The sequence below is a fragment of the Streptomyces sp. NPDC085524 genome, assembly GCF_044541755.1.
Lineage (GTDB): Bacteria > Actinomycetota > Actinomycetes > Streptomycetales > Streptomycetaceae > Streptomyces.
Map to the genome: position 1 here is coordinate 270,346 of NZ_JBITTH010000006.1, position 54,412 is coordinate 324,757.

Consider the following 54,412-nt stretch of genomic DNA (forward strand, 5'->3'; position numbering starts at 1 on the left):
GTCGATCTCGGACAGGTTGATGCCCGCGTCCTTGATGACGTTGTGGAACGGGGTCTTGCAGCGGTCGAGCAGGTCCGCGGTCAGCTGCTGGAACTGGGAGCGCGTGAGCTTCTCGTCCAGGTGCAGCGGGCCCTCGGCGGAGGCCGTGATGTACGGCAGGTTGATGGTCGTCTCGGTGGAGGACGACAGCTCGATCTTCGCCTTCTCGGCGGCCTCGCGCAGACGCTGGAGCGCCATCTTGTCCTTGGACAGGTCGACGCCGTGGCCGTTGGCGAACTGCTTCACCAGGTAGTCGACGACGCGCTGGTCCCAGTCGTCGCCACCGAGGTGGTTGTCACCGTTGGTGGCCTTGACCTCGACGACGCCGTCGCCGATCTCCAGGAGCGACACGTCGAAGGTGCCGCCACCGAGGTCGAAGACGAGAATGGTCTGGTCGTCCTTGTCGAGACCGTAGGCCAGGGCGGCGGCCGTCGGCTCGTTGACGATGCGCAGGACGTTCAGGCCCGCGATCTCGCCGGCCTCCTTCGTCGCCTGACGCTCGGAGTCGTTGAAGTAGGCCGGGACGGTGATGACCGCGTCCGTGACCTTCTCACCCAGGTAGGCCTCGGCGTCGCGCTTCAGCTTCTGCAGGATGAAGGCGCTCATCTGCTGCGGGTTGAAGTCCTTGCCATCCAGGTTGATCTTCCAGTCAGTGCCCATGTGGCGCTTGACGGAGCGGATGGTCCGGTCCACGTTCGTGACCGCCTGGCGCTTGGCCACCTCGCCGACGAGGACCTCGCCGTTCTTGGCGAAGGCGACGACGGACGGCGTGGTCCTGGCGCCCTCGGCGTTGGTGATGACGGTGGGCTCGCCGCCTTCCAGAACGCTGACGACGGAGTTAGTGGTGCCCAGGTCGATGCCGACCGCACGTGCCATTTTGATTCCTCCAGCTGACTTGAGTGGAACAGACTCAACCATGACGCATCGCGGCGCGCACGTCAACAGAGCTGAGCCGAGTCGACTCAACCTTTAGGTCGCCCTTACGCGCAACCCTGCCCTTCCCGCGCCACCGCGGGGGCAACTCCAGCCCCGCTACCGCTTGCGCTTGAGACGCGGGGCAAGCCCAGCCCGCTGCCCGCTTGAGGCGCGAGGCGATTCCAGCCCCGCCGGCGTTTGAGGCGCGGGGTCCGGGGCGGAGCCCCGGCCGCGGCGCCGCCGCCGAACGGGTCACCCGGCCGCGCGGCACCCACCCCCGCCGGGAGGCGTACGGCACGGTGCTGGCATGGCAACGTCCCTCATCGCCCGGCCAGGGCCACGGCCGGCCAGGCCCTCGGCGAAGCGGGTGCTCGACCTGCTGGGGGCGGCCGCCCTGCTGCTCCTGTGCGCCGTACCGCTCGCGCTGGCCGCCGGGCTGCTGTTCGTGACCCAGGGCGGGCGGGTCTTCGTACGGGAGCCCGTGGCGGGCCTCTCCGGGCGGCCCTTCCGGACGTGGAGGTTCCGCACGGCCCCGGCGGGCCGCACCGGAGCCGCGGTGGAGCGCTGCGCGCTCGACGCGCTGCCCCAGCTGCTCAACGTGCTCCGCGGGGAGATGTCCCTGGTCGGCCCGCGCCCGGAATCCCGTACCGACCGCGCCGACCGGCTGCTCGTTCGCCCCGGAATGACCGGGTTGTGGCAGGTCAGCGCGCGCTCCGACCTCCCCTGGGAGGAGATGGCTCTGCTCGACCGGCATTATGTGGAGAACCACTGGCTCGGGATGGACCTGGCGATCCTTGCGCAGACCCCGCGGGCGGCCTTGCGGCAAAGGCTCGCCTGAGCGACACAGATCACCGCACGCTCGGCTACATTGCGGCGTCGGGAATGGGTAACCTCAAGCCTTGACTTCATAAGTTACCGCTTAGTAAGTGCCGCCCGAGGAGCCCGCCCATGCAACTCGCCGCGATCATCGTGTCGCTGGTCCTGACCGTGGTCGGCGTCGCGCTGATCACCCGAGCCGTGGCGCAGATCTACCGGTTCGTCCGGATCGGCCAGCCCGTGCCGGCCGGCAGTCGCACGGACGATCCGAAGGCCCGAAGCCTCACCCTTGTCCGCGAGTTCCTCGGCCACAGCCGCATGAACCGCTGGGGCATCGTCGGCTTCGCGCACTGGTTCGTCGCGATCGGCTTCCTGACCCTGCCGCCGACCCTGATCCAGGCGTACGGGCAGCTCTTCCAGGCCGACTGGACCCTGCCGATCATCGGCGGCTTCCTGCCGTTCGAGCTCTACATCGAGTTCATCGGGATCATGACGATCCTCGGCATCGTCGTCCTGATGGCGATCCGGCTGCTCAGCCTGCCCTCGCGGGCGGGCCGCAAGTCGCGCTTCGCGGGCTCGAAGGCCTGGCAGGCGTACTTCGTCGAGTACGTCATCCTCACCATCGGCCTCGCGATCCTCACCCTGCGCGGCCTCGAGGGCGCGATCCACCACGTGGACTCGTACGAGCCGGCCTACTTCGCCTCGTACCCGCTGGTGATGGCCTTCGACGGCCTCTCGACCAGCGCCCTGCAGAACGCCATCTACTTCACCGCGATGATCAAGATCGGCGTCTCGCTGATCTGGATGATCGTCGTCTCGCTCAACACCAACATGGGTGTCGCCTGGCACCGCTTCCTCGGCTTCCCGAACATCTGGTTCAAGCGCAACGCCGACGGCGCGACCGCGCTCGGCGCGCTCCAGCCGATGACCAGCGGCGGCAAGGAGATCGACTTCGAGGACCCGGGCGAGGACGACGTCTTCGGCGTCTCGCAGGTCGAGCAGTTCTCCTGGAAGGGCATCCTCGACTTCTCCACGTGCACCGAGTGCGGCCGCTGCCAGTCGCAGTGCCCCGCCTGGAACACCGGCAAGCCCCTCTCCCCCAAGCTCCTGATCATGTCGCTGCGCGACCACGCGCACGCCAAGGCCCCGTACCTGCTGGCCGGCGGCGGCAAGACGATGGAGGGCGAGGAGAAGGCTTCGGCCGAGCAGCTGAAGGACGTCCCGGCGGCCGCGCTGGCCGAGGCCGAGCGCCCGCTGATCGGCACCGCCGAGGAGAACGGCGTCATCGACCCGGACGTGCTGTGGTCCTGCACCACCTGCGGTGCGTGCGTGGAGCAGTGCCCGGTCGACATCGAGCACATCGACCACATCGTCGACATGCGCCGCTACCAGGTGATGATCGAGAGCGCGTTCCCGTCCGAGGCGGGCACGATGCTCAAGAACCTGGAGAAGAAGGGCAACCCCTGGGGCCTGGCCAAGAAGCAGCGCGTCGAGTGGACGAAGGAGGTCGACTTCGAGGTCCCGATCATCGGCAAGGACGCGGAGGACCTCTCCGAGTTCGACTACCTGTACTGGGTCGGCTGCGCCGGCGCCCTCGAGGACCGGGCCAAGAAGACCACGAAGGCCTTCGCGGAGCTGCTGAACATCGCGGGCGTCAAGTTCGCGATCATGGGCGGCGACGAGAAGTGCACCGGTGACTCCCCGCGCCGCCTGGGCAACGAGCCGCTGTTCCAGCAGCTGGGCCAGGAGAACGTGGCCATGCTGAACATGGCGTTCGGCGAGGACGACGACGACCCGGAGACGAAGAAGCCGAAGTCGGCGAAGCGGATCGTCTCGACCTGCCCGCACTGCTTCAACACCATCGCGAACGAGTACCCGCAGCTGGGCGGCGAGTACGAGGTCATCCACCACACGCAGCTGCTGCAGCACCTGATCGACGAGGGCCGGCTGACGCCGGTGACGCCGGTCGACGGGCTGATCACGTACCACGACCCGTGCTACCTGGGCCGCCACAACAAGGTCTACACGCCGCCGCGCGAGATCATGTCGGCCGTGCCGGGCCTGCGGCAGCAGGAGATGCACCGCCACAAGGAGCGGGGCTTCTGCTGTGGCGCCGGTGGCGCGCGGATGTGGATGGAAGAGCGGATCGGCAAGCGCATCAACAACGAGCGCGTGGACGAGGCGCTGTCCCTCAACCCCGACATCGTCTCTACGGCGTGCCCGTTCTGCCTGGTCATGCTGACGGACTCGGTCAACGGCAAGAAGAACGAGGGCCAGGCCAAGGAGTCCGTCCAGGTCGTGGACGTGGCCCAGCTCCTGCTGGAGTCGGTGAAGGCCCCGGGCCCGACGGAGGCCGAACTGGCGGAAGCCGAAGCCGCTGCTGCCGCTGCCGCGGAGGCCGAAGCCGAAGCCGCCGCGGAGGCCGCCGCCAAGGCGGAAGCCGAGGCGAAGGCCAAGGCGGAGGCGGAAGCCAAGGCCAAGGCAGAGGCCGAAGCGAAGGCCAAGGCGGAGGCCGAGGCGGAGGCGGAGGCCGAGGCCGCCGCCAAGGCGGAATCCGACGCCAAGGCCGGGGCCGAGCCGGAAGCCGGGGCCGAGCCGGAAGGCGAGGTCGAGGCCGCCGCCGAGGCGGAGACCGAAGCCCCCACGGCCGAGGCCGGGGCCGAGCCTGAGGCGAAGGACGAGCCGAAGGACGACGCCAAGGACGAGGCCGAGCCGGTTACGGCCGAGGCGAAGCCCGAGGCGGCTCAGGCGGACGACGCCAAGTAGGTCCTGATCCAGGGCCCACCTGCACAACACCGGAACGGCCGGTCCCCCACCCGGGGACCGGCCGTTCCGCATGTCCGCCCCCACCGTCCACCCCGGCCAGGCCCGGCCAAAGGTCCCCGGCCCCACAAGCAAGGACGGCCCCCACCACGGGTCCCGGCCCGCCGGGGGCCCGGCACCGCCAGGGCTGCGGCCCTGCCCCGCCAGGGGTCACGGCTCGGCGCCCCGCCAGGAGTCACGGCTCGGCCCCCCGCGAGGGGTGGTGTCAGGCTCGGTTGCGGCGGAGCATCGCGAAGCCCAGGCCCGCCGCGCCGACCGCGGCCATGCCGCCGCCCGCGGCGAGCAGCAGCGGGGTGTCGGAGTCCGGCGTCGTCGTGACCCCTTCCGCACCGGCCTTCACTCCGCCCTTCGGGACGACCCTCTCGACGGCCGGCTTGGCGACGTCGTTCACGGCGTCCTTCTTGACGTCCTTCTTGACGTCCTTCTTGACGTCCCTCCCGGCGTCCCTCTTCGCTTCCACCGTGTACTTCTCGATCAGCCGGCCGTTGAAGTCGTACACCCAGCTGTTCCCGCCGCCCTTGCCGTCGATGACGACGAACTTCACGCGCCTGCCGTCCTGGACGAGCTTGTACGTCCAGCCGTCGTTCAGCACGCTCGGGTGCTTCAGGTCGATCGTGCCGAGGGCGTTCCCGTTCGGCATGGAGATGTCGACGCGCTTGCCCTTCGGGCCGTCGACCAGCTTGGCGATCCGCCCGTCCGGCATCGTCAGCCGGACCGAGCTCTCCTTGATGGGCTCCGGCTTGGTCTCCGGCTCCGGCTTCGGCTTCTCGCCGCCCTCGACCCACGAGGTCACGGTGCCGTTCGGCTGGAGCACCACGTGCAGGCCGTTGTTCCGGCCGTACGTCGCGGCCCCGTTCTTGCTGACCAACGTGTCCAGCTTCGTGCCGCCGGAGAAGATGTCCGCCTCGAAGTGGTGGTCCGAGATCTTGTAGACCTTGGCGATCGAACCGTCCGCCAGCTTCACGGTCGTGACGTACGCCCGCACGCTCTGCTTCGGCTTCTCGACCGGCTTCTCGACGGGCTTCTCGGACGGCTTCGCCGACGGGTCCACCGGCGGCTGGATCTGCGGCTCCACCGGCGGGTCCACCGGCGGCTCCACCGACGGCTGCTCGATGCCGGGCAGCACCTGCGGCTCCGGGACGGCCGGTGAGTCCGCGAAGGCGGATCCGACCGGGAGGGCCAGGACGGCGGCCGCGCCGGTGACGACGGCGGCGGTACGGAGGGCGGTACGGCGGGTGCTGCGCATGGCGGTCGGCTCTTCTCGTTCTCGTTCGTGCGTTCATTCGGCGACACTCACGAAGCTACGGACCCGATATGTGCGTATTCCATCGGCAACGTAACGAAGGGCCACAGAACGCGACGCAAACGCGTAAACCGGACAGCTCGGGGTTCCCCTAAGGGATGTCACAGCTCAGCCGCAAAGGGTGCATCTTTCCGCCGCCCGGTCACCGGGCCCCGCAGGACCAGGTACGTTCGATCACGTGGCTGGATTCAGGATCGGACGCGGCCGGGACAACAACCGCCCGCCCCAACAACCCCCGCAGCAGCAGCCGTACGGACAGCAGCAACCGCAGCCGCCGTACGGCCAGCAGCCCTACCCTCCCGCCGGCTCCCCGCCCCCGCAGCAGCAGTGGCCGCAGCCGGGCGGTGCCGGCGGGCACGGCGAGCCCGAGTACTTCGACCCGTACGGACAGCAGCACGCGCAGCAGCCCCCGTACGGCCACGGAGCGCCGGGACCGGGATACACCAACGACAACCCGGGGCACACCCAGGTCTTCGCCTTCGGCGAGGACCCGTACGGCCAGGGCGCGACCTACCAGGCCGGTGCGGCCGCGGCGGCTCCGTCCGGCCCGCGGCTGCCCTGGAAGGAGCTGCTCCGCGGCATCGTGGTCCGGCCCGGGCAGACCTTCCTCCAGATGCGCGACCACGCCGTCTGGGGTCCGGCGCTGATCGTGACCTTCCTGTACGGCCTCCTCGCGGTCTTCGGGCTCGACGACGCCCGCAAGGACGTGATCAACGCGACCCTGTCGAAGGCCGTCCCGATCGTCCTGTCCGCCGGTGCCGCCTTCGTCATCTGCGGCCTGCTCCTGGGCGCGGTCACGCACACGCTGGCCCGCCAGCTGGGCGGCGACGGGTCCTGGCAGCCGACCGTGGGCCTGTCGATGCTGGTCATGTCGCTGACCGATGCCCCGCGCCTGCTCTTCGCGGTGTTCCTGGGCGGGGACAACGGCCTGGTCCAGATCCTGGGCTGGGCCACGTGGGTGGCGGCCGGCGCGCTCTTCACCTCGCTGATCAGCAAGTCGCACGACCTGCCGTGGCCGAAGGCGCTGGGCGCGTCCGCGATCCAGCTGATCGCCCTGCTGTCGATCATCAAGCTGGGCACGCTGTAGCCCCGCCGCACGCCTCCCGCACGCAGAAAGGGCCCGCCGCGCGATCCTCCGCACGGCGGGCCCTCCGCATTCGCCCTCGGGCCGGGACTAGGCGTCCAGCACCTGTCCCTCACGCTTCACGACGGGCGGCAGGACCGACCACGGGAACTCGATCCAGTCGTCGGTGCGCTTCCAGACGTACTCGCACTGCACCAGGGAGTGCGACTTCTCGTAGATGACGGCGGAGCGCACCTCGGCGACGTGGCCGAGGCAGAAGTCGTGGACCAGCTTCAGCGTCTTGCCGGTGTCGGCGACGTCGTCGGCGATCAGCACCTTCTTGTTCGTGAAGTCGATCGCCTCGGGCACGGGGGCCAGCATGACCGGCATCTCCAGCGTGGTCCCGACGCCCGTGTAGAACTCCACGTTCACGAGGTGGATGTTCTTGCAGTCGAGCGCGTACGCCAGCCCGCCCGCGACGAACACCCCGCCCCGGGCGATGCTCAGGATGATGTCGGGCTCTTAGCCGTCCTCGGCGATGGTCTGCGCCAGCTCGCGGACGGCGTTCCCGAAGCCCTCGTAGGAGAGGTTCTCGCGTACTACGTCACTCATGCCTCGTGCCTCACCTGGGTACGGTGGAAGTTCTGGAAGGAGCGCGAGGCGGTCGGCCCGCGCTGCCCCTGGTACCGGGACCCGTAGCGGTCGCTGCCGTACGGGAACTCCGCGGGCGAGCTGAGGCGGAACATGCACAGCTGCCCGATCTTCATGCCGGGCCAGAGCTTGATCGGCAGCGTGGCGAGGTTCGACAGCTCCAGGGTCACGTGGCCCGAGAACCCGGGGTCGATGAACCCGGCGGTCGAATGCGTCACCAGGCCGAGGCGGCCGAGGCTGGACTTCCCCTCCAGTCTGGAGGCGATGTCGTCCGGGAGCGAGATGACCTCGTACGTCGAGGCGAGGACGAACTCGCCCGGGTGCAGGATGAAGGCCTCGTCCCCCTCCGGCTCGACCATGCGGGTCAGGTCGGCCTGCTCGATGGCGGGGTCGATGTGGGCGTAGCGGTGGTTCTCGAACACCCGGAAGAACCGGTCGAGGCGCACGTCGATGCTGGAGGGCTGGATCATCGACTCCTCGAACGGGTCGATGCGAACCCGTCCGCTGTCGATCTCGGCCCGGATGTCTTTGTCAGAGAGAAGCACGTCCCGAGGATACGCAGGCGCACGGGCCACCCCCAATCGAGAGCGGTACCCCGCGCGCCTCCTGCCTCCTGCTACCGCTTCACACCACTGACGGGCACGGCCTGCCGCAGCCGCGCACACCGCGGACACCGCAGCAGCCGTCCGGGCCCGATCCGGCCGGCACCGAGGTGCTGCAGCGGGAAGGAGGCGGTACTGAAAACGTGCCCTTCGGCACAACGGACGACGGTGTGCTCCATCGAGTCCCTTTCCCCAACGAGCTGTACTGCGACGAATCGCCACATTAGGGGATGATCGGGACCCGGCTCCAGCCGCCGCTCCGAACCCATACGGTACGCCCCAACTCCCGCACACACACGCCTCGGTGCACCCCACACACGACAACGACCCCGCGGCGGACGCACCGGGGGTCGATCATGAGGTAGAGTGTGCAACGGTAAGGATCCAGGCAACTGGTCCACCATGCGGATGTAGTTTAATGGTAGAACATGAGCTTCCCAAGCTTATAGCGCGGGTTCGATTCCCGTCATCCGCTCCACGGCAAAGCCCCAGGTCAGCGACCTGGGGCTTGTTTGTTGTCTAGACCTATCAGGCCTGCACGCGATTCGCGTGCCATAACTTCCTTCACATTGCGTCAGATTGGGTGCCCGTTCGTCACACCCGGCCACCCTGCGTCAGGCGTCGAAGCGGTGGCGGGAGGCATCGATGTGACCGAGATACCGGTGCGTCCAGTCGCAGAGTCCGTCGATCGTCACCCGCAGGGCCTGGCCCGGCTCGGTGAGGGTGTACTCGACCCGCGGCGGCACAACGGGGTGCACTGTCCGCTCGACCAGGCCGTTGCGCTCCAGCATGCGCAGGTTCTGGGTGAGCATCTTGTGGCTGACGCCTTCGACCTCGTTCCGCAGCTCACTGAAGCGCAGGGTGCGCTGCCCCAGGGCCTCGATGATCAGGAGCGCCCACTTGTTGGCGACGTCCGAGAAGATCTCCCGCGCCAGAGAGTCCGCCCGCCTGAGGTCCGCGTCCTCGGGCGAGCCGCTGAGCTGTGTGGTTCCCATCTGGTTCCCCAGTCACCGAAAAGTGCGTTCTTCCACGTCAGCGGTCACTCTCCTATGGTCACTGAGTAACTGCAAGAGAGCGACCCCAGAGCAATGGAGGCAGGCAGCATGGCCATCACCCTGGTGAACCCCGAGGGATTGCCGGAAATCGACGCCTACCGGCAGGTGTCGATCGCGACCGGGTCGAAGCTGGTCTTCATCGCCGGGCAGGTCGCCTGGGACGCCGACGGTGCCACGGTCGGCGAAGGCGACCTCGCCGCGCAGGTGGAGCAGTGCTACCTCAACATCGGCACCGCGCTGGCCGGGGTCGGCGGCTCCTTCGACGACGTGGCGAAGCTGACCGTCTACGTCGTCGACTGGACCCCCGACAAGATGCCCCAACTCATGGACGGAATCGGTCGAGCAGCCGCGAAGCTGGGCGCCACCGCTGCGCCGCCGGCCTCGCTGCTGGGCGTCGCGGCGCTGGACGTACCCGACCATCTGGTCGAGATCGAGGCGACCGCCGTTCTCGGCTGAGCAGGCGCTCCGCATCCCGGGCGGCGAGCCGTCCCCATGCGTCGGCACCTCAACCGTCGGCGGCGAGGCGGTCCAGCCACTCCCTCAGCAGATGCTGCTCCGCGCGGCTGAGGGTCGTCTGTTCGGGCAGTGCAGCGCGCAGGGCGCGGGCGGCGCCGCCCGGGCCCGGGTCCTGCACGACCGGCTGTCGGTTGGTTACGGTGACGACCATCGCCTCCCGCAGCGTGGTCAACAGAGCTGGGTTGCGCCGGTGTTCCGGCAGGGACAGCCAGGTGAGTACTGCGCCGCGGGCCGTGGCATGAACCACCTGGGCCGCGAGTTCCTCGTCGACACGGAGCCAGCCGCCGATGGCGAGGCGCCGGATACGGCCCATGAGGATCTCCATACCGGCCTTGAAGGAGACGGAGGCGGACCTCGTGGGTTCGCTGTACATCAGCGTGTACAGCGCGGGATTGGCCAGTCCGAACTCGACCGCGACGTCCCAGCCGGCTCTCAGGTCCTCGATGGGGTCCAACGGGTCGGGGTCGACGCGCTTGGTCGCGAGGAACGCGGCGAAGCCGTGCTCGGCCACCGCATCGAGCAGCCCGTCCTTGTCACCGAACAGCCGGTAGATGGCCGGCGGCTGCAGGCCCGCCGCTTCAGCGACCGCACGGGTCGTGACCGCCTCGCGTCCCCCGCGCGTCAGCAGGCCGACGGCGGCCTCGATCACCAGCTGCCGGGCCTGTGCGCGGCCGATGGCCGTGGCTTCGGAAGCACTGCTCCCGCTCTGTGTACGTGATGACATGTATCAACGATACCGCGCACCCGGAACCATCGATATTATCGCCGATAACACTTACATGATTCCATTGGAATCAGGTCAGGGAGGAGCACCGCATGTCCGACCGACTGCGGATCATTGCGCTGGAAGAGCACGTCGTCGTGCCCGCGATCACGAAGGCGTGGTCGCGCTCCGGGGTGCCGGAGCTGCCGAACCTGGGATTCGGCGACAGCCCCGTCGCCCGGCGACTGCGCGACACCGCGGAGACGAGGCTCGCGCACATGGACGACCAGGGAGTCGACGTGGCGGTGCTGTCGATCTCGTCCCCCGGCGTGCAGAACCTGCCCGACTCGGAAGCGGTCGCCGTTGCCCGCGACACCAACGACCAGCTCGCTGAGATCGTTGCCGGCAACCCCGGCCGGTTCCAGGCGTTCGCGGCGATCCCGACACAGTCGCCGTCGGCCGCGGCCGCGGAGCTGGAGCGGGCGGTCACCGAGCTGGGCTTCCCCGGCGCCATGCTCTACGGGCGCACCGGAACCAAGCTCGCCGACAACCCCGCGTACGACGAGCTGTACGCCGCTGCTGAGCGGCTGCAGGTCCCCCTCCACTTCCATCCGCAGATGCCCGTGCAGGCGGTGATGGACGCCTACTACTCCAACATCGGCCCCATCGGGACCGCGCTGGCAGGGCCTGCGATCGGCTGGTACTACGACCTGGGCGTGCAGTACCTGCGGATGATCTTCTCCGGTGTCTTCGACCGGTACCCCGATCTCCAGGTGATTTCCGGCCATTGGGGAGAGGTCGTGCTCTTCTACCTCGACCACACCGGGTTCTTCGCCGACGCCGGTGGCCTGGCCCGCCCGCTCGCCGACTACTTCAAGCAGAACTTCTGGGTCGCCGGCAGCGGCACCGTCAGCCCGCGCTACCTCCGCTGGACAGCCGAAGTCGTGGGGACCGAACGGATGCTGTACTCCACCGACTACCCCTTCACCTACGGGTTCCGCCCTGGCGGCTTCCCCTTCGTGGACACCAGCCACGGCGTCGCCCGGTCCTTCCTGGAGGACGCCCCCTTCACCGACGAGCAGAAGGCCGACATCGCGCACCGCAACTGGGAACACCTCACGTCCCGCGGCACAGACCACACCCGGCGACCCCGGCCAGGTCTGTCACACGCCTGACCAGGCCCTACCATCACGATGCCCCCGCAGCCGAGGCCTCGAGGCCTTCGACACGCCCGACGAAGGGGCGTACCCGCAGGTCAGAAGCCGTATGGGCGGCCCGAGCGGCGTTGATTCCCAAGCCCATCCGGGCCCGCGTGCCCTTCGCATGCCACCTCGACGCCGGCCGCCTGGAACCTCCAGCGTGCGGCCGGGCGGCGTCGTTGTGAGGTCTGCACGGGAGCCGAGGTTATCGGGCGCCAGCAGATCCACCACCAACCGCTGCGGCTCCACACCGCGCTGGTAGCGGTGCAGCAGGTTTCCCTGCGGCGACATTCCTGCCGGGGAGAATCCGAACAGCTCCAGCGCCGCAACCAAGCGGCGCAAGCTCCGCTGGTCCGACTGCACATCGGCGAGGACATCAAGGTCGGCGCTCGCCGCCGGTGACGTCCGGCCATGCTCCTAGCCGTGCAGAAGCACCATCTGGCCGCCGACCAGCGACCAGTCATCCGGCACCTGCTCCGAGAGGTCGAAGAGCACACCCCACAGCTCCACCAGCGGGCCGGTGAACACGTCCGACTCCAGTCGCACGCCGGGCTCCTCAGCCGCCATGATCACACCCTCCGTGGTTGTGCGTAACGAGTCAGGAGGGACGCAAGCAACCTGGACGCCGCGGCGTCGGCTCGACCCTCGTGGAGGTCCAGCAAGTCGGCCGCGACCACCGAGGCCGGAGCGTCGTGGCCCTGCCCAGCCGTTGCAGGCGACTGGGTCAGGAACGACCAGAGTTCCGCCGGGGGAATGCGAAGCAAGACGTTGCCCCGCTCCTCGTCACGGACCAACCCGAACTCGGCTTCCAACTCCGCCGCCTTCTCGGGATGCACGTAGATCTCTGCACGCCCGAGAGCGACGTAGTCCGCCCCCACATGCGCTGCGGCGCTCACTCCGCCCCTCACCACATCCGGAGCGGCGAGCAACGTCGGCAGCACGCCTGAATGAACGCGGTACGAGCGCACCTCAGCCCGGGCGCCAAGGAGCTCCTGGAGCACCGCCGGGGCCAACCGCTCGTGGGCAAGCAAGTTCCGCAGCCGCGCTCTCACCCTGGACTTCTCGGCGTCGGACAGACCCACCGGCGGACGGCCATCCAGCAGCGCGAGAACGCCCCACGCGTTACGGGGCGACAGCGGTCTCCGCGAGCGTGCCCTTGAAGCTGTCCGTCATGCAGCAGCTGACGGACACGGGAGTCATCCACCCCGAGCAGGTCCGCAGCCTGCTTCACCGACAGCAGTTCCATGGCCACCTCCTTGCGTCAAGCCTCACGATCTCGGGAGTCAAGGCGCAATCGCCTACCTGGCGGTCCACCCACCGAGCGACGCAAGGGCCCTCGTCCCGGCAAGTCGGCGGACTCGCCGGCAGGTATTTCGCCCTCGCCCCGACCACCCCGCAGCTCGTGCCACAACGTGCCTGTAGCGGCGGTATACAGCGGTCAACAAGGCTCCCAGGCGACCTCTCGAGCGATTCCCCACAAGGACATTCCTGCAGGTCAGCAACCATATGGGCACCCAAGTGCCGGGTGATTCCCAAGCTTATGGCGCGGGTTCGATTCCCGTCATCCGCTCAGATGCGAAGGCCCAGGTCAGCGACCTGGGCCTTCGTCGTTGTCCAGACCTCTCAGATCCCTTCCGCGCCCTCCGCGTGGCCCAACTCGCGGGATTGCAGGCGGCTGCCGCCATCGTCGGCCACGCGATGCCCTTGCTCCCACAACACCGCACTCGGGGGAATAAATATCTGCACTCGCCGTCGGAGAATTTAACCGACCCCGCAGGGAGAGTTTCTCCGCACCGCGAGCGATGGAGATATTTCACGCAGCACAGACAGCCATGACGTGCTACTGTCGATCTCGGTTGCAGTTTTGGTACCCAAAAACTTCAAGCGCCTCGGTCGGCTTCACCGAACTCGAGCGCTTCATATTTCCGGTCATTTTCCGGCGGGGCATCATCGCGGCGACACGGCGTCCGTACAGTGCGGACGCCGGTGTACTGCCCCAAGGGAGATATGACATGGCATCTGGCACCGTGAAGTGGTTCAACGCGGCAAAGGGCTTCGGCTTCATCGAGCAGGACGGCGGCGGCGACGACGTCTTCGCCCACTTCTCGAACATCGCCGCCCAGGGCTTCCGCGAACTGCAGGAAGGCCAGAAGGTCACCTTCGACATCGCGCAGGGCCAGAAGGGCCCGACGGCCGAGAACATCGTTCCGGCCTGACGCTGGCGCGCATTTCGTAGCTGGGGCCCGCATCCCTCGGGGTGCGGGCCCCAGCTGCACTTATTTCCCGCAGTGGCATCAACTGCACGACGAAGCATTCAGGGTCACGCCCCGATCGGCGCTTCACCCCTCAAGTTTTCCAGGTTTCGCGTCGGAATGACGCCATCCCACCTCAGCGCAGGCGCCCGTACCGAATCCCGGTAGGCCGGAGTCGCTTTCGCATTCCATTCGGCCCGTTCTTGTGATTTCCCGCGCCGCGTTTCTGCTGCGGAAATTCCTTGATATGAGCCGCGTCAAGGAAGGTTCTCAATGAACCGCACACGTACGAACAGCCGTTCCTCTCGCACCCGCGACCGCGCCGGCGTTCCCGTTTTCGGGACCGCCGCCGGTTCGGAGCGGGGCAGCCGCTTCGGCTCGTCGTCCCCGAGCCGCTCCACGGCTCCGCAGCGATCGAGGGTCCCTGGCCGGCGACCCGCCGCAGTACAGGGCGAGTTCGCCCTGCCTAAGACGATCACTCCCGCTCTGCCCGCCGTCGAGACCTTCGCCGACCTCGCCATGCCGGCCGAGCTGTTGGCCGCTCTCGGCGCGCAGGGCGTGACCGTACCCTTCCCCATCCAGGGCGCCACCCTGCCCAACACCCTCGCGGGCCGTGACGTGCTCGGCCGCGGACGCACCGGCTCCGGCAAGACGCTCGCCTTCGGCCTCGCCCTGGTGGCCCGCACCGCCGGGCAGCGCGCCGAGCCCCGCCAGCCGCTCGCCCTCGTCCTCGTCCCCACCCGCGAGCTGGCCCAGCAGGTGACCGACGCCCTCACGCCGTACGCCCGCGCCGTGAAGCTGCGCCTGACCACGGTCGTCGGCGGCATGTCGATCGGCAAGCAGGCCGGAGCGCTGCGCGGAGGCGCGGAGGTCGTCGTGGCCACGCCCGGCCGGCTGAAGGACCTCATCGACCGCGGTGACTGCCGGCTGAACCAGGTCGCGATCACCGTCCTCGACGAGGCCGACCAGATGGCCGACATGGGCTTCATGCCGCAGGTGACCGCTCTCCTGGACCAGGTGCGTCCCGAGGGGCAGCGGATGCTGTTCTCCGCCACCCTGGACCGCAACGTCGACCTGCTGGTCCGTCGGTACCTGACCGACCCGGTCGTGCACTCGGTGGACCCCTCGGCCGGTGCGGTGACGACGATGGAGCACCACGTGCTCCACGTCCACAGTGCCGACAAGCAGCGGACGACGACGGAGATCGCGGCGCGCGAAGGCCGGGTGATCATGTTCCTCGACACCAAGCACGCCGTCGACCGACTCACCCAGGACCTCCTCGACAGCGGGGTCCGCGCCGCGGCCCTGCACGGCGGGAAGTCGCAGCCCCAGCGCACCCGCACCCTGGCCCAGTTCAAGACCGGACACGTGACCGTCCTGGTCGCGACGAACGTGGCGGCGCGCGGCATCCACGTCGACAACCTCGACCTCGTCGTCAACGTCGACCCGCCCACCGACCCCAAGGACTACCTTCACCGCGGCGGACGCACCGCCCGCGCCGGCGAGTCCGGCAGCGTCGTCACCCTGGTCACCCCCAACCAGCGCCGCGACATGACCCGCCTCATGCAGGCCGCCGGCATCACCCCGAAGACCACCCAGGTCCGCTCCGGCGAAGAGGCCCTGAACCGCATCACCGGCGCCCAGGCACCCTCCGGCGTCCCCGTCGTCATCACCGCACCGGTCGCCGAACGCGCCAAGCGCACCTCGGCCTCCCGGGGGAGGCGCCGGCCCGCTGCGACGGCCCGGCGCGCGAGCGTACGGCAGTCCGCCTTCGACGCGGCGGCCTGAAAGCCACGTGATCAGGAAACTGACCCACCTTTGCAGGAGGCACCTTTTGACGCTGGTCCAGATGCAGCCCCACCCGGCGAATGCCAGCCCTGTTCACCGGACGGTGGGCGACGCGATGGAGGCGGCCGGTCCACAGGTGTGTGACGACATGACGGTCGAGGTGGCCCTTGCCGTCATGGCCAGTGCCCGCACGGAGCACCTGCTCGTCTGCGACGAAGACGGCCTGTGCACCGGGCTGGTCACCCGGGCCGGGCTCGCCACCGTCCGCGACAGCGCGGCGTACACGGACCAGGTCCGTCTCCGCGACCTCCCGGGAGACCGCGGACCGGTCGCCTCATACGTGACCACGATGGCCGAAGCCCAACACGCGATGCGCTACCGCCGGCTCGCTGCCCTGCCGGTCGTCGACGACCAGGGCAGCGCTCTGGGCGTCCTCGCCCTGGCCCGCTGAACCACCTCACCGCGGCACGACCGTCCCCCTTTCCTCTTCCTGTGAGGCAACATGCGCTGTGTCATCGCCCGTTTCCCGTTCGACCTCACCAAGAGCGGTGTCCTGGAGTCGATGAAGGGCGTCAAGCCCGAGCAGGTCACCGGCGAGTCGGTGATCATCGGGCGCCGTACCTACCCCGTCAAGCAGGTCGGTCAGGTCATCACCGGCCAGGACCGGCGTGACTTCAGCGCCGGTGAAGTGCTGCGGGCCATGACCCGGCTCGGGTTCACCTGCCGCGGCCTCCCCCGGGCCGCCGTGCCCACACATGTCCTCAGCCCGCTCCAGCAGGCTTCCGCGATGCTCGGCATCCCGGTGACCGTCTGACGGACGGACAGGACCGGCGCGAGCCGACACCCGAACAGCGAAGAGGGCCCGACCGGCAAGCGCGCCGGTCGGGCCCTCCCGCATACCGGGGGTACGCGAATGTCGGGTCAGTGGTCGGAGTAGCTGAAGTCGCCCATGGTCCAGGCGCTGACGTCCGCGATCGAGACGCGGTACATCCCGCCCGTCTCCGGGATCCCCACCGTGCCCTGCAGGATGCGGGCCACATGGAAGTGCAGATGGGTGGGCGGCCCCTCTTGGGGTGTCGTGGTGGTGAAGATGGCGGCGAACTCACCCAGGCGGGCGGAGTCCGTCAGAACCTCCGACACCCGCTGCCTCCATACGGCTTCGGGTGCCAGCCGACCGGTGATGACAGCGCCACCGGTGACCACGGTCAGGGACATCTGATTGCTCGGCCCGGACTCCACCAGGGTGGCAACGTCAACGAGCAGCTCGTCAGGCTTCGACATGGGAGCCGATCTTATGCACCGGTCGTCCCGTTCTCTCGACCGGAGGACTACCGGTCGAGAAGAGCACTCACCGTCTTCCCGCCGGAGGCCCGACGGGTGACGGCGGTCGCTCGGGCGAGGCGGTTGACCTTGGGCCGGCCGCCCTCGGCTGCGAACCTCCCGAGCCTGCGGGACCGCCCGAGCCCCTGACCTGCTGTGCAGACCGCTCTGCGCATCCTGGCCTGACCGTGTAGGTCTACCTCTTCTCGGCGGGGAGGAAAATCTATGACGGCCAGAGTAGACATTGCGCGGTGGCGTCGTTATGGTTTCTCTCGTAGCCCAGAGAGACAGCAGGGCCCGGCAGAGATGAACTGCCAGGCAGCGGTAACCGCAGTTGCAGTACGCAGGACGGTGCGGTGGTGGAGTTCCGAAGCCAGGGTTGTTGCAGGACGGCGACGGGGCTGACGACCGGACCGGGTGGCCCGCAGTCATAGGGGCCGCCGAGAGCAGTACCGCAGTTAACGCAGTGGCAGTACCAGCAGTGAAGTAGGGAGCAGCACCTCGGTGAAGGCGTCGGCTGCAGGCGCGCGCACCGGGAAGTTCGGCAGTGGGGTTCTAAGCCAGAGCAGACGCAGGACGGGCAACGGGGCTGGCTGCCGAAGAGTGGCGCTGACACAGGCCACCAGCAGTACCAGCAGTACCAGCAGTAAGCAGTTGATCACCGAGGGAGAACGGAGGAGCCGAGCACCATCAGGATCGCCCGGACAGAAGTCTTGAGTCCGGGTACCGCAGGACATCGATAGCGAGGTGGTCTCCGGTCAAGCAACCGCGATCCCCGCACTCCCGGCAGCGTGTCGGCCGGGTCGGCGGAAACATAGGGTCGGCGCAGTATCAGGGCCGACAGATGGTGTAGTAGTTCCTTCGGGGCCCTGGTGCCGTACGGCACCAGGGCCCCTCCATGCGTTCCATGAGAGAGGTTCAATGACAGCAGACGCCTCGTTCGGCCGTCTCGACGACGACGACTACCCCGCCTACACCATGGGCCGGGCCGCAGAAATGATCGGCACCACCCAGGGCTTCCTCCGCGCCCTCGGAGAGGCCCGCCTGATCACCCCGCTCCGCTCGGAGGGCGGCCACCGCCGCTACTCCCGCTACCAGTTGCGCCTCGCAGCCCGCGCCCGGGAACTCGTCGACCAGGGCACCCCCATCGAGGCCGCCTGCCGCATCATCATCCTCGAGGACCAGCTCGAGGAAGCCCAGCGCATCAATGCCGAATACCGCCGCGCCGCCGACTCATCCGCGCCGCCGCCCTCGGCCTGAACCGAGCGTGCCCGTCGAAATCGGCGGGCCTCGGTCGTCGGAGGAGGGCTATTCGGGCGCGGACGCCTGTGAAGGACCGGTTCGCGACTTCCGGTCCTGGAGGCCTGGCCCCAACTGGGACCGTGGAAGTCGTGTAAGTCGGCGGGCCATGGGAACAATCAGGCTTCCGAACGGACCTCTCCGCTCTCCTACGTTCAAGGACCGCCGATGCTTCCCGAGTTCCGCTCCCATGCATCCGCCCCGCTTTCCCATCAGCTGGAACAGCGGCTGGGGCTGGACCCACGCCTCGAGGCGGGCCGAATCGACGTGGAGCGCGTTGCCGACATCGCCGTCGTCGCGTCCGCCCACTCCGATGGGTACGCGGCCACCGCGCACCTCCTCGGACTGCTGGCCGCGCTCCCCGCTCCCACCGAGGCCGGAGAACGCTTCTGGTCGGACCTGTGGAGGAGCTCAGGCTCCCTCTACCTTCTGCCCTCCAACATCAAGACCTTCGTGCTGAGTTCGCTGGCCGGAGAAGGCACCGGCCTGGCCGGTCAGATCCTCTCGGCTGTCGACGAGATGACCCCGCCCCAGCGCGTCGCAGCCGGAGAGGTGATCGGCCAGGCGCTCGCCGAATCCGACCACCTCCCCGACCTCAAGACTCAGGTCATCGGCGAGCTGTGGCTCCGGGATCTCGAACTTACCGCCTGGCGGGTCCTGCACGCGGACCACAGATCAGCAGATCCGGCTGAACGGAAAGCCTTCCTCGACGCATGGGGGCGTGTCTGAGCGCCCGGTTTCCTCTCGACACAGCGCGGCCATAGGCGGGCCGCCGGGGCCTCAGGAGGGGGTACGCACCCCACACCTGGCAATCGCGGTGGTCCGCCCGTGCCGGACGGACAGCCGGTGTGCCCACGGGCGCTTGATCTCCGCATGTCCGCCGGACGGGGCGGCCGCACACTTGTCGCGGGGGGCGGGGTCATGTCTCCTGTCGGCGCGGCCGCCGGGCCAGCGTCACCGCGCGCAGCAGCCACTCCACCGGCCCGTAGCGGTGCCGGGCCAGCCACCAGCGGCTGAAGACCGCCTGGGCGGCGAACAGCGCCAGGGCGGTGAGGGCGGCATACGCAGGTGCGAGGCGGCCCACCAGCCCGGCGCCGAAACCCGTGAAGACGAAGGACAGGACCAGGGACTGGGTGAGGTAGTTGGTCAGCGTCATGCGGCCGGCCGGAGCCAGGACCGCCGCCATTCGTCGGCCCTGCGGTCCGGTCAGCAGCCGTAGCACCGTCGCGGCGTACGCGGCGGCCAACAGCGGCGCGGTCACCACGTCCACGGCCACCGCCACCAGTTGGTACGCCGTCCCGGAGTGGCCCTGGGCGGCATGCGCCCAGACCAGACCGCCGGCGATGCCGACGGGAAAACCGACCCACTGGAGGCGTCGCAGGAACGGCCCGTGGCCGGCGGGGTCGCGCAGCACGCCGCGCTTGCCCGCCGCCAGGCCCAGCAGGAACGCGGCGAAGGCGGCCGGCGCCTGGAAGAAGGCCAGCATGAACACCACGTCGGGCAACTGCCGAAGGTGCGCAGCGATCACCGAGCCGGCGTCGCCGCGCAGTGCCTCGGTCGCCTGGCGGCCGTGTTCGGTGACAGCCATGGCGTTGATGCCGCCGCCTCCGGTGGCGGCGAGCGCCCAGGCCAGCAGCAGGTAGCCGGCGGCGGTCGCGGCGAGCAGGACGACGGCGGTGCGCACGGCGGTGCGCGGCCGGATCCGGTGCACGGCGAGCAGCACCAGTCCCAGCACGGCGTAGGTGGTGAGGATGTCGCCGGGGAAGAGCAGCACGGCATGGCACAGGCCGAGGACGAACAGACCTGCGCAGCGCCGCAGGAAGCGGGGCAGGAAGGCCGCACCGTCACGGCCTGCGGAGGCGAGCTGCAGGGTGAAGCTGTAGCCGAAGAGGAAGGAGAAGAGCAGGTAGAACTTGGCTTCGAAGAAGACCTCGGTGAGGAACCGGACCGCGCCGTCCAAGGGGGAGTCGAACGCGGGATCGGCGACACCGGTGCCCTGGTACGCCGAGGCCGTGAAGGTGATGTTGACGAGGAGGATGCCCAGGAGCGCGAAGCCGCGCAGGGCGTCGACGTCGCGTAAGCGGGACGAGGTCGTCGGCCCGGTGGCCGGCCGGACCGCGGGGCCCGGCACGGTGCCGGCCCCGGTCCCTGCCCCGGGGCCCGTCGTGGGGCGGGTGGTCATCGTCTTGCTCCTTCGGCATCGAGAGAGGACAGGAACTTCCGCTGGTCGGCAAGGAAGCCCTCGGCGAAGAGGGCCCGCGGCGCGCACAGCGCGGTCAGGGTCAGGCGCAGCGGCGAGGTCTCCACGTCGTGCTCGACCAGGCCGTGGGTCGCGTCGGCGTAGTGGGCGACGCGAAGTGACGGTCCGGGGAGCAGCCGGCGGTAGGCGGCCTCGGTGTCGGCGGTGTCCACGTTCACGTCGTGTCCGGCGAGCACCAGCAGGACGGGAATCCCGCGCAGGGCCGGCAGGTCGGCGCCGGCGTCGGCGGCGTGGTTCTTGGAGACGAACCGCCAGCGGGCGGCCGTCATGCCCTGCGGGTCCCCGACGGCCCGCACGTACTCCTCGTACGTGGCGCCCCGCCCGAGCAGCTCCAGCCCGGTCTCGCGGCGGCGCAGGGCGGCGGCGACCTCGGCGGCGGAGGCACCGTCCCGGCTCAGTTCGGCGAGGAGGTTGTAGCGGCCCTGCCGGTGCCAGTTGACGGCGGGTGAGACGGCGATGGCGAACCGGATCCGCCCGTCCCTGGCGGCGATCTTGGGTAGCACCCAGCCGGCCTGGCTGGCGCCCCACAAGCCGATCCGGCTGCCGTCGATGTCCGGCCGCTGCCGGGCCCAGGCGATGGCGTCGACGGCCTCCCGCGCGCGGTCGTCCATGGTCTGGTCGAGCCAGTCGCCCGGCGCGCCGCCCACACCCGGCTTGTTCCAGGACAGCGAGGCGTACCCGGCCCGGGCGAAGGACTCCCACATCGGCCGGTAGAAGGTGTCGTGCGTGGCGTCCACCGGGCCGTCCCCGTGGACGAAGACCACCAGGGGGAAGGGGCCCTTCCCCTGTGGGGGCAGTGCCAGCACGCCGTGCAGGGTCCGCCCGCCGTGCCGCACGGCCACCGTCTCTTCCCGCAGGTCGTACGTGTTCTGCCAGACCATCAGCCCGCCCAGGCCGGCCGCCACGACCACCAGCCCTGCCAGAGCCGCGAACACGGCTCGCACCGCCCGCCGACGGCGTGTCGAGGCCTTGCGTTGCAGTCTCGTCGACACCCATCCCCCAAAACTATCGCAAGAGAAACTCTCGTTTGAGTTTCGACCGTATCGCGTTCGTACGTAGAATGCGAGGACGGAGGAAGAATCGCGAGGAGGAGCCATGGACGCAGCAACCGCCATCAGGCGCGGCGTACCCCGCAGCACCGAGGAGCGGGTCGCCGAGCTGTACTGGGAGGCCTTCGGCCGCAAGCTCGGGGCCGCCCTGGGCCCGGCCGAGCACGGCCGTGCCTTCATCGCCCGCCATCTCCACCACGACCGCGCGGTCGTCGCACTCACCCGCGGCGGTGAGCACGTCGTGGGCGTGGCCGGCTACCAGCTCGGTGGGCGCGGCCTGACCGGCGGCGGGGTGCGCGACGTGCTCTCCGGCTTCGGGCTGTTCCGCGGCCTGCCGCGGCTCGCCGTGCTGGCGCTCCTCGAACGCACCCCGGAGCCCGGGGAACTCGTCATGGACGGCATCGCCGTCGACCCCGCCCACCGCGGTGCGGGCATCGGGAGCCTGCTGTTGACGGAGATCGCGGCCGTCGCCGCGGAACACGGCTGCTCGCGGGTCCGCCTGGACGTCATCGACGTCAACCCGCGCGCCCGCGCCCTGTACGAGCGGCACGGCTTCACCGCCGTACGCACCGAACGGACCCCGTACCTCCGGGGCCTGATGGGCTTCGGCGCCGTGACTACGATGCATCGCGCCGTCCCGGCCCGCCCGGGAGGCGGCGCACCCGGCGACACCTTGGAGCTGTAGCGATGACCAGCAGGCCCGCGGGCACCCCCGCGACGGAGCCCATCACGTCCGGGATCGGCACCCGGACCCTGGTGTTCGCCCTCGTACGCGAGGACGGCAGTGTCGACGCCGGCGAGCTGTACGCCGTCGCCGCAGCCCTCGGCATGACCGACCAGCAGGTCCGGCTCTGCATCAAACGGCTCGTCGCCGAGGGCCGGTTCACCCAGGAGGGACGAGGGCGCAAGGCCGTACTGCGTGCCACCGCCGACGCGACCGGCGCCGTCGCGCCGGACGTGGAGTACGTCCGCCACGCCTACCGGCAGGACCAGGGTCTCGCCCCCTGGGACGGGACGTGGCACCTGTTCGCCTTCGCCATCCCCGAGACCTCGCGACAGGCCCGCGACACCCTGCGCGACACCCTCCTCCACCTCGGCGCGGCCCCCCTCCAAGGCGGGCTCTACGTCAGCGCCAACGCCATCGGCGAGGTCGTCGAAGCCCACGCCCGCCACCTGGGCGTCCTGCCCTCCCTCAGCCGCCTCACCAGCTGCGACCTGCAGGTCGGGGACGAGGCCGCCCCGGCCCGGCTGGCCGCCCTGCTCTGGCCCCTCCAGCAGATCGCGGACCGCTACGAGGCGCTCGCCGCCCTCGCCACGGCCCGCCTGGCCCGGCTGTCCAGCCTGGACCGGCCCACCGACACCGAGCGCCTGACGTACGCGATCGAACTGGCGGCGTCCTTCACCACCGCCATGGAACCCGACCCCCTGCTGCCCCCCGAACTGCTCCCCCAGCCATGGCCCGGCACCCGCGCCCGCGCCCTGGCCGCACAGTGCTGGGAAGCCCTCGCCGCCGGGACCGACCAGGATCCCGGCCGCCCACGCCTGTTCCGCCTCTACGACGGCGCCACCCTCACCCCGGCACCTCCCACCACTTCTCCGCCCCCGCTTCCGCAAGTCCGGTGAGCAACTCGCGCCGGCGCGCAGTATCGCCGGGCCGTAGGCGCAGCCCCGTCCCGGGCCGGGGTCCGGCCGCGTCGGCGGGGGTGGCCGGGGGGCGGGTCAGACGAACAGGAACGCGGCCGTGGTGGCTGCGCCGAGGGCGGCTCCGGCGATCGTCTGGGCCACGGTGTGGTACGTCAGCGCGACGCGGGACCAGCACACGGCGACCGTGAGCGCATAGGCGAGCAGCCACCACGGCGAGTGCACCGTGGCGAGCAGGGCCACCACCGCCGAGGCCACGGCGGAGTCCACCGAGATCTTCCAGACCGTGTTGACCGCGAGCAGCCCGATGGTCATCACCCACAGGCCGAGCATCGCGACCAGGATGGGCGCGGGTGCACCGCCGAGGACCATGACCACCGACCCGGTGCCGAGGGACCCGAGGATCACGAAGAAGATCGGCGCGCGCTGGGTGCGGTCGACCACGTGGCGGTCGCCCCAGGTGCCGCGCTTGCGTTCCCATTCGATGTAGCCGGCCGGGACCAGTCCCGCGCACAGGGCGCCGAGCAGCCCCCAGGGGAGGCCGGTCCAGTCGCCCGCCGCGGCCAGGCCGATCCCGAGCATGCCGACGAGCAGCACGTTGCGGGGCTGCAGGACGTCGGTGACGGTGCGGGCCACGGTGGTGGCGGTGGTCTCGTTCATGTGCTGTGCTCCTGGCAGGACCGCAGGCGGCGCGGGTGTGCTGTTCCGGGATGGACTTGTAGGCGGCCACCTGTACCGGGCCAGGCGCCCGTCGCGCGCGTGTCGTTCTGGGCGCCGTGCGCACGTACGGCCGCGTGTCACCGGCTCCCCCGGCTACGCGCCCTGCGCGCCGCCGGGGCGCTGCTCGGCCTTGGTGTCCGCCAGCAGGGAGAGCGCGAACTCCAGCAGTTCCGGCGGGAGTCCGCCCTCGCCGGTGCGCCGCCGGGCGAGGAACCGGAGCCCGGCGACCACGTCGCCGACGACCTCCGACTCCTCCTTGAAGAACCGCCAGTCCACGCCGAAGCCGAGTCCGAGCGCCTTCAGGATCTCTTCGGAGGGCCGTGTGACCTTGCCGGCGAGGATGTTGGAGAAGTAGCTGTGGGAGAGGGAGCCGCCGCGTTCCCTGACCAGCTCGGCGAAGGTCCGCCCGGACACCTTCCGGCCCGGAAAGGTCTTCTCCACCATGTACTCGACCTTCTGCTGCAACGACGGCAGTTCAGGCGCGTGTTCGTCGCCGATGTCCATCCGGTCCACCTGTGTTCGCGTCGTGCACCGTTGCGAGTGCCGGGCTTGCGTGGGCACTCTACGTGACTGTTAACTGCAAAAAACGCGGCCAGGGGACCACGGGGGAGTCCCCTGCCCGTGTGGCACGCCGTGCACCGGCGCCGCCCGGGGCGGCCTACAGGTATGGCCCTTCGCGACGGGGGATGCACGAAGGGCCATACCCGTGCAGTATGCCAGCCGGTCAGGGGCCGTTCCACAGTCCGCCCCTGACACCCCTGCGGCTCTCCTCGGCCCGGCAGGCGGGCAGCTGCGACCGAACCGCACCCCCGACGGATCGGGGCCGATCCTCGGCGACTGCGGGTGAGCGGGTGCCACGGTGCGGGCGGGCCGGACCCCGGTCGGTTTCACCCGGGTGGCGCGGTTCGCGGGCGACCTGGTGCAGAGCACCGGCGTGCGTGTCAGCGTGATGCGGGGGGGATTCCGTACTCCACCCATCACGAGGAGTCGCCATCATGGGCGGTAAGCAGGACAAGCGTCAGCAGCCGGGCAGGAGCCGTGAGGCCCAGGGGCACCAGCGCCCCGGAGACCCCGCGCGGCCCCAGCCGGGCCGGCAGTCGCGCGAGCAGGGCCAGAAGGACCAGGGTCAGAAGGAGTCCTCGCGCCGCCGTGAGGACGATCTGATCCGCGAAGAGGACCTGCACGACGAGTCCTTCTGACCGCTTCCGACCGCATTCCGACCCGGGCCGACCGCCCGGACGGACAGGGCCCGGCCGGTCCGCAGTCGCCCCGGCCGGGCCCTGTCGCTTCGCGCCCCGCGAGCTCGCTCGGCCCGAGTCGCTGGGAGCACCGCCCGCGGATACGTTGGGAGGGAGAGCCGTACCGGGGCATCAGGCGGGCGCGCGCCGCGCGTCGGCGACCGTGTTCGTGGAGCGTCGGGGAGTCCGCTATGAACGAGAACCACCTCTCCGGCGACGAGACGCGGAACCTCACCCCTCAGGAGCGGGCCGCCCGCGGCAAGGCCGCCCGTGCGGAGGTGCCCCGTTCCAGCCACGCCGGGTACGCGCCCTCGCCGAACCGCCCGGATCCGGTGGACATCATCGAGAAGCAGTCCGCGAGGCGGGTGCCGGAGCTGGTGCCGATCCGCTACGGCCGGATGAGCGAGTCACCGTTCCGCTTCTACCGCGGGGCCGCCGCGATCATGGCCTCGGACCTCGCGGACACGCCGCGCAGCGGGATCAGGGTGCAGTGCTGCGGCGACGCGCACATGCTGAACTTCCGGCTGCTGGCCTCGCCGGAGCGCCGGCTGATGTTCGACATCAACGACTTCGACGAGACCCTGCCCGGGCCCTGGGAGTGGGACGTGAAGCGGCTGTCGGCCAGCTTCGTCATCGCGGGCCGGGCGAACGGCTTCAGCGCCAAGGAGCGGGCCACGGTGGTCCGGGCGGCCGTGGGCTCCTACCGCGAGCGCATGCGGAGCTTCGCCGGAATGGGCAACCTCGAGGTCTGGTACACCAGCGACTCCGCGGAATCGCTCACGGAGCAGTGGGGCCCGGTCGTGGGCGCGGGACAGCTCGAACGCTGGAACCGCGCCCAAGAGAAGGCGTACGCGCACGACACGCTGCAGGTCTTCGACAAGCTCACGCGGGTCGTCGACGGAAAGCGGCTGATCACCCCCGACCCGCCGCTGCTGGTGCGGCTCCACGATCTGCTGGAGCCCGCCGAGCGCGGCCCGATGGAGAAGGAGATCAGCCGGCTGATCGAGCACTACGGCAAGACCCTGCAGACCGACCGCAGGTTCCTGCTGAAGGGCTACCGGATCGGCGACATCGCCCGCAAGGTCGTCGGTGTGGGCAGTGTGGGAACCCGCTGCTGGGTGATCCTGCTGCTCGGCAAGGACGACGGGGATCCGCTCCTGCTCCAGGCCAAGGAGGCCGACCAGTCGGTGCTGGCGCCCTACGCCGGCGCCAGCGCCTTCCGCACCCAGGGCGAGCGCGTCGTCGCGGGCCAGCGGCTCATGCAGGCCACCAGCGACATCTTCCTCGGCTGGGAGCGCGTCCAGGGCATCGACGGCAAGCGCCGGGACTTCTACGTACGCCAGCTGCGGGACTGGAAGGGCATCGCCATCGCCGAGGACATGTCGCCGAAGCGGATGGCGAACTTCGGCAGGCTGTGCGGCGCCACCCTGGCCCGCGCCCACGCGAGGTCCGGGGACCGCATCGCCATCGCCGCGTACCTGGGCAGCAGCGACGTCTTCGACCGGGCGCTGGCGGACTTCGCCGAGCTGTACGCCGACCAGAACGAGAAGGACCACCAGGCGCTGCTCGACGCGGTCGAGGCCGGACGGGTCCGGGCCGAGGCGGCGTGAGGGCGGCGCGGCCCCGCGGGATCAGGTGTTGCTGTTGAGGAAGCCGATGACCACGGCGCCCCACCAGCAGACCTGCGAGACGAGGGCGGTGACACCTCCCCAGGCGAGCAGCTTGGGACCGGGCGCCTCGGAGGCGGCCTCGAGGCGGCGCGCCAGGAGGCCCGCCTGCAGGCCGTTGAGGGTGAGCGCGGCCACCAGGCCGAGCTTGGTCAGGGTCAGCGGGGAGCCGATGTCGGGGTGGAGCATCAGCCCGCTGAGGACGAGCCCGCCGAGGCCGGCCCAGATCGGCACGTGGAGCCGGGAGGTCGCGGCGACCACCTCGGCCAGCGTGCAGCGCCGCGTCGCCCAGAGCAGCCCGTAGTAGTCCGCGGACAGCACGGCGCCGAAGCCGATCACGAGCGAGGCCAGGTGCGCGAAGAGCGCCGCCGTGCGCATCGCCGCGTCCGCCTGCACGTGCAGGGAACACCACACCCCCGCCGTCAGCACGACCATCGCGACGAGCGCGCCGGCCGCCACCGTCCACCACGAATCGAAGAGACGGATCGGGCGGGGGGCGGGTCTGACTGCGGTGGACGACATGTGAGCTGACTCCGGTAGTGGGCGGACGGGCCGCTTCCGAATACCCGGAAGCTAGGTAAGGCTTACCTAAAGCACCGTCGCCGTCAATGCGCGCCCACCCCTCAAGACCATGAATCGGGCCACAGCCCGCCCCCGGCCGCCCCGCAAACCCCGCACGGAACCCTGCGCGAACCCCGCGGACCCCGCGGACCCCTATCCGGCCGTCGGCGCCCCGCCCGCCCGGAAGATCCGGTCCAGGTGGTGGTCGAGCACCGCGATGGCCGACTCCGGGCTCCGCTGGCCCACGAGGATGCTGGTGCCCATCGTCGCCGTCATCGCGAGCAGGCTGATGGCCTCCGTGCGCGCGTCGATCCCGGGATCTGCCAGCCCCGACGCCCGGGCGCCTTCGATCAGGCCGGCCACGGCGTTCTCGGCGGCGTCGGGGTTGTCGATGAACGGCTGGGCGGCCAGCGCCTCGTCGGTGACCGACAGGATCGAGTACGCGCTGTACAGCAAGTGGAAGGTGCGGCCCTCCTCGTCGGTCGGGAGGGAGGCCAGCAGCAGCGCCTCGACGGTCGCGCGCGGGCCCGGGGCCGGCCCGATCGCGGCCAGGCGGGCGCCCACCCGGGCGGTGAAGCGGTCGGTCAGGTGCTGGAGACCGTAGAAGAGCAGCTTCTCCTTGGTCTCGAAGTAGTACTGCACGAGCCGCAGCGACACCCCGGCCTCCGCGGCCACGTCGCGCATGCCCACGGCGTGCAGCCCCCGTCGTCCGGCGACCCGGATGAGCGCCTCGGCGATCTGGGTCCGCCGCTCCTCGTGATCCACGCGCTTCGGCATGTGCCGGTGTCTCCGCCCGTCGGTGCTGGGTCCGCCGTCCGGGCTCCCCGGACTTTTTCATGGTACCGCCGTACCAACATCATGGTACGGTCGTATCACGAAGAACGGTTCTTCCCGGAGGTGCCCCGTGCCCGAGAACACGACCCGTAAGCCGCGCCGCGACATCGGCCGCTACGTCAGTGACGAGCTACGCGACCGCTACTTCGCCACCTGCGACGCGCTCTTCGCGATGGGGGCGCCCATACGCTCCGAGACGGACGTCGAGACCAGCTTCGGCACCACGCACGTCTACCGGTACGGGCCCACGGACCCGGCGGCCGAGGCCCGTACGCCGATCGTCCTGATCCACGGCTCCGGCGGCTGCTCCGCGCAGTGGTACCCCAACACCCGTGCGCTCAGCGCCGATCGACCGGTCTACGCCCTCGACACCCCGGGCGACCCCGGGCGCAGCGTCCAGCGCGAGCCCATGTGGCAGCCCGAGCGGGCCGCCCAGTGGATGGACGAGGCCCTCGACGCCCTCGACCTGGACCGGGTCCACCTCGTCGGCTCCTCCTACGGGGGCTGGCTGGTCATCAACCAGGTGCACCTGCGGCCCGGACGGCTCGCCTCGGTCACCGCCCTCGACCCCGGCGGGCTGGAGAAGGTGGGCCTGCGCTTCTTCGTCTGGATCTTCGCCAGCCTCTTCGCCACCTTCGCCCCGAAGGCACTGCGCCCGGCCCTCGCCAAGTGGCTGGAGCAGCCGGTGCTCGTCGTCCCGGAGCTGCGCAAGTGGATCCAGGCCGGGGTGCGGGCCTTCCGGATCCGCCGGCCCGCCCCGCTGCCGCTGTCCGACGCCGAACTGGGCTCCATCCGCACGCCGTTCTACCTGATCATGGGCAAGCGCAGCCTGCTGGTGCACCCGAAGCGGCAGCTGGAGCGAGTGCCCCGGCTGATCCCGGGGGCCCGCGCCGAGATCGTCTCCGCCACCGGCCACGGCCCGCAGATCGACCACCCCGACATGGTCAACGCCCGGATGCTGAGCTTCATGGAGGACGTCGACTCCCTCGACCCGGCCTCCGCGGCGGCGTAGCCGGACTCAGGAGCGGCCGGGCGGGGTGAAGCTCCTGCGCAGCAGGTCCAGGAGGACGGCGGCCGCGGGGCCGGAGGGGCCGTCCGTCCGCCAGGCGAGGGCGGCCCGGGCGCGCAGCCGGGGCGCGGTGATCTCCAGCGTCCGCACGCCCAGGGCCCCCGCCGCGTCGGCGGGGAGCGCCGGGACCACCGCCACCCCGAGACCGCGCGCCGCGAGCTGGGCCAGGAACGGCGGAGCGCTCGCCTGGAAGGCGATACGGGGCCGGAACCCCGCCTCCGTGCACGCCCGGTCGAGCATCCCGCGCACGCCCGTACCGCGCGGCAGGGTGATCAGCGGACGGTCGCCGAGCTCGGCCAGTGCGACGGTCGTACGGTCCGGCGGCACGAGGGCGGGGTCGTCCGGGGCGACGGCGGCGACGAGGGGTACGTCGACGACGACGTGGAGGGAGATCCCGGGCGGGGGCTCCTCGTCCGCGAGTCCGATCACGGCGATGTCGAGTTCTCCCCGGTGCAGTGCGGCGAGCATCCGCTCCGAGCTGTCCTCGGCCAGGGCGATCTCCACCCCCGGGTGGTCCCCGTGGAAGCCGGCCAGGACGGCCGCCACGTCGAAGCTGCTGCCCGCCGTGGCCGCGCCCGAGACCAGGCCGAGGGCGACCCGGCCGCGCAGCAGTCCGGTGAACTCGTCCGCGGTCTGCCGTACCGCCCCGACGGCGGCGAGCGCGGCCCGCGCGTACGGCAGTACGGCCTCGCCCACCTCCGTCAGGGTCACCGAGCGGCCGGAGCGGTCGAACAAGGGGTGCCCCAGCTCCCGTTCGAGCTGCCGGACCTGGGCGCTCACCCCCGGCTGCGCCAGGTGCAGACGGGCGGCGGCACGCGTGAAGTTGGCCTCCTCGGCGACCGTGACGAAGTACCGCAGCTGCCGGATGTCCATAACGGATCATGCTAGTTGCGAGACGTGCAAAGTCTTGGACTTCCGGCGGGCCGGCCAAGAGCCTTGGAACCATGGGGAACACGGGGAACACGGACATCAGGACCGCGATCGCGGCCGAGCGCCGCGAGCTCGCGGCCGTACTCGACGGCCTGACGGAAGCGCAGTGGGACGCTCCGAGCCTGTGCGCGGGATGGCGGGTCCGGGAGGTCGCGGCCCACATGTCGATGGGGTTCCGCCAGCCGCTCGCCAGGACGGTGTGGGAACTGGTCCGGGCGCGGGGCAGCCTGCACCGGATGACCGACCGGTGCGCGCGCAGGGACGCGGCCGCGCATTCGACGCGTGAACTCGCCGCGCTGCTCGCGGAGAACGCGGACCACCCCTGGAAGCCGCCGGTCGGCGGGCTCGCGGCGGCCCTCGGCCACGACGTGGTCCACGGCCTGGACATCACCGTCGCGCTGGGCCTCGGCCGCCGGGTTCCCGAGGACCGCGTGCGGATCCTCCTGGACGGCGTCGACGCCAGGAGCCTGCGGTTCTTCGGAGCCGACCTGGACGGCGTCGAACTCCGCGCCACCGACCTGGACTGGTCCTTCGGGACCGGAACGCCCGTGTCCGGCGCCGCACAGGACCTCCTGCTGCTCGCGTTCGGACGGCGGCTCCCGCCGGGACGCCTCCACGGCGCACCGGACGGCCGCTTCCTCGCCGCGCAGGCCTGACGGCGGCCCGCCCATGGAACCCACGGACACGCGCACCCGGCTCCTCCACGGCACCGCCCTCATCGCCTTCGTCCTGCTCGCCGCCCTCGCCCTCCGGCGGCCCGCCGGACCCTCCCGACAGGCCGGACTCTCCCGGAAGGGGGATGCGGGGCTCTGCCTTCGGGCAGAGGCGGGCCGCCGGGGATCCGCCCCGGGGTCCATGCCCTCGCGGATACCGGCGTAGATACTGGTCGGCGTGGTCCGTACCAGCCGTTTCCGACGTCCTCCCGGCCTCGTGCACCTCGTGGTGGAGAGCGCCGCGGTGGCCGGTGCGGGGCTGGGCGTGTACGTCGTACTCGGATACCTGGGGTTCCTTCCGCGTCCCCCGTTCCAGTTCCTGCTGCTCGCCGCGGGGGCCGCGCTCTTCCCGCTGCGCCGCCGCTTCCCGGACGCCGTGCTGCCGGCCCTCGCCACGCTCACCGGCCTGGTGCCCGCCCTCGGGCCGGTGACGGCCGCGACCGCCTACACCGTGGCGCGGCAATCGGAGCGGGCCCGGCGGCGGACGAGGCTGCTCGCGGGCGCCGCCGGGCTCCTCGTGGTGTCGGCTGCTGCGGCCGGGCCGCGGCTCGGGCCGGGGTCCGTGCCGTACGGGCTCGCGCTGGGCCTCGTCCTCGCCGCGACCGCCGTGGTCGTGCCCGGCCTGCTCGGCACGGTCCGGGGGCAGCAGCGGCGCCTGGTGCGGGCCCTGCGCGAGCGCGGGGACGCGGCGGAACGGGCCCGCCTGCTCGCCGACAGCGAGGCCCGCATCCACGAGCGCTCCCGGATCGCCGCCGAGATGCACGACCTGGTCGGCCACCGCCTCAGCCTCATCTCCCTGTACGCGGGCGGCCTGGAGCTGTCCCTGGCGCGCGCCGAGCCCGGGCTGCGCGAGGAGGCCGTCCTCGTACGGCGCACCACCCGGGACGCGATGCGCGAACTGCGCCAGGCGCTCGGCGTACTGGGGCCGCTCGGCCGGGACACCGGCTCCGACGCGCTCACCGACGCCACCGGCACCCGCGCCGACATCGAGACCCTGGTCGCGGAGTCCGGCGACGGGGGCATCGCCGTGGAGCTCGACTGGACGGGGCCCGACCTGGACGCCCGCCCGGCACCGGTCCGCCGGGCCGTGCACCGGGTCGTCCGGGAGGCCCTGACCAACGTGCACCGCTACGCGCCCTCGGCGCACGTCACCGTCACCGTCGCGCACGACGAGGAGACCGTTCGGGTCACCGTCCGCAACGGCGCCCCTCCGCACCCCGCCGCGCCCCCCGCGGAACGCGGCACCGGCCGCGGCCTCACGGGCCTGCGGGAACGGGTCGAACTGCTCGGCGGGACCTTCGAGGCCGCTCCCCTCCCCTCCGGCGGGTTCCGGGTGGAGGCGGCCGTGCCCGGCGAGCCCGGTGACGCCCCCGACCGGAACCCGCCGCAGCTCACCGGCCCGGCGTCGGCCAGTCGGCCCGCCGACGCGTACGACCCGCAGGACGCGCCCGGGCGGCGGACGGCCGAGGTGCTGACGCTCGCCTGCGGACTGCTGACGCTGTGCGTGCTGATGGTCCTCGGGATCGCCTTCGTGTACGCGGCCCACCCGGACGGCCGCCGCCACGGGCCGGCCCCGCTGCCACGGGTCGGCGACTCGTACGCCGACGTGGGCGCGGCGGGGGTGAGCGACAACAAGGCGGTACGCGCTGCGGCCACCGGCCACGAGCCGCCGCGCCCGGCCGGTGCGGCCGGCTGCGTCTACCCGTTCAACGGGGCCACCGAGACCCGCCCCGGCACCCTGACCGTCGCCCGCTACTGCTTCGACGCCTCGCAGCGCCTGATCGCCATCGACCGTTTCGACGTCCCGTCGGTCCGGGACGCCATGCCCTGGGAGACCCCGTGACCGAACCCGCCCGCCCCATCCGCGTCCTGCTCGCCGACGACGAGACGATGATCCGGCACGGTGTCCGCCTGATCCTCCGGCACGCCGAGGACATCGACGTCGTCGCCGAGGCCGCCAACGGGCGGGAGGCCGTCGACCTGGCCGCCGCCCACCGCCCCGACGTGGCGCTGGTCGACATCCGGATGCCGGTCTGCGACGGGCTGAGCGCCATCGCCCCGCTGCTCGCCCTCGATCCCGCGCCGCGGGTGGTGATGCTGACGACCTTCGGCGACGACGAGAACGTCGTACGCGCCCTGCGGGAGGGCGCTGCGGGCTTCCTCCTGAAGGACGAGGGCCCCCAGGAGCTGATCAGTGCCGTACGCGCGGCCGCCGCGGGCGACGCCGTGCTCTCCCCCGGCGTCACCGGGGCGCTGATCGCCCGCATGCTGCGGGGCGGCGACCCCGACTCCGCGGCCGCCGCCCTCGCGGACGAGCGGATCGCCCGGCTCACCACCCGGGAGCGGGAGGTCCTCACGATGCTCGGCGTGGGCCTGTCCAACCAGGACATCGCCGAGCGGCTCGGCATCGGGATCGGCACGGTGAAGACGCACGTCAGGGCCATCCTGGAGAAGACGGGCTCGGCGAGCCGGGTCCAGGCGGCCCTCCTCGCCCACCGCACGGGCCTGGCGCGCTGAGCCCCTTCCGAAAGGAAGAGGCCGCGCGCGCTCCGCTCACCCCGAGGGCACAGCCGGGCGGCTTCACGCACCCCCTCCGGCAGAGCCCGAATGGGGCCTGCAGCACGATGTTTCCGCAGGTGAGGGCCGTGACGATGGACGGCATGTCACAGTCCCCCCAGCACGCACAGCGCCCTCCGCACCCGCAGCACCCTCAGCCCACCCCCTCCCGCCCCGAACCCGCCGCCCGGGCAACGGGCCTGACGAAGGTGTACGGGAAGGGGGACACCCGGGTCACCGCCCTGGACGGGGTCTCTGTCGACTTCCCCAGGGGCCGGTTCACCGCGGTCATGGGCCCTTCCGGATCCGGCAAGTCCACGCTGATGCACTGCCTGGCCGGGCTGGACCAGGCCACCTCCGGTTCGGCGCGCATCGGCGGCACCGAGCTGTCCTCCCTGACGGAACGGCAGCTCACCGCTCTGCGGCGGGACAAGGTGGGCTTCGTCTTCCAGGGCTTCAACCTGCTGCCCACCCTCAGCGCGCTGGAGAACATCACGCTGCCGCTGCGGATCGCGGGGCGCCGGCCCGACGCGCAGTGGCTGGAGGTGGTCGTCGCCACCGTCGGGCTGGCGGGGCGGCTGGACCACCGTCCCGCCGAGCTGTCCGGCGGTCAGCAGCAGCGGGTCGCGGTGGCCCGCGCGCTCGTCTCCCGGCCCGACATCGTCTTCGCCGACGAGCCCACCGGGAACCTCGACTCGCGCTCCGGCGCCGAGATCCTCGGCTTCCTGCGGGACTCCGTACGGGAGTTGGGGCAGACGGTGGTGATGGTCACCCACGATCCGGCGGCCGCCGCGCACGCGGACCGGGTGGTGTTCCTCGCCGACGGCCGGGTCGTGGACGAACTCCACGAGCCGACCTCCGGCGCCGTGCTCGACCGGATGCTCCGCTTCGAGGCCCAGGGCCACACGGGCTGACCTCCGCCCCTTCCACCACCTCCCGCACTACCGGAAGTCCCCCATGCTGCGAACAGCCCTGCGCAACGTGCTCGCGCACAAGGCCCGTCTGGCCATGACCGTCCTGGCGGTCTGTCTCGGTGTCGCGTTCGTCTCCGGCACCCTCGTCTTCGCCGACTCCTCCGCCGCCGCCCACCGGGCAGCCGCGTCGAAGGGCTTCGGGGACGTCTCGGTCACCGTGACCCCCACGTACTCCCCGGCCGGCTCCGCCGACGACCGGCGTACGACCGGACTCGACGACGCCCTCGTGCGGAAACTGACCGACGTGCCGGGTGTCGCCGCCGTCCGCCCCTCGGTCGACGGCTCCGCCACGCTCGCCGCCGCCGACGGAAGCCCGCTGCGGGCAGGGAGGGCCTGGGCGAACCTCGCTGCCGCCTACCTGCCGGGCAAGGACGGCAAGGACGGCCGCCATCCGCTGGCCGAGGGGCGCGCCCCGGCCGCCGAGGACGAGATCGCGGTGGACGGCGGCACCGCCTCCGCCGGGAAGTTCCGCATCGGGGACACCATCGGGCTGGCCACCGACGGCCCGGTGATGAAGAAGCGGCTCGTCGGCATCGTCCGTACCGACGACCCCCGGGTGAACGCGGGCGGCACCCTCGCCCTGTTCGACAGGGCCACCGCGCAGAAGCTGTTCGCCGCCCCGGGGCTCTACACGGGGATCGACCTGGTCGCCGCGGCCGGCACCGGCCAGTCCGAACTCGCCGCCCGGGTCACCGCGGTGCTCCCGCCGGACCGGGCCGAGGCCACCACCGCCGGCGCCCTGGCCGCCCAGCAGACCGTCCTCGTCGACACTCTGACCCGCGGCTACGCCAAGCTGCCGCTGGTCTTCGCCGGGGTCTCGCTCTTCATCGGCTCCTTCCTCATCGTCAACACCTTCACGATGCTGGTGACCCGGCGCACCCGCGAGATCGCGATGCTGCGGGCGATCGGCGCCTCGCGCCGCCAGGTGGCCGCCTCGGTCCTGCTCGAAGCGGCCCTGATCGGCCTCGTCTCCTCGGCCGCCGGTTTCCTCCTCGGCCTCGGCATCGCCTCCGTACTGCCCCGGCTGCTGAGCACCGCGGAGCAGGCGCTGCCCGACGGACCGCTGGTGATCGGCCCCCTGCCGGTCGCCGCCGCGCTCGCCGTCGGGGTGGGCGTCACGGTCCTCGCCGCGTGGCTGCCGTCCCGCCGGGCCGCGGGGATCGCGCCCGTCGAGGCGATGCGCAGCGCCGGGCAGCCGCCGACCGCCGCCCGGTCCCGGATCCGCGGCGCCGTGGGGCTGGTGCTGCTCCTCCTCGGCGCCGGGCTGCTGGTGTCGGTCACCGGCGCGAAGGACGCCTCGGTGGAGAACCTGCAGGACGCAATGGCCGCCTGCGGTGTCCTCGTCGCCGCCCTGATCGTGCTGGCGCCGCTGCTCGCCGGGCCGGTGATCAGGCTGACGGGCCGGCTGACCGGCCGCTTCGGCGTCGTCGGGCACCTCGCGCGGGAGAACGCGCTGCGCGACCCGCGGCGCACCGCGGCCACCGCCGCCACCCTGATGATCAGCACGGCGCTGGTGGCGGGGCTCGCCGTCATCGGGAACTCCACCGGCCGGGCGCTGGACCGGCAGGCCGCCGAGGGCCTCGGCGCCGACTACGTGATCGGCACCGGCAGTCCCACGGCGGGCATCGACCCGGCCGCCGTGCGGCGCGTCGGCGGGACCTCCGGCGTGCGGACCGCCGCGGCCGTCGCGGACTCCACCCTCTTCGCGGGCGGCCACGTCCGGGAGATCTCCGGGGTCGACCCGGCCGGTCTGGACGGCGTCCTGAAGCTCGACTTCACCAGCGGCTCCGCCAAGGACCTCGGGCCGGGCCGGATCGCGGTCTCCGCGACGGTTGCCAAGGAGCACGGGCTGAGCGCCGGCGGGCACCTGAACGCGCGCATGGGCCGCGCGCAGGAGTTCCGGCAGTATGCCGTCGTCGGGGTCTACCGGGACAACCCGGTGGCCCGCGACGTGCTGGGCGCGCGCAGCGAGGTGCAGGAGAACGGCTACCTGCCCGGCTCCGTCCAGCGGGTCCTCGTACGCGTCGGCTCCGGCGCCGTCTCCGAGAAGACCGGGCCCGCGCTGCGGGCGGCCGTGGGCAACAACCCGCTGCTGAAGGTGCAGGACCGGGAGGCCCTCGTCCACGAGGCGGCCGGCAGCCTCGGCGACCTGCTGACCCTGATGTACGGGCTGCTCGCCATCGGCGTCGTGATCAGCGCCCTCGGCATCGTGAACACCCTGGCCGTGTCCGTGGCCGAGCGCACCCGGGAGATCGGGGTGCTGCGCGCGATCGGCATGGACCGTGCCGGGATCCGCCGGATGATCCGGCTGGAGGCCCTGACCGTGGCGGCCTTCGGCACCCTGCTGGGGCTCGTGGCGGGCGTGTCCGGGGCCTGGGCCGTGGGCTCCCTGGCGTCGGGCGCCATGGACCAGTACGCGCTCGCCGTGCCGTGGGGGGCGCTGCTGCTCGTCTGCCTGGCCTCCCTCGGGGTCGGCGCGGCGGCGGCGGTCCTCCCCGCCCGCCGGGCCGCCGCCCTGGGGCCGCTGCGGGCGGTGGCGACGGCTTAGGCCGGCTCTTCCGGATCCTGCCCGACCCGTGAGGGGCCCACCGGCTGCGCCGGCCGGGCCCCCTCAGGTCTGCAGGTAGCTGAAGCCCACCTCGTAGCGTTCGACCGTGATGATCCGCTGGCCCTCGCGGTGGGCGGATTCCGCGCGCAGGCGGGTGGCACGGTCCTCGCTCGCCAGCATGGTCTCCTCGTCCTCCCACAGGGTGAGCGACTTGGCCTTCCCCGAGGCCCGATCGACGAGGTAGTACGCGCCCCGGAAGCCGGGGGCGTCCCGGATCTGCTCGACGATCGCCTGCGAATTCGCCGCCAGATCCCCCTCCGCCGGAAGCGGTGATCCCTGGTAGGTGCTGAGCCTCGCGAACATCTCCGGCAGTCCTTCCTGACCGGGCTGCCCGTCTCGGAACGGCAGCTCCAGGACCAGAGTGCTCTGACGGGCCGCCCGGCGCATGCCGAGCGGACAATGGGTAGCGGGGAACGCTTCCGCGGAGGAGAGGCGGGACGTCGTGGTGCCGTACGTAGCCGTGACCGCCCTGAGCCACACCGGGCTGGTGCGCGATCACAACGAGGACAGCCTGGTCGTCGGGCCGTGGACGCTGTGCGGGACCGTGACCGAGAGCCCCCAGACCTTCCTGTTCCCACTGGGCCGTCCGCTGGTCGTCGCGGTCGCCGACGGGCTCGGCGGGCAGCCGGCCGGCGAGGTGGCCAGCGCCCTCGTCGTCCGCCAGCTCGCCTCGCTCGGCCCCTCCCTGGAGGGCGAGGAGAGCATCGACGACGCGCTGAAGCTGTGCAACGGCATGGTGTACTCCGCCGCCGACGGCCGTCCGGAGCTCACCGCCATGGGCACCACCGTGGCCGGCGCGCTCGTGCTCGGGGAGTCCCTGCTCGCCTTCAACGTCGGCGACAGCCGGGTCTACCACGCGGACAAGGGCGGGCTGCGCCAGGTGAGCGTGGACGACAGCCCGCCGCCGGAACCGGGACGGCGCACCACGTCCCTCGTCACCCAGACCCTCGGCGGCAGCCGCGGGTACAGCTCCGTGACCCCCCACATGGCGGCCTTCGAGCTGACCGGGGACGACCGCTACCTGCTGTGCAGCGACGGGCTGACGGACCCGCTGCCCGACGAGGAGATCGACGGGCTGCTGCGGGTCCACGACGACGGCAAGGCCGCCTTCGAGCTGTGGAAGGCGGCCATCGAGGCCGGGGGGCCCGACAACATCACCGTGGCCCTGGTCCGCATCAACGCGTAGCCCCGGCCGCCGGGCTAGAGCTGGTCCGTGAAGCGTTCCAGTGCCCTTGCACCCATCGGGGCGAGCAGCGGGCGCAGCACCCCGTCGGCGAGGCCGGTGCCGGGCAGCCGCAGACCGCCGAAGAAGCCGAACCGGGTCCCCTCCCCCTCCGGCACGGCGGCCATCCCCCCGATCACGAAGCGGCTCTGCATCAGGCACCAGCCCGGACGCAGGACGACGTCGAAGCGCGCCCGCATGCCGAGCGGGCTGCGGGCCCGGGCCTCGAGGTGCTCGCCTTCGGCGGCGGTCACGGTGAAGGAGCGGATGTCGGTGATCAGCATCGGCATCTGCTTCTCCAGGTCGGAGGCGAGCGCCCAGACCCGGTCGAAGGGGGCGTCGATCAGCTGCTCGGCATGGCCCGTGCCGGGTGTGGTGCGGGCGATCACGCGGAGCCTGCGGACGGGGTCGAGTTCGGCGACCGGCCAGGAGTCCATCAACGTTCCCACGCCTTCCGGAAGTTGCGGCGGGCCCTGAACAGCCGGGTCCGCACGGTGGGTTCGGGCACGCCGAGCAGCGCACTGACGGAACGCTCGTCCAGGCCTTCGAGATCGCGCAGGACCAGTACGGCCCGGTGCGCCGGCGAGAGCCGCTCCAGTACGTCGTGCACGTCGGCGGCGAGTTGCGGATCGTCGCGCGCGGGGACGTCGTCGAGCGGGTCCGGGACGCTGCGCGCCGCCTTGCGGGCGATGCGGACGGCCTCCCGTACGGCGATCACCCGCGCCCACCCGAACAGTGCGGCGGGCTCGCGCAGTTGACCCAGGCTCCGGAAGATCACGATGAGCGCCTCCTGGGTGGCGTCCGGGCCGTCCTGGAGGGCGATCGGGCCGCAGAGCCGGCCGATGTAGGGCGTCAGCAGGTCCAGCAGCGCCGAGGCGGCCATCCGGTCACCGCCCTGGGCGGACCGTACGAGCGCGGCGACCTCGCTCGCGTCCCGCGCGGGACCGGTGGCCGCGGCGGCGCCGTTCCGCATCCCGGTCGGTGAAGTGGGCCTCATCTGCTCCTCCTTGACGGCGTCCCGGGAAGGAAGAGGAGGCAGAGCCGCCGGACATTCCCTGTGACCCGCATCACAGTTCATAGGAAATTCACACACGGATTTTAATTACCGCCGGTCCGGAATTTCCCGGCTGCCGATTTCCGCGTCCTCGACTCCGCCCATGCTAGTGTTCCGACATCCGCAATCGCGGCCGAAAATACTTTCCCTTTATTTCACGAAGGAGAATTCATATGGCATCTGGCACCGTGAAGTGGTTCAACTCGGAAAAGGGCTTCGGCTTCATCGAGCAGGAAGGCGGCGGCGCCGACGTGTTCGCCCACTACTCGAACATCGCCGCGTCCGGCTTCCGCGAGCTTCAGGAAGGCCAGAAGGTCACCTTCGACGTCACGCAGGGCCAGAAGGGCCCGCAGGCGGAGAACATCGTTCCCGCCTGACGCACGCACGACCGCAGGCAGGAACGCAGGAACGGGCCGGCCCGCACTTTTCGGTGCGGGCCCGGCCCGTTCACGCTTCCCGCAGCCCCGAATGCCGCTAGAATGCCTGGGCATGTCGATCCCTGATGAGCTGCTCATCGATCTCGCCGCCATGGTCGAGTCGGAGCAAACCAATCAGATGTCCCTGACCGTCGTGGTCCACGGCGCCGTCATCACCGGCCGGCTCGCCCCCGAACGCGTCTGGCGCCAGCGCGTCGCCGAAGTCCTGCGGGACTCCGAGCAACTGGGCCCGTTCTCCGAGATCTTCAGCGCCCCCGGCGAATCCGACCGCACCGGGTCGCCGCCCACCCACCTCCACTTCCACGTGGCCCGCATCCTCCAGGGCACCCTCGGCATCCCCGAGACCGGCGGGATGTACCGCATCGCCATCGCGGACGTCGGCGTCTGGACCGTGGGGGACTTCCGCTACTCGGACAACTGACCCACCCCCGACACCATCCGAAACGCCGCGTACACGACGGGGGACGTCCTCACGGTGGACGGCGGCCGCCACATCGTCTGCATGCCGGACCGTCCGGAAGGCGGCCGACCCCCGGGCCGTCCCGCGGTGTGGACACAGCCCCGTGTCCACATCCTGGACGACTACTCTCGTTTTATGAACGCAGAAGCCGACGCCCTCTCAGCAGCCAGAGACGCAGTCAAGGACGCCGACCGGAAGCACGTCTTCCACTCCTGGTCGGCGCAGGAACTCATCGACCCGCTCGCCGTGGCCGGGGCCGAGGGTTCCTACTTCTGGGACTACGACGGGAACCGCTACCTCGACTTCTCGAGCGCCCTCGTCTACACCAACATCGGCTACCAGCACCCCAAGGTCACCGCGGCCATCCAGGAGCAGGCGGCCAGGCTGTGCACCGTCGCACCCGGCTTCGCCGTCGACGTGCGCTCAGAGGCGGCCAGGCTGATCGCCGAACGCACCCCGGGCGAGCTGGACCGGATCTTCTTCACCAACGGCGGCGCCGAGGCCGTCGAGAACGCCGTCCGCATGGCCCGCCTGCACACCGGCCGGCCCAAGGTGATGTCCGCGTACCGCTCGTACCACGGCGCCACCTCCACCGCGATCAACCTGACCGGTGACGCCCGCCGCTTCGGCAACGACACCGCCACCGCCGGCGTCGTGCACTTCTGGGGCCCCTTCGCCTACCGCTCGCCCTTCTACGCGGCGGACGAGGCCGAGGAGTGCGAGCGCGCCCTGCGCCACCTCGAGGACACCATCGTCTTCGAGGGACCGCAGTCCATCGCCGCGATCGTCCTGGAGACCGTCGGCGGCGCCCCCGGCGCGCTCGTCCACCCCGACGGCTACCTGGCGGGCGTGCGCGCCCTCTGCGACCGCTACGGCATCCTGCTCGTCCTCGACGAGGTCATGGTCGGCTTCGGCCGCACCGGCACCTGGTTCGCCGCCGACCACTGGGGCGTCGTCCCGGACCTGCTGTGCTTCGCCAAGGGCGTCAACAGCGGCTACGTGCCCCTCGGCGGCGTCGCCCTCTCGCCCGCCGTCGCCGCCACCTTCGCCACCCGCCCCTACCCGGGCGGCCTGACGTACTCCGGGCACGTCCTGGCCTGCGCGGCCGCCGTCGCCACGATCAACGTCATGGCCGAGGAGGGCATCGTCGAGCAGTCCGCCCGCACCGGCGCCGAACTCCTCGGCCCGGGCCTGCGCGCGCTCGCCGAGCGGCACCCCTCGGTCGGCGAGGTCCGCGGGCTCGGCACCTTCTGGGCGCTGGAACTCGTACGGGACCGGGCCACGCGCGAGCCGCTCGTCCCGTACAACGCCGCCGGGGCGGACAACGCGCCGATGGCCGCCTTCGGGGCCGCCTGCAAGAAGGGCGGGCTCTGGCCGCTGATCGCGGGCAACCGCATCCACGTCGCCCCGGCCTGCAACATTTCGGCCGAGGATGTCGCAAAGGGCCTGGAGATCCTCGACGAGGCCCTCTCCGTCGCGGATGCGCACATGGCCTGACCTGCGTGAATGTACGGTCGCCCAAGCCGTGGGTGCCTGTCTTGGACGTTCCGCGCCATTACGAACAACGCGTGAACGTGCTGAAATCCGACACAGAGCACCTACGGACCGGGATGCACGTCAGTCCCGGGGCGGTCCTCCGGACCGAACGGCGGGGAGCGGGCCCTACCGCTGGACGCCGGGCGTACGGGATCCAGTCAGCCGGACTCCGTGTACCCGAAGGAAGACAGCCATGAGCAAGCACGTCCTGGGCCAGAACCAGTACGGCAAGGCCGAGAACCGCATCGTCAAGGTCACCCGCAAGGGCAGCGACGGTTCCTGGGCCGAGATCCGCGACCTCAACGTGTCGGTGGCGCTGCGCGGCGAGTTCCGCGACGTGCACCTGACCGGCGACAACGCCAACTGCCTGCCGACCGACACCACCAAGAACACGGTGTACGCCTTCGGCAAGGAGCACGGCATCGAGTCGCCGGAGGCCTTCGGCATCCTGCTCGCGAAGCACTTCGTCTCCTCCCAGTCCCCGATCCGCGAGGCGCAGATCCGCATCGAGGAGTTCGCCTGGGACCGCATCCCGGTCCCGACCCGCAAGGAGCAGCACTCCTTCGTCCGCAAGGGCCAGGAAGTGCGCACCGCGCAGATCACCTACAGCGAGACCACGGGCCTGCAGGTCATCTCGGGTCTGAAGGACCTGACGGTGATGAACTCGACCAACTCCGAGTTCCACGGCTACATCAAGGACAAGTACACGACGCTGAAGGAAGCGTACGACCGCATCCTGGCGACCAAGGTCACCGCGCGCTGGGCCCACTCGGCGCTCGCCGCGGACGACACCGAGTACGACTGGGACCAGTCGTACAAGAAGGTCCGCCGCAACATGCTGGAAGCCTTCGCCGAGACGTACTCCTACTCGCTGCAGCAGACCCTGAACGCGATGGCCGAGCGCGTGCTCGACAACTGCCCCAAGGTCAACGAGGTTCGCCTCAACCTCCCCAACAAGCACCACTTCCTCGTCGACCTGGAGCCCTTCGGCCTCAAGAACGACAACGAGGTCTACTTCGCGGCGGACCGCCCCTACGGCCTGATCGAGGGCACCATCCACCGCGACGGCGTGCAGCCGGTGATCGCCACGTCCGACTGGATCACCGCGTAGCGCACAGCCCTTCAGCACGGCTCGGTGCGGCTTCCGTACGGAGCCGTACGGAGCCGTACGGCCCCTCAGTTCGGCCCGGACCGCGTCGCGGGGTCCGGGCCGTCCTGCTGCCCGACCAGCAGGTTCCAGCGGCCCGCCCGGCCGGTGAGGCTGGTCACCGACTCCGGGCGCACGTCGAGCCGCCAGAAGGCCGCCGCCGGCAGCTCCAACGCGTACACCACGGCCGCCCTTACGACGGCCTGTTCCACCGTGAACCGGTGCGTGCCCGGGGCGAGGCCGGCCAGCTCCGCCCCGACGCGGGCGATCAGCGCGTCCACCGACTCCCCGCCGGGCGGCGCGTATCCGGGATCCGTCAGCCAGGCGTGCACGCCCGCCGGATCGGCTGCGGCGACCTCGTCCAGGGTCCGCCCCGCCCACTCCCCGGCGTCCAGCCCCCGCAGCCCCTCGTGCCCCTCGTGCCCCTCGCTTCCCGCGTTTTCCGGGTTTGGGAAACGTCCCTGGCGGGCAGCCGCGTCGAGCGGGAATCTCACGAGATGAACTCGTACCAATGGGGGGTTCATAAGGTGAGCGTAAGCGCGGTACGGTCTCGGACGACACAACTGAATGACGACGGTACGACGGAAGCACCGGTGAGAGTCCGGCACGGTCGCGCCACTGTGAATCCTCCCGCAGGGGAGGCGAGTCAGACCCGCCGCCGTCGTCGCGAGCACCACTGACCGGGACGCGTGTTCCCTCTGGAGGTTCCTGACATGGCCAACACCGCCGTGCCCACGACGGCTCCCGCCGTCGCCCCGATTTCGCTCTCCGCGCTCGCCCCCTGGGCGGCCTTCGTCGCCGTCCTCATGCTGGTCCTGCTGTACTTCGTCGGCATCGAGCAGGGCGCCACCGCCGTCTTCCAGGGCGAGAACGTCCACGAGTGGCTGCACGACGGCCGCCACCTGCTCGGCTTCCCCTGCCACTGACCCTCCTGCCCGATCATTCGACCCGGCAAGGGGATCGCCACAGATGAATCCCGTCTCCCCCCGCATCCTGCTGATCCGGGGCATGCTGGCCGGTGCCCTCGCGGGCCTGGCCGCGTTCCTCGTCGCCTACCTCCTCGGCGAGTCCAAGGTCGACGCGGCCATCGCCATCGAGGAGGCCGGCCACCTCGCGGCCGGCCACGACCACGGCGCCGAGGAGGCCCCGGTCAGCCGGGCCCTCCAGGCGACGGCGGGCCTCGGCACCGGCGTGATCCTCTACGGGGTCGCGCTCGGCGGCATCGCCGCGCTCGTCTTCTGCTTCGCCCTGGGCCGCATCGGCCGCTTCGGCCCGCGCTCCACGGCAGCACTGGTCACGGCCGGTCTGTTCGTGACCGTCACCCTGGTCCCGTTCTTCAAGTACCCGGCCAACCCGCCGGCCGTGGGCGACCCCGACACGGCCGCCCGGCGGACCGCCCTGTACCTGATGATGATCGCCCTGAGCGCCCTGCTCGCGGCGGGCATGCTGATCCTCGGCCGGCGGCTCGCGCCGAAGCTCGGCAACTGGAACGCCTCGGTCGTCGCCGGCCTCGGCTTCGTCCTGCTCATCGGAATCTCGTACGCCGTCCTGCCCGGTATCAACGAGGTACCGGTGGACTTCCCGGCCGCCCTGATCTGGGAGTTCCGCCTCGCGTCGCTGGCCATCCAGACCGCGCTGTGGACGACTTTCGGCCTCGCCTTCGGTTTTCTTGCCGAACGCGCTCTTGTGCCGTCCGCCGCACCCAAGGAGGCTTTGCAGCCGACGAGTTGACGCGAAAGCGATCCCGAGGGGGCCAGTAGTAGATGCCGTACGTGCCGTATGTGCCGACGGCGGTCAGGGAATGGCGAGGATGGACGGGTGCCGCCCCGTTCTGGCTGAACTCGCTCCTGCTGCTCCTGGCCCCCTTCACCGCCGTCACGCTGTTCGGACAGATCGGCGTCATAGCCGCCCTCGCCGCGCTCGGCGGCCTGGCCCGCCACCTCTGGTCCGGCGACTACGGGCATCCGGCCATGCACCTCGCGGCGGCGGCGATGGGCGCGGCGGCGGCGCTGACCGTACTCATGTGAGCCCCCTGGAGCCCGGCACCCCCTGGTGGGAGCCGGGCGGGCAGGCCTTCCCCGGCTCCTCACCCGTTCGGGTGCACGCCTTCCATCTCCGGCATCCGGCCTGCGGACCGGCCGCCATCTGCGAAGACGTACGGGTTCGGAGCCCGGGCACCCGTGACGCACCGTCAGCCTGCGGTGTTTCACAGGGTGCGGAAGGGCAGAGGAGGTGTCCACTGCTCACATGACCCGGCCGTCCGCGCCGGACAGGAAGGATCGCCATGCCCCGCGCCAAGTGGGTCGTCGCCGCCCTGACGGTGACTCTGCTGTCCACCGGCATCGGGGTGTTGCAGAGTACCGAGGGCGCCCGGCCCACCGCCTCGACCGCGACCACCGACGACTCGCTGCCCTCACGGGCCCTGGGCCTGTCCGGCCACCGCCGGCTCGTCCGGCAGCTCGAGCACGCCGAGGAGCACACCCCCGGCAAGGGGGCCCGGTCGCCGAGGACCGCCCCCGGGCCGCTGCGGGCGGTCAGGGGTCCGCTCCGGGCGGCCCGTCCGCTGCGGCTGCGGATCCCCAGCCTGCGCGTCGACCTGCCCCTGACCGGCACCGACGGGGCGGCCACCTGGGACTCCGGCAGCCCGGCGCCCGGCTCGGCCGGCACCGCCTCGGTCACCGGGGCCGGGCTCCGCCTCGGCGAACTGCGGCCGGGCCGGACCGTGGAGATCCCGCGCGCGGACGGCCGTACGGCCGTGTTCACCGTCGTGGAGATCTCCCCCGGCGAGGTCTCCGGGACCGAGGACCCGGCCGGGCGGCCCCAACTCCGGCTGGTCGGCGGCGAGACCGCCGTACTGGCCCGGCTGACGGGGCAGCGCCGCACCCGCTAGGGGGGACTTCGTACCCCGGTCGGGGGACGCTCGCGGCGCGGCCGGGTGCCGCCGCCGATGCCGGGGCACACCCCTCGCATGAGCGGGAGGCACTGCGCGCTTGCAGCAGCACTGACCCGGGCCCTGACAGCGGCCTGCGTCGTGCTGCTGTGCGTGTTCGGAGCCGGTCCGGCCGCCGCGACGGCTGCCGAGTCGCGGCCCGCCTCCAGCGCACCCGCGGCACCCGCGGAGCCCACCGAGGGGCCGTCCGATCCGGCGGCCGATCCCGAGCTGCGCGCTGCCGTACGACTGGCCGTGCGCGGGATTCCCGGCGCACGGCTGAGGCCGCTCCCGGTGTTTCACGTGAAACAGGGCGGGGCCGCCGTGTGCGAGCCGCTCGGAGCGGTGCCGTCCACGGGGACGGCACGAAGTGTGGTCCTGCGCTGCTGACCGGGCCGAGCCCGGACGCAGACGCACACACCCCCCACTTCGCACACCGCACACCGTGAGGTTCCGTCATGCCCATCGACCCGTACGCCGCGCTGAACGCCATGCTCCGTGCCGAGGCCGCCCGTTTCGCCCCGCCGGTCCGGCAGAACGAGCCGGTGCGTCCGGCCCAGCCGGTCGCCTCCGACAACCATGAGCAGGAGCAGAACACCGCCGCCCCGGCGGACCCGGCCGCGTAAGGCCCCGCAGCAAGGGAGGAGCGCCGGTTCCCGTGCCCTCGGCAACGGAGGGTGGTCATGTGAGGTTCGACCACGGCACGGGAACCGGCGCCACTGTTCAGTCCGGGGGGTGCGGCCCCCGGCCGCCTCGGGCGGAAGTACCGGCCCGCCCCGGCCGAAAGTACCGCCGCGGACGGGACCCTTCTCAGTCCTCGTGGGTGTGGAAGCGGTAGAACGCGGCCGCGCCGACGCCGATGCCGACGAAGAGGCCCACCACGACGGCCTTGAGGATCGACTGGTCGGTGAGGCTGTGCAGGTACCCCACGGCGATACCGCCGAAGGCGCCGTACGCCGCGGCACGGACCTCCTGCATGACGTTCGTGCCCATCCGGCCGAGTCCGAACGCGATCGCGGCGAAGAGCGCGCCGCACAGGATTCCGTAGAACACGTTGGCCGCTGTGACCGGGCCCGCCTGCCGCTCCATGTAGGCGGCCCAGAATCCGTAGACGATTCCGAGAAGCAGGGGCCCTGCGTAGGCGAGCATGCCCAGGTGGGTCATGTCCGTCATCTGCCGGTGCTGCCGGTGGGCAGCGGGTGCCGCATGTGCCATGACGGGCTCCTCTCTCCCATCATCCAGGGCACACCCAGCGCCCCCGACCGGCAAGTGGATCACCCGTGCGGGTCAGCCCCGCACGGCCCGGCGACGATCTCGAAGAGCATGCCGGGCAGGGCGAGGGCGGCGACCCCGGTCAGGGTCTGGGCTGCCGGATCTCCGCGCACCGGAAGGCCCCCTCGGGCCCCTCGACGGCGGCGACCACGTCCATGAGCGAGATGGCGGCGAGCGGGCGGGCCGGCCGGAAGCCGCCGCGAGGGCCTGGGCTGGATGCAAGGGTGCCGCGCCACCCGCCCGCAGCAGCACCGCTCGCGCCCGGGCCCGCGCCCGCTTTCCCTGGTGACGTGCGCACCTTCCTGTCGGCGGTCCTCATCGTGCTCATGACCCTGCTCGTGCCCGCGAGCGCCGTCGCGTACTGGGCCGACCGCGAGTTGGGCGATGCCGAGCGCTACACCGCCGCGATGTCCCCGCTCGCCGAGGACCCCGCCGTGCGGAGCGTCGTCGTCACCCAGGCCGGCCGGGCCCTCTCGGGACAGATCGACGCGGGCCCCTTCCAGAGCGGGGTGGACGCCCTGCTCGGCGAGGCCCTGCGCTCCTTCGCCGGCACCCCGGCCTACCGGACCGCCTGGGACGCCGCCAACCGCGCCGCGCACGCCGCCTTCCTCGACGCGCTCGCCACCGGTCACGGGGACGCCGTCACCATCGACCTCGCCCCCGTCATCGCGCAGGTCAAAGGAGAACTCGTCGATGACGGCGTGCCCTTCGCCGACCGGATCCCGGTGACCCACATCTCGGTGAAGGTCATGGAGTACGACAACCTGGGCGCCCTCCGGAAGGGGTTCCACATGCTCCAGATCGCCGGCATCTGGCTCCCGGTGCTGACCCTCTTCCTGGCCGTGGCGGCCATCGCGGTGTCCGTCCGGCGGCGCCGCGCGGTGATCGCCACGGGGCTGGGGCTCGCGTTCGGGGCCGGGCTGCTGTGGGTCGCGGTGGACCTGTGCCGCCGCCTCACCCTGGACGATCTGCCCGCCGACATCGACCGGGCGGCCGCCGGTGCCGTGTACGACGCCCTCACCGCGTTCCTGCGGACCACCTCCTGGGTGGTGCTCGCCGTCGGCCTCGCCACCGCACTGGCGGCCTGGCTGACAGGACGACGGCGCCGCACCCCATAAGCTCGGAAGGTACCCAGGTACGTAGAACGACGCGTAAAACACCAGAAGAACCGATTCGCGAGCGGGGCACGGAAACGGGAATGAGCACCGAACGCACCGAACACATAGCTTCGCGGCGGGCCCGGCACCATCCGCTGGCCCCGCCCGACTGGCTCCTCTCGGGGCTGAAGCCGAGTTCCGCCCCGATCCCGTGGGCCGCCGTCGTGCGGGCCTCGATCGCGCTGGCCGCCCCGCTGGCCGTCGGTTTCGCACTGGACGAGCCCGAGTACGGCGCGCTCGTCTCCATGGGCGCCCTCTCCGGCGTCATCAGCGACACCGCCGACGCCTACCGGATGCGGATCCTGAACATCGCCGTACCGCAGTTCTTCGGCGCCGTCGGCATCGCGCTGGGCACCCTGGTCTACGGGCACGGCTGGGTGGCCGTCGGCGCCCTCACCCTCGTCGCCCTGGTCTCCGGGATGATCTCGTCCATCGGCACGGTCGCCTCGGCGTCCGGGCTGCTGCTCCTGCTCAACGCCGTCGTCGGCGCCGGACTCCCGATGCCCCGGCCCTGGTGGATCGCGCCCCTGCTGCTGGGCGCGGGCGGGCTGTTCGTCCTCGTCCTGACCCTGCTCGGCTGGCCGCTGCGCGGGCGGCAGCCGGAACGGGCCGCCGTCGCCGCCACCTACCGGGCCCTGGCCGACGCCCTGGAGGCCGCCGGCGGGCCGGGCGCCGCCTTCGACGAGCGCCGCCGGGAGGTCACCCAGTCCCTGAACCAGGCCTACGACCTCGTACTCGGCCGGCGGACCCGGGTGCACGGCCGCAGCCCCTCACTGGTGCGGATGCTGGCCCAGCTCAACGTGGTGATCCCGCTGGTGGAGGCCGTGCCCGCCGCGCACCAGCGGCGCAGGCCGGTGCCGCCCGAGATCCCGGCGGCCGTACGGGAGCTGGCCACGGCCGTCGAGGAGGGCCGTACCGGCAAGCCGGTGCTGGACCTGCCCGCACCGCACACCCCGGCCGAACGGGCCGTCGACGCCGCGCTGCGGCACGCCGCGGCCATCGTGTACCTGGCCGAGCCCGACATCCACAACGTCGACGACCGCCTCGGCCGCCCCGCCGCCCTGCGGCTGCGGGCACGGCGGGCGGTGCGCGGCATGATGCTGTCCGGGGCCTCCTGGCGGTACGGCCTGCGGCTCGCCCTGTGCATCGGCCTCGCGCAGTCGTTCGTCTCCCTGATCGAGGTCGAGCGGTCCTACTGGGTCGCGCTGACCGTCACCTTCGTCCTCAAGCCCGACTTCGGCTCGGTGTTCTCGCGGGCCGTGCTGCGCGCGCTGGGCACCGCCGGGGGGCTGGTGATCGCGGCCGCCGTGCTGTCGGAAGTACCGCGCGGCTGGTGGGACGTACCGGTGATGATGGTCCTGGCCGCCCTCATCCCCGCCTTCTCCGCCAAGGGTTACGCCTTCCAGACCGCGGCGATCACCCCCGTCATCCTGCTCCTCTCGGACCTGCTGAACCACCAGGGCTTCGACCTGATCCGGCCGCGGCTTCTGGACAGCCTGATCGGCTGCGCCATCGCCCTGGTCTTCGGCTACCTCCTCTGGCCCGAGAGCTGGCACACCCGGATCGGGGACCGCCTCGCGCGCGCCGTGGAGGACGCCGCCGGGTACGTGGAACGGGCCTTCGCGCCGGTCGCGGACGAGGCGGAGCTCCGGGCGGTCCGGCAGGCGCGCCTGCAGGCCCGGCGGCGGATCTACCGGGACCTGTCGGGGGTGCGCAGCGAGTTCCAGCGGGCCCTGACCGAACCGCCGCCGACCGGAACCCGCGCCACGGCGTGGTGGCCGCTGGTGGTGGCCGTCGAACGGATCGTGGACGCGACCACCGCCGCCCGCGTCCGCGTCAACCACGGCGCGGCGCCGCCTGCGGCGGGCGAGGTCGAGTGGATCACCCGGCAGCTGCGCGAACTGGCCGAGAACGTCCGGGCGACGACGACCCCGTTCCACGTGGACGTCCCCCTGGACCCGGACTCGTCGAGCGTGCTGGCCCCGGTCCGCCAGGAGGTGGCGGCAGCCCGGGCCATCACCCGCCAGGACCCCTGACCCCGTCCCCGTCCCCGTCCCCGTCCCGGTCCCGGTCCCGGTGCCGGTGCCGGACGGGCTGGGTGTCTCAGCCTCGCCAGGGGGCACCTCCCAGCGGTAGCCGGGGGAGTTCGAGGCGCGGGGTCCGGGGCGGAGCCCCGGGGAACGGTGGAAGGGCGGGGCGGGGAGTGGCTCCGCGCAGCGGGGGCCGGGTAGCCCGAACAGACGCACGGCCGGGCCGGAGACCGGCCCTCGGGGGAGCATCGAAGCATGCGCAGCCCCCACCTCCTGGCCCTCGCCGCCCTCCTGGCGGCCACGGCGGGCTGCGCCGACGCGGAGGGCCTCAAGAGCTCCGGCGACCTCGGCACCGTCCACGCCCCGCTGACCCTGTGGAAGGAGTTCCGCCCCGACCCTCCCGAGCCCGGCCAGCAGCCGGGAACGGCAGCCGTCGTACCCGGCATACCCAAGGTGCCGGGGGCCGGAAAGGCCGGCATGCGCGGGACCGACGCCCTGGCCGTACTGCGGGCCGACATGAAGGCCGCCGTCACCCAGGACGGCGGCACCGGCCGCCTCGTCGACCCCCGCGCCCTCCAGCGGCTCGCACTCTGCACACAGGCTGTGGACGGCGGACCCGACTGCCCCGTCCGCCCGCCCGTGCTGCACGATCTGACCGGCGACGGCCGCCCGGAGCTGATCACCGCCCTGGACATCGACGGCCGGCTCAGCGAGCTGCGCGTCTACACCGCCCGGGACGACGGCAGCGTGGCCCGGATCCTGTCCCGGCGCGCGGTGCTGGAAGGCGTGGAGGTGGCCGCCGAGCACCTCGCGGTCCGCGAGCCGACCTCGAACCCCATGTACGTCGGCGTCGCCGACTACGTGTGGGATCCCGCGTCCGGGACCATGAACCTCTCCCAGCTCACCCTCGACGACTGCCCCGGCGGAAACGGGGCCCGATGCGCGCCATGAGCAGTCTGCGCTGGCAGATCGCCGTGACCACCACGATGGTGTGCTGCATGGTCGCCGCCGCCCTGGGGATCCTCGTGCACAACGTGGTCGCCCGGCAGATCGTCGGCGAGGTCCGCAAAGAAGCCGACCGGGACCTGGACCACGCCCTCGGCCACTACGAGTACGGGACCGCGCACGGCGATGTGAACGCCTCCCTGGACCCGGCCGACCTGCCCGGACCGCTGCGTGCGCTCGTCGCACGCGGGGACACCGGGAGCATGGTCGGCTCGTACAAGGGGAAGCCCGTGATGTGGGCCGCCGGCCCCGCCGACGACAAGGCCCTCGCGGTGTGGATCCCGTTCGAGAACACCCGTAAGCGGCTGCGGGACATCGACACCGCGATCCTGGCCTCCGCCGCGGTCGCGGCCGGGGTGGTGGCCCTGGCCGGCCTGTTCCTCGCCAACCGGATCAGCCGGCGGCTCACGGCCACGGCCGAGGTGGCCCGCCGGATCAGCGCCGGCGACCTCGACGCCCGGATGGACTTCCCCGCCGGCAGCGACGATCCCCTGCGGACCGGCTACCGCGACGAGGTACGGGACGTGGCCCATGCCCTGGACTCGATGGCCGGCTCGCTCCAGGATCGACTGGAGGCGGAGAAGCGGTTCACGGCGGATGTCGCGCACGAACTGCGCACCCCGCTCACGGGCTCACTGGCCGCAGCGGCACTGCTGCCCGACGGACGCCCCAAGGAGATGATCAACGACCGGCTCAAGGCCATGCACCTGCTGACCGAGGACCTGCTGGAGATCTCCCGGCTGGACTCCGGGGTCGAACAGGCCGACCTGAGCCGGATGGAACTCGGCCGGGCGGTGGAACGGGCCGTCGCCGGGACCGGGCTGGCCGCCTCGGTGCGGGTGATCCGTGACGCGGAGGTGCTGACCGACCGGCGGCGCCTGGACCGGATCCTGGCGAACCTGCTGGCCAACGCCCACAAACACGGTCGGCCCCCGGTAGAGGTCACGGTGGACGGGCCCGTCGTGGTGCTCCGCGACCACGGGCCGGGCTATCCGGCCGAACTGATCGAGCACGGTCCTCAGCGCTTCCGCACCGGGGATCCGGGCCGGGGGCGGGGCCATGGGCTCGGCCTGACGATCGCGGCCGGGCAGGCGGCGGTACTGGAGATCGACCTGAGCTTCGCCAACGCGCCGGACGGAGGCGCGATCACGACCCTCAGGCTCCCCGTGGGCCGCCTGCCCCAGAGCAGTTGAGGAGTGTTTCACGTGAAACATCCGCTTCAGTCAGGATGTTTCACGTGAAACGGTCAACGCTCAGCCGTCAACGCACCGGTCAGAGACCGATGTTCTTGCCGTCCTTGCGCCAGACCGACACGACCGCCGGGCGGACGATCTTGCCCGGTCCGTCGGGCCACACCGACTGCGGGTTCTCGACGGACGCGCCGTCGATCTCGCCCGGGTGCTGGACGGCGACCAGGACGCGCTTGTCCTGAACCAGCGGACCGCAGGTCTCGGCACCGCGCGGAACGGTCAGGAACTGCTTCAGCTCACCGCGGCGCTCACCGGCGGTGGCGACGCCGAAGAGGCCGTCGTGGGAGCCGAGCTGGTTGCCGTCCGTGGAGATCCACAGGTTGCCGTGCGGGTCGAAGGTCACGTTGTCCGGGCAGGAGATCGGGCTGACCTTGTCCTTCGGGAAGCCCGCGAAGTAGGTGGCCGGGTCGTTCGGGTCACCGGCGACCAGGAAGAGGCGCCAGGCGAAGCCCTCGCCGGCCGGGTCGTCGAAGAACTCGGCGAGCTCCAGGATCTGGCCGTGCTTGTTCAGGTTGCGCGGGTTCGCCTCGTCCGCACCGGGCTGACCGGCCTTGCCGCGGTTGGAGTTGTTCGTCAGCACCACGTAGACGCGGCCGGTGCGCGGGGAGGGCTCGATGTCCTCGGGGCGGTCCATCTTGGTGGCGCCCACCTTGTCGCCGGCCTGGCGCGTGAAGGTGTACACCTCCTCGGCGGTCATGCCGTCGACGTGCGAGACGGCGCCGGACGCGGTCGCGGTGGCGAGCTTGATCCACACGCCCGTGCCGTCGAACTCGCCGTCGTTGGGGAGCTTGCCGGTGCCGTCGATCTGGTCGGCCGGGGAGTCGCCGGTCAGCTTGGCGACGTAGAGGGTGCCCTCGTCGAGGAGCGTCAGGTTGTGCTCCTTCGCCGCGCGGCTGTTCCCCTTCTTCATCTGCTTGCTCGACACGAACTTGTAGAAGTAGTCGAAGCGCTCATCGTCGCCCATGTAGACGACCGGGCGGCCGTCCTCGGTCAGGCGGGGCTGCGCGCCCTCGTGCTTGAAGCGGCCCAGCGCGGTGCGCTTGCGCGGAACGGAGTTCGGGTCGTACGGGTCGAGCTCGATGACCCAGCCGAAGCGGTTGACCTCGTTGGGCTCCTGGGCGACGTCGAAGCGCTTGTCGAACCGCTCCCACTTGCGCTCGGTCTCGCCGGCCGTCACGCCGTAGCGCTTCAGGCGGGCGGCCTGGACGGGGTCGGTGACCTTGCCGGCATTGGCGAAGTACTGGTTGATGTTCTCCTCGCCGTGGAGGGTGGTGCCCCACGGGGTGGTGCCGCCGGAGCAGTTGTTCAGCGTGCCGAGGACCTTGGTGCCGGTCGGGTCGACGGAGGTCTTGAGCAGGGCGCTGCCCGCGGCCGGGCCGGTCAGCTTGAACTCGCTGGTGGCGGTGAGGCGGCGGTTGAGCTCGTGGCGGCTGACGGAGGTCAGCTTGCCGCTGCGGTGGTCCTCCTGGACCACGACGACACCGAGGCCGTGGGCGGCCCAGGCGATCTCGACCTGCTCGCGGGTCGGGTTGGCCGGGTCGTAGCCCTTGAACATGAGGTTCTCGTCGGTGTACTCGTGGTTGGCCACGAGCAGCTGCTGGCGGGCGTACTTGTCGCCGAGCGGGAGAAGGCTCAGGAAGTCGTTGTTGTAGCCGAACTGACCGGCCTGGGCGGCGGCGGTCTGCTTGTCGGCGTTGAAGCCCGGGGCACCCTTGACGATCGGGTCGCCCCAGCGGATGACCACGTTCT

The 54,412-nt window shown here is 71.4% G+C and carries 57 protein-coding genes, 1 tRNA gene and 3 pseudogenes (2 of these 61 running past the window's edge); 37 read left to right on the forward strand and 24 right to left on the reverse strand.

Going from position 1 to position 54,412, the window contains the following annotated elements; all coding sequences use genetic code 11:
* Positions 1–915 carry the start of a molecular chaperone DnaK gene (dnaK, locus tag ACIGFK_RS11680; protein WP_376660030.1) on the reverse strand. Its footprint begins 933 nt before the window's first position, so only the first 915 of its 1,848 coding nucleotides appear in the window; its start codon is at positions 913–915; its stop codon lies beyond the left edge, outside the window.
* Positions 916–1,261: 346 nt separating this feature from the next.
* Here dnaK and ACIGFK_RS11685 point away from each other — a divergent pair, with 346 nt between their 5' ends.
* Positions 1,262–1,792, forward strand: a complete 531-nt coding sequence (locus tag ACIGFK_RS11685) for a sugar transferase (RefSeq protein ID WP_376660031.1) — start codon at positions 1,262–1,264, stop codon at positions 1,790–1,792.
* A 110-nt stretch (positions 1,793–1,902) separates the two neighbouring features.
* Positions 1,903–4,110 (forward strand): annotated as a pseudogene (locus ACIGFK_RS11690) ((Fe-S)-binding protein); the annotation flags it as partial.
* A 688-nt stretch (positions 4,111–4,798) separates the two neighbouring features.
* Here the strand turns inward: ACIGFK_RS11690 and ACIGFK_RS11695 are convergent.
* Positions 4,799–5,839: a hypothetical protein gene (locus tag ACIGFK_RS11695; protein ID WP_386467964.1), complete on the reverse strand. Its 1,041-nt coding sequence runs from the start codon at positions 5,837–5,839 to the stop codon at positions 4,799–4,801.
* 235 nt (positions 5,840–6,074) lie between these two features.
* On the opposite strand from ACIGFK_RS11695, the gene ACIGFK_RS11700 reads away from it, so the two are divergent.
* Complete coding sequence (locus tag ACIGFK_RS11700; protein ID WP_376660033.1) at positions 6,075–6,983, forward strand: Yip1 family protein; 909 nt, start codon at positions 6,075–6,077, stop codon at positions 6,981–6,983.
* An 87-nt stretch (positions 6,984–7,070) separates the two neighbouring features.
* Here ACIGFK_RS11700 and ACIGFK_RS11705 read toward each other — a convergent pair.
* Together ACIGFK_RS11705 and dcd are read right to left on the reverse strand one after the other, a co-directional pair.
* Positions 7,071–7,571 (reverse strand): annotated as a pseudogene (locus tag ACIGFK_RS11705) (phosphoribosyltransferase).
* Positions 7,568–8,155, reverse strand: a complete 588-nt coding sequence (dcd, locus tag ACIGFK_RS11710) for a dCTP deaminase (RefSeq protein ID WP_376660035.1) — start codon at positions 8,153–8,155, stop codon at positions 7,568–7,570. The pseudogene ACIGFK_RS11705 and the gene dcd overlap by 4 nt, the downstream one beginning before the upstream one ends.
* A gap of 461 nt (positions 8,156–8,616) precedes the next feature.
* Between dcd and ACIGFK_RS11715 the strand changes: the two genes are divergently transcribed.
* Positions 8,617–8,690 (forward strand) — tRNA-Gly (locus tag ACIGFK_RS11715).
* 136 nt (positions 8,691–8,826) lie between these two features.
* Here ACIGFK_RS11715 and ACIGFK_RS11720 read toward each other — a convergent pair.
* Positions 8,827–9,207, reverse strand: a complete 381-nt coding sequence (locus tag ACIGFK_RS11720) for a winged helix-turn-helix transcriptional regulator (RefSeq protein WP_386467959.1) — start codon at positions 9,205–9,207, stop codon at positions 8,827–8,829.
* Between the two features lie 108 nt (positions 9,208–9,315).
* On the opposite strand from ACIGFK_RS11720, the gene ACIGFK_RS11725 reads away from it, so the two are divergent.
* The gene (locus tag ACIGFK_RS11725) at positions 9,316–9,723 is read left to right on the forward strand and encodes a RidA family protein (protein WP_376660037.1); all 408 of its coding nucleotides are present in this window, start codon (positions 9,316–9,318) and stop codon (positions 9,721–9,723) included.
* 49 nt (positions 9,724–9,772) lie between these two features.
* On the opposite strand, the gene ACIGFK_RS11730 is transcribed toward ACIGFK_RS11725, so the two are convergent.
* Positions 9,773–10,507 carry a TetR/AcrR family transcriptional regulator gene (locus ACIGFK_RS11730; protein ID WP_376660038.1) on the reverse strand — a complete coding sequence of 245 codons (735 nt, stop codon included), beginning with the start codon at positions 10,505–10,507 and terminating at the stop codon, positions 9,773–9,775.
* Between the two features lie 92 nt (positions 10,508–10,599).
* On the opposite strand from ACIGFK_RS11730, the gene ACIGFK_RS11735 reads away from it, so the two are divergent.
* Positions 10,600–11,661 (forward strand): amidohydrolase family protein, encoded by a 1,062-nt coding sequence (locus tag ACIGFK_RS11735; protein WP_386467957.1) that lies wholly within the window; start codon positions 10,600–10,602, stop codon positions 11,659–11,661.
* Between the two features lie 441 nt (positions 11,662–12,102).
* Here ACIGFK_RS11735 and ACIGFK_RS11740 read toward each other — a convergent pair whose 3' ends face one another.
* The 3 genes from ACIGFK_RS11740 to ACIGFK_RS11750 are packed head-to-tail and all read right to left on the reverse strand — an operon-like array spanning position 12,103 to position 12,931.
* Positions 12,103–12,252 (reverse strand): hypothetical protein, encoded by a 150-nt coding sequence (locus tag ACIGFK_RS11740; protein ID WP_400051366.1) that lies wholly within the window; start codon positions 12,250–12,252, stop codon positions 12,103–12,105.
* Positions 12,253–12,254: 2 nt separating this feature from the next.
* On the reverse strand, positions 12,255–12,767 hold the full coding sequence (locus tag ACIGFK_RS11745; protein ID WP_400051368.1) for a type IV toxin-antitoxin system AbiEi family antitoxin: 513 nt from the start codon (positions 12,765–12,767) through the stop codon (positions 12,255–12,257).
* Complete coding sequence (locus ACIGFK_RS11750; protein ID WP_400051369.1) at positions 12,734–12,931, reverse strand: helix-turn-helix domain-containing protein; 198 nt, start codon at positions 12,929–12,931, stop codon at positions 12,734–12,736. The genes ACIGFK_RS11745 and ACIGFK_RS11750 overlap by 34 nt, the downstream gene beginning before the upstream one ends.
* Before the next feature lie 766 nt (positions 12,932–13,697).
* Here ACIGFK_RS11750 and ACIGFK_RS11755 point away from each other — a divergent pair.
* The 4 genes from ACIGFK_RS11755 (at position 13,698) to ACIGFK_RS11770 (ending at position 16,539) form a co-directional block, all read left to right on the forward strand.
* Positions 13,698–13,901: a cold-shock protein gene (locus tag ACIGFK_RS11755; RefSeq protein WP_376660042.1), complete on the forward strand. Its 204-nt coding sequence runs from the start codon at positions 13,698–13,700 to the stop codon at positions 13,899–13,901.
* A gap of 309 nt (positions 13,902–14,210) precedes the next feature.
* The gene (locus tag ACIGFK_RS11760) at positions 14,211–15,725 is read left to right on the forward strand and encodes a DEAD/DEAH box helicase (RefSeq protein WP_376660043.1); all 1,515 of its coding nucleotides are present in this window, start codon (positions 14,211–14,213) and stop codon (positions 15,723–15,725) included.
* A gap of 46 nt (positions 15,726–15,771) precedes the next feature.
* Positions 15,772–16,176, forward strand: coding sequence for a CBS domain-containing protein (locus ACIGFK_RS11765; protein ID WP_376660044.1), 405 nt, complete (start codon positions 15,772–15,774; stop codon positions 16,174–16,176).
* Between the two features lie 51 nt (positions 16,177–16,227).
* Positions 16,228–16,539, forward strand: a complete 312-nt coding sequence (locus tag ACIGFK_RS11770) for an SCO5918 family protein (RefSeq protein ID WP_386467953.1) — start codon at positions 16,228–16,230, stop codon at positions 16,537–16,539.
* Between the two features lie 107 nt (positions 16,540–16,646).
* Here the strand turns inward: ACIGFK_RS11770 and ACIGFK_RS11775 are convergent, their stop codons facing one another.
* Positions 16,647–17,006 (reverse strand): hypothetical protein, encoded by a 360-nt coding sequence (locus ACIGFK_RS11775; protein WP_376660046.1) that lies wholly within the window; start codon positions 17,004–17,006, stop codon positions 16,647–16,649.
* Between the two features lie 960 nt (positions 17,007–17,966).
* On the opposite strand from ACIGFK_RS11775, the gene ACIGFK_RS11780 reads away from it, so the two are divergent.
* A complete protein-coding gene (locus ACIGFK_RS11780) occupies positions 17,967–18,305 on the forward strand; it encodes a helix-turn-helix domain-containing protein (RefSeq protein WP_376659698.1) in 339 nt (112 codons plus the stop codon).
* A 207-nt stretch (positions 18,306–18,512) separates the two neighbouring features.
* Positions 18,513–19,073: a hypothetical protein gene (locus ACIGFK_RS11785; protein ID WP_376659699.1), complete on the forward strand. Its 561-nt coding sequence runs from the start codon at positions 18,513–18,515 to the stop codon at positions 19,071–19,073.
* A gap of 190 nt (positions 19,074–19,263) precedes the next feature.
* Here the strand turns inward: ACIGFK_RS11785 and ACIGFK_RS11790 are convergent, their stop codons facing one another.
* Positions 19,264–20,526, reverse strand: a complete 1,263-nt coding sequence (locus tag ACIGFK_RS11790; protein ID WP_376659700.1) for a DUF418 domain-containing protein — start codon at positions 20,524–20,526, stop codon at positions 19,264–19,266.
* Entirely contained in the window at positions 20,523–21,539 is a 1,017-nt protein-coding gene (locus ACIGFK_RS11795; protein ID WP_376659701.1) for an alpha/beta hydrolase family protein, read from the reverse strand. Before ACIGFK_RS11795 ends, ACIGFK_RS11790 begins: the two co-directional genes overlap by 4 nt.
* Before the next feature lie 160 nt (positions 21,540–21,699).
* Between ACIGFK_RS11795 and ACIGFK_RS11800 the strand changes: the two genes are divergently transcribed.
* Both ACIGFK_RS11800 and ACIGFK_RS11805 read left to right on the forward strand, forming a co-directional pair.
* Complete coding sequence (locus ACIGFK_RS11800; protein ID WP_376659702.1) at positions 21,700–22,338, forward strand: GNAT family N-acetyltransferase; 639 nt, start codon at positions 21,700–21,702, stop codon at positions 22,336–22,338.
* 2 nt (positions 22,339–22,340) lie between these two features.
* Positions 22,341–23,276, forward strand: a complete 936-nt coding sequence (locus ACIGFK_RS11805) for a PaaX family transcriptional regulator C-terminal domain-containing protein (protein WP_376659703.1) — start codon at positions 22,341–22,343, stop codon at positions 23,274–23,276.
* A gap of 96 nt (positions 23,277–23,372) precedes the next feature.
* Here ACIGFK_RS11805 and ACIGFK_RS11810 read toward each other — a convergent pair whose 3' ends face one another.
* Both ACIGFK_RS11810 and ACIGFK_RS11815 read right to left on the reverse strand, forming a co-directional pair.
* Positions 23,373–23,954: a hypothetical protein gene (locus ACIGFK_RS11810; RefSeq protein ID WP_376659704.1), complete on the reverse strand. Its 582-nt coding sequence runs from the start codon at positions 23,952–23,954 to the stop codon at positions 23,373–23,375.
* Between the two features lie 153 nt (positions 23,955–24,107).
* Entirely contained in the window at positions 24,108–24,518 is a 411-nt protein-coding gene (locus ACIGFK_RS11815) for a hypothetical protein (protein ID WP_376659705.1), read from the reverse strand.
* A gap of 491 nt (positions 24,519–25,009) precedes the next feature.
* Between ACIGFK_RS11815 and ACIGFK_RS11820 the strand changes: the two genes are divergently transcribed.
* Positions 25,010–25,213, forward strand: coding sequence for a hypothetical protein (locus ACIGFK_RS11820; RefSeq protein WP_376659706.1), 204 nt, complete (start codon positions 25,010–25,012; stop codon positions 25,211–25,213).
* Positions 25,214–25,443: 230 nt separating this feature from the next.
* Positions 25,444–26,862, forward strand: coding sequence for a DUF2252 domain-containing protein (locus tag ACIGFK_RS11825; protein ID WP_376659707.1), 1,419 nt, complete (start codon positions 25,444–25,446; stop codon positions 26,860–26,862).
* 21 nt (positions 26,863–26,883) lie between these two features.
* On the opposite strand, the gene ACIGFK_RS11830 is transcribed toward ACIGFK_RS11825, so the two are convergent.
* Positions 26,884–27,441, reverse strand: a complete 558-nt coding sequence (locus ACIGFK_RS11830; RefSeq protein WP_376659708.1) for a hypothetical protein — start codon at positions 27,439–27,441, stop codon at positions 26,884–26,886.
* A 192-nt stretch (positions 27,442–27,633) separates the two neighbouring features.
* Positions 27,634–28,257, reverse strand: a complete 624-nt coding sequence (locus ACIGFK_RS11835; RefSeq protein WP_376659709.1) for a TetR/AcrR family transcriptional regulator — start codon at positions 28,255–28,257, stop codon at positions 27,634–27,636.
* A 127-nt stretch (positions 28,258–28,384) separates the two neighbouring features.
* On the opposite strand from ACIGFK_RS11835, the gene ACIGFK_RS11840 reads away from it, so the two are divergent.
* Positions 28,385–29,326, forward strand: coding sequence for an alpha/beta fold hydrolase (locus ACIGFK_RS11840; protein WP_400051374.1), 942 nt, complete (start codon positions 28,385–28,387; stop codon positions 29,324–29,326).
* Between the two features lie 6 nt (positions 29,327–29,332).
* Here ACIGFK_RS11840 and ACIGFK_RS11845 read toward each other — a convergent pair whose 3' ends face one another.
* The gene (locus tag ACIGFK_RS11845; protein ID WP_376659711.1) at positions 29,333–30,256 is read right to left on the reverse strand and encodes a LysR family transcriptional regulator; all 924 of its coding nucleotides are present in this window, start codon (positions 30,254–30,256) and stop codon (positions 29,333–29,335) included.
* A gap of 71 nt (positions 30,257–30,327) precedes the next feature.
* Here ACIGFK_RS11845 and ACIGFK_RS11850 point away from each other — a divergent pair, with 71 nt between their 5' ends.
* From ACIGFK_RS11850 to ACIGFK_RS11870, 5 genes are all read left to right on the forward strand, one after another.
* Positions 30,328–30,969 (forward strand): maleylpyruvate isomerase family mycothiol-dependent enzyme, encoded by a 642-nt coding sequence (locus tag ACIGFK_RS11850; protein WP_376659712.1) that lies wholly within the window; start codon positions 30,328–30,330, stop codon positions 30,967–30,969.
* A gap of 235 nt (positions 30,970–31,204) precedes the next feature.
* On the forward strand, positions 31,205–32,869 hold the full coding sequence (locus ACIGFK_RS11855; RefSeq protein ID WP_400051377.1) for a sensor histidine kinase: 1,665 nt from the start codon (positions 31,205–31,207) through the stop codon (positions 32,867–32,869).
* On the forward strand, positions 32,866–33,543 hold the full coding sequence (locus ACIGFK_RS11860; RefSeq protein WP_400051379.1) for a response regulator: 678 nt from the start codon (positions 32,866–32,868) through the stop codon (positions 33,541–33,543). Before ACIGFK_RS11855 ends, ACIGFK_RS11860 begins: the two co-directional genes overlap by 4 nt.
* A 143-nt stretch (positions 33,544–33,686) precedes the next feature.
* Entirely contained in the window at positions 33,687–34,496 is an 810-nt protein-coding gene (locus ACIGFK_RS11865) for an ABC transporter ATP-binding protein (protein ID WP_376659715.1), read from the forward strand.
* A gap of 43 nt (positions 34,497–34,539) precedes the next feature.
* Positions 34,540–37,104, forward strand: a complete 2,565-nt coding sequence (locus tag ACIGFK_RS11870; protein ID WP_376659716.1) for an ABC transporter permease — start codon at positions 34,540–34,542, stop codon at positions 37,102–37,104.
* Between the two features lie 63 nt (positions 37,105–37,167).
* On the opposite strand, the gene ACIGFK_RS11875 is transcribed toward ACIGFK_RS11870, so the two are convergent.
* Positions 37,168–37,467 carry a hypothetical protein gene (locus ACIGFK_RS11875; protein ID WP_376659717.1) on the reverse strand — a complete coding sequence of 100 codons (300 nt, stop codon included), beginning with the start codon at positions 37,465–37,467 and terminating at the stop codon, positions 37,168–37,170.
* 142 nt (positions 37,468–37,609) lie between these two features.
* Between ACIGFK_RS11875 and ACIGFK_RS11880 the strand changes: the two genes are divergently transcribed.
* Positions 37,610–38,350, forward strand: coding sequence for a PP2C family protein-serine/threonine phosphatase (locus tag ACIGFK_RS11880; RefSeq protein ID WP_376659721.1), 741 nt, complete (start codon positions 37,610–37,612; stop codon positions 38,348–38,350).
* A 14-nt stretch (positions 38,351–38,364) separates the two neighbouring features.
* Here ACIGFK_RS11880 and ACIGFK_RS11885 read toward each other — a convergent pair whose 3' ends face one another.
* A complete protein-coding gene (locus ACIGFK_RS11885; protein WP_376659718.1) occupies positions 38,365–38,823 on the reverse strand; it encodes a hypothetical protein in 459 nt (152 codons plus the stop codon).
* Positions 38,823–39,383 carry an RNA polymerase sigma factor gene (locus tag ACIGFK_RS11890; protein ID WP_400051382.1) on the reverse strand — a complete coding sequence of 187 codons (561 nt, stop codon included), beginning with the start codon at positions 39,381–39,383 and terminating at the stop codon, positions 38,823–38,825. The genes ACIGFK_RS11885 and ACIGFK_RS11890 overlap by 1 nt, the downstream gene beginning before the upstream one ends.
* 230 nt (positions 39,384–39,613) lie before the next feature.
* On the opposite strand from ACIGFK_RS11890, the gene ACIGFK_RS11895 reads away from it, so the two are divergent.
* The 4 genes from ACIGFK_RS11895 to pucL all read left to right on the forward strand — a co-directional run bounded on the left by ACIGFK_RS11895 (position 39,614) and on the right by pucL (position 42,984).
* Entirely contained in the window at positions 39,614–39,817 is a 204-nt protein-coding gene (locus tag ACIGFK_RS11895) for a cold-shock protein (RefSeq protein WP_376659720.1), read from the forward strand.
* A 112-nt stretch (positions 39,818–39,929) separates the two neighbouring features.
* On the forward strand, positions 39,930–40,298 hold the full coding sequence (locus ACIGFK_RS11900) for a hypothetical protein (RefSeq protein ID WP_376660730.1): 369 nt from the start codon (positions 39,930–39,932) through the stop codon (positions 40,296–40,298).
* 174 nt (positions 40,299–40,472) lie between these two features.
* Positions 40,473–41,834, forward strand: a complete 1,362-nt coding sequence (locus ACIGFK_RS11905; RefSeq protein ID WP_400051383.1) for an aspartate aminotransferase family protein — start codon at positions 40,473–40,475, stop codon at positions 41,832–41,834.
* A 232-nt stretch (positions 41,835–42,066) separates the two neighbouring features.
* Complete coding sequence (pucL, locus tag ACIGFK_RS11910) at positions 42,067–42,984, forward strand: factor-independent urate hydroxylase (protein ID WP_376660728.1); 918 nt, start codon at positions 42,067–42,069, stop codon at positions 42,982–42,984.
* Between the two features lie 65 nt (positions 42,985–43,049).
* Here pucL and ACIGFK_RS11915 read toward each other — a convergent pair whose 3' ends face one another.
* Positions 43,050–43,514: a histidine phosphatase family protein gene (locus tag ACIGFK_RS11915; RefSeq protein WP_400051385.1), complete on the reverse strand. Its 465-nt coding sequence runs from the start codon at positions 43,512–43,514 to the stop codon at positions 43,050–43,052.
* A 219-nt stretch (positions 43,515–43,733) separates the two neighbouring features.
* Here ACIGFK_RS11915 and ACIGFK_RS11920 point away from each other — a divergent pair, with 219 nt between their 5' ends.
* From ACIGFK_RS11920 to ACIGFK_RS11945, 6 genes are all read left to right on the forward strand, one after another.
* Positions 43,734–43,946, forward strand: a complete 213-nt coding sequence (locus tag ACIGFK_RS11920; RefSeq protein WP_376660726.1) for a CbtB-domain containing protein — start codon at positions 43,734–43,736, stop codon at positions 43,944–43,946.
* A 43-nt stretch (positions 43,947–43,989) separates the two neighbouring features.
* Positions 43,990–44,751, forward strand: coding sequence for a CbtA family protein (locus ACIGFK_RS11925; protein ID WP_376660725.1), 762 nt, complete (start codon positions 43,990–43,992; stop codon positions 44,749–44,751).
* A 32-nt stretch (positions 44,752–44,783) separates the two neighbouring features.
* Positions 44,784–45,047: a hypothetical protein gene (locus tag ACIGFK_RS11930; protein ID WP_376660724.1), complete on the forward strand. Its 264-nt coding sequence runs from the start codon at positions 44,784–44,786 to the stop codon at positions 45,045–45,047.
* 257 nt (positions 45,048–45,304) lie between these two features.
* Positions 45,305–45,910, forward strand: coding sequence for a hypothetical protein (locus ACIGFK_RS11935; protein WP_376660723.1), 606 nt, complete (start codon positions 45,305–45,307; stop codon positions 45,908–45,910).
* A 78-nt stretch (positions 45,911–45,988) separates the two neighbouring features.
* The gene (locus ACIGFK_RS11940) at positions 45,989–46,339 is read left to right on the forward strand and encodes a hypothetical protein (protein ID WP_376660722.1); all 351 of its coding nucleotides are present in this window, start codon (positions 45,989–45,991) and stop codon (positions 46,337–46,339) included.
* Between the two features lie 68 nt (positions 46,340–46,407).
* Positions 46,408–46,575 (forward strand): hypothetical protein, encoded by a 168-nt coding sequence (locus ACIGFK_RS11945; RefSeq protein WP_400051389.1) that lies wholly within the window; start codon positions 46,408–46,410, stop codon positions 46,573–46,575.
* Between the two features lie 184 nt (positions 46,576–46,759).
* On the opposite strand, the gene ACIGFK_RS11950 is transcribed toward ACIGFK_RS11945, so the two are convergent.
* A complete protein-coding gene (locus ACIGFK_RS11950) occupies positions 46,760–47,164 on the reverse strand; it encodes a hypothetical protein (RefSeq protein WP_376660720.1) in 405 nt (134 codons plus the stop codon).
* Positions 47,165–47,306: 142 nt separating this feature from the next.
* Positions 47,307–47,450: pseudogene (locus ACIGFK_RS11955) on the reverse strand (Rrf2 family transcriptional regulator); the annotation flags it as partial.
* A gap of 61 nt (positions 47,451–47,511) precedes the next feature.
* Between ACIGFK_RS11955 and ACIGFK_RS11960 the strand changes: the two are divergent.
* The 4 genes from ACIGFK_RS11960 to ACIGFK_RS11975 all read left to right on the forward strand — a co-directional run bounded on the left by ACIGFK_RS11960 (position 47,512) and on the right by ACIGFK_RS11975 (position 52,606).
* The gene (locus ACIGFK_RS11960) at positions 47,512–48,339 is read left to right on the forward strand and encodes a hypothetical protein (RefSeq protein ID WP_376660719.1); all 828 of its coding nucleotides are present in this window, start codon (positions 47,512–47,514) and stop codon (positions 48,337–48,339) included.
* An 80-nt stretch (positions 48,340–48,419) separates the two neighbouring features.
* Positions 48,420–50,414: an FUSC family protein gene (locus ACIGFK_RS11965; protein ID WP_376660718.1), complete on the forward strand. Its 1,995-nt coding sequence runs from the start codon at positions 48,420–48,422 to the stop codon at positions 50,412–50,414.
* 249 nt (positions 50,415–50,663) lie between these two features.
* A complete protein-coding gene (locus tag ACIGFK_RS11970; protein WP_386467925.1) occupies positions 50,664–51,359 on the forward strand; it encodes a hypothetical protein in 696 nt (231 codons plus the stop codon).
* Positions 51,356–52,606, forward strand: a complete 1,251-nt coding sequence (locus tag ACIGFK_RS11975; protein WP_376660324.1) for a sensor histidine kinase — start codon at positions 51,356–51,358, stop codon at positions 52,604–52,606. The genes ACIGFK_RS11970 and ACIGFK_RS11975 overlap by 4 nt, the downstream gene beginning before the upstream one ends.
* A gap of 79 nt (positions 52,607–52,685) precedes the next feature.
* Here the strand turns inward: ACIGFK_RS11975 and ACIGFK_RS11980 are convergent, their stop codons facing one another.
* On the reverse strand, positions 52,686–54,412 hold the 3' portion of the coding sequence (locus ACIGFK_RS11980; RefSeq protein ID WP_400051392.1) for a PhoX family protein. Its footprint extends 370 nt past the window's final position; only the last 1,727 of its 2,097 coding nucleotides appear in the window; its start codon lies beyond the right edge, outside the window; the stop codon is at positions 52,686–52,688.

Bases quoted from the DNA above. Each gene is read 5' to 3' on its own strand.
- ACIGFK_RS11835 (WP_376659709.1), bottom strand. From the start codon at position 28,257: ATGCCGAAGCGCGTGGATCACGAGGAGCGGCGGACCCAGATCGCCGAG.
- ACIGFK_RS11720 (WP_386467959.1), bottom strand. From the start codon at position 9,207: ATGGGAACCACACAGCTCAGCGGCTCGCCCGAGGACGCGGACCTCAGG.
- ACIGFK_RS11970 (WP_386467925.1), top strand. From the start codon at position 50,664: ATGCGCAGCCCCCACCTCCTGGCCCTCGCCGCCCTCCTGGCGGCCACG.
- ACIGFK_RS11905 (WP_400051383.1), top strand. From the start codon at position 40,473: ATGAACGCAGAAGCCGACGCCCTCTCAGCAGCCAGAGACGCAGTCAAG.
- ACIGFK_RS11730 (WP_376660038.1), bottom strand. From the start codon at position 10,507: ATGTCATCACGTACACAGAGCGGGAGCAGTGCTTCCGAAGCCACGGCC.
- ACIGFK_RS11940 (WP_376660722.1), top strand. From the start codon at position 45,989: ATGAGCGGGAGGCACTGCGCGCTTGCAGCAGCACTGACCCGGGCCCTG.
- ACIGFK_RS11755 (WP_376660042.1), top strand. From the start codon at position 13,698: ATGGCATCTGGCACCGTGAAGTGGTTCAACGCGGCAAAGGGCTTCGGC.
- ACIGFK_RS11870 (WP_376659716.1), top strand. From the start codon at position 34,540: ATGCTGCGAACAGCCCTGCGCAACGTGCTCGCGCACAAGGCCCGTCTG.
- ACIGFK_RS11920 (WP_376660726.1), top strand. From the start codon at position 43,734: ATGGCCAACACCGCCGTGCCCACGACGGCTCCCGCCGTCGCCCCGATT.
- ACIGFK_RS11885 (WP_376659718.1), bottom strand. From the start codon at position 38,823: ATGGACTCCTGGCCGGTCGCCGAACTCGACCCCGTCCGCAGGCTCCGC.
- ACIGFK_RS11825 (WP_376659707.1), top strand. From the start codon at position 25,444: ATGAACGAGAACCACCTCTCCGGCGACGAGACGCGGAACCTCACCCCT.
- ACIGFK_RS11950 (WP_376660720.1), bottom strand. From the start codon at position 47,164: ATGGCACATGCGGCACCCGCTGCCCACCGGCAGCACCGGCAGATGACG.
- ACIGFK_RS11750 (WP_400051369.1), bottom strand. From the start codon at position 12,931: ATGGAACTGCTGTCGGTGAAGCAGGCTGCGGACCTGCTCGGGGTGGAT.
- ACIGFK_RS11735 (WP_386467957.1), top strand. From the start codon at position 10,600: ATGTCCGACCGACTGCGGATCATTGCGCTGGAAGAGCACGTCGTCGTG.
- ACIGFK_RS11975 (WP_376660324.1), top strand. From the start codon at position 51,356: ATGAGCAGTCTGCGCTGGCAGATCGCCGTGACCACCACGATGGTGTGC.
- ACIGFK_RS11810 (WP_376659704.1), bottom strand. From the start codon at position 23,954: ATGAACGAGACCACCGCCACCACCGTGGCCCGCACCGTCACCGACGTC.
- ACIGFK_RS11725 (WP_376660037.1), top strand. From the start codon at position 9,316: ATGGCCATCACCCTGGTGAACCCCGAGGGATTGCCGGAAATCGACGCC.
- ACIGFK_RS11830 (WP_376659708.1), bottom strand. From the start codon at position 27,441: ATGTCGTCCACCGCAGTCAGACCCGCCCCCCGCCCGATCCGTCTCTTC.
- ACIGFK_RS11935 (WP_376660723.1), top strand. From the start codon at position 45,305: ATGCCCCGCGCCAAGTGGGTCGTCGCCGCCCTGACGGTGACTCTGCTG.
- ACIGFK_RS11890 (WP_400051382.1), bottom strand. From the start codon at position 39,383: ATGAGGCCCACTTCACCGACCGGGATGCGGAACGGCGCCGCCGCGGCC.
- ACIGFK_RS11930 (WP_376660724.1), top strand. From the start codon at position 44,784: ATGCCGTACGTGCCGTATGTGCCGACGGCGGTCAGGGAATGGCGAGGA.
- ACIGFK_RS11900 (WP_376660730.1), top strand. From the start codon at position 39,930: ATGTCGATCCCTGATGAGCTGCTCATCGATCTCGCCGCCATGGTCGAG.
- ACIGFK_RS11875 (WP_376659717.1), bottom strand. From the start codon at position 37,467: ATGTTCGCGAGGCTCAGCACCTACCAGGGATCACCGCTTCCGGCGGAG.
- ACIGFK_RS11845 (WP_376659711.1), bottom strand. From the start codon at position 30,256: ATGGACATCCGGCAGCTGCGGTACTTCGTCACGGTCGCCGAGGAGGCC.
- ACIGFK_RS11780 (WP_376659698.1), top strand. From the start codon at position 17,967: ATGACAGCAGACGCCTCGTTCGGCCGTCTCGACGACGACGACTACCCC.
- ACIGFK_RS11945 (WP_400051389.1), top strand. From the start codon at position 46,408: ATGCCCATCGACCCGTACGCCGCGCTGAACGCCATGCTCCGTGCCGAG.
- ACIGFK_RS11770 (WP_386467953.1), top strand. From the start codon at position 16,228: ATGCGCTGTGTCATCGCCCGTTTCCCGTTCGACCTCACCAAGAGCGGT.
- ACIGFK_RS11800 (WP_376659702.1), top strand. From the start codon at position 21,700: ATGGACGCAGCAACCGCCATCAGGCGCGGCGTACCCCGCAGCACCGAG.
- ACIGFK_RS11740 (WP_400051366.1), bottom strand. From the start codon at position 12,252: ATGGCGGCTGAGGAGCCCGGCGTGCGACTGGAGTCGGACGTGTTCACC.
- ACIGFK_RS11895 (WP_376659720.1), top strand. From the start codon at position 39,614: ATGGCATCTGGCACCGTGAAGTGGTTCAACTCGGAAAAGGGCTTCGGC.
- ACIGFK_RS11925 (WP_376660725.1), top strand. From the start codon at position 43,990: ATGAATCCCGTCTCCCCCCGCATCCTGCTGATCCGGGGCATGCTGGCC.
- ACIGFK_RS11805 (WP_376659703.1), top strand. From the start codon at position 22,341: ATGACCAGCAGGCCCGCGGGCACCCCCGCGACGGAGCCCATCACGTCC.
- ACIGFK_RS11695 (WP_386467964.1), bottom strand. From the start codon at position 5,839: ATGCGCAGCACCCGCCGTACCGCCCTCCGTACCGCCGCCGTCGTCACC.
- ACIGFK_RS11760 (WP_376660043.1), top strand. From the start codon at position 14,211: ATGAACCGCACACGTACGAACAGCCGTTCCTCTCGCACCCGCGACCGC.
- ACIGFK_RS11815 (WP_376659705.1), bottom strand. From the start codon at position 24,518: ATGGACATCGGCGACGAACACGCGCCTGAACTGCCGTCGTTGCAGCAG.
- ACIGFK_RS11865 (WP_376659715.1), top strand. From the start codon at position 33,687: ATGTCACAGTCCCCCCAGCACGCACAGCGCCCTCCGCACCCGCAGCAC.
- ACIGFK_RS11850 (WP_376659712.1), top strand. From the start codon at position 30,328: ATGGGGAACACGGGGAACACGGACATCAGGACCGCGATCGCGGCCGAG.
- ACIGFK_RS11820 (WP_376659706.1), top strand. From the start codon at position 25,010: ATGGGCGGTAAGCAGGACAAGCGTCAGCAGCCGGGCAGGAGCCGTGAG.
- ACIGFK_RS11775 (WP_376660046.1), bottom strand. From the start codon at position 17,006: ATGTCGAAGCCTGACGAGCTGCTCGTTGACGTTGCCACCCTGGTGGAG.
- ACIGFK_RS11790 (WP_376659700.1), bottom strand. From the start codon at position 20,526: ATGACCACCCGCCCCACGACGGGCCCCGGGGCAGGGACCGGGGCCGGC.
- ACIGFK_RS11965 (WP_376660718.1), top strand. From the start codon at position 48,420: ATGAGCACCGAACGCACCGAACACATAGCTTCGCGGCGGGCCCGGCAC.
- ACIGFK_RS11685 (WP_376660031.1), top strand. From the start codon at position 1,262: ATGGCAACGTCCCTCATCGCCCGGCCAGGGCCACGGCCGGCCAGGCCC.
- pucL (WP_376660728.1), top strand. From the start codon at position 42,067: ATGAGCAAGCACGTCCTGGGCCAGAACCAGTACGGCAAGGCCGAGAAC.
- ACIGFK_RS11785 (WP_376659699.1), top strand. From the start codon at position 18,513: ATGCTTCCCGAGTTCCGCTCCCATGCATCCGCCCCGCTTTCCCATCAG.